The organism is Olsenella phocaeensis, assembly GCF_048189965.1.
Classification (GTDB): Bacteria; Actinomycetota; Coriobacteriia; order Coriobacteriales; family Atopobiaceae; genus Olsenella_I; species Olsenella_I phocaeensis.
The window spans coordinates 112,520-167,693 of sequence record NZ_DBEZHV010000006.1 but is presented as its reverse complement, the minus strand read 5'-3'; the positions used below and the strand labels follow the sequence as shown (position 1 = coordinate 167,693).

At 66.8% G+C, this 55,174-nt stretch carries 58 protein-coding genes (2 of these 58 cut by a window edge); 32 read left to right on the top strand and 26 right to left on the bottom strand.

The features are described 5' to 3' along the window. From ACMPH2_RS02885 to ACMPH2_RS02870, 4 genes are all read left to right on the top strand, one after another. A protein-coding gene (locus tag ACMPH2_RS02885) for a dioxygenase family protein (protein ID WP_083558159.1) crosses the window boundary here: on the top strand, window positions 1-497 show its 3' portion. The gene continues 379 nt to the left of window position 1, outside the view; 497 of the gene's 876 nt are visible here — the last part of the coding sequence; the start codon falls outside the window, past its left edge; it ends in the stop codon at window positions 495-497. 176 nt (window positions 498-673) lie between these two features. Beyond that, window positions 674-1,615 carry a magnesium transporter CorA family protein gene (locus tag ACMPH2_RS02880; protein WP_314638269.1) on the top strand — a complete coding sequence of 314 codons (942 nt, stop codon included), beginning with the start codon at window positions 674-676 and terminating at the stop codon, window positions 1,613-1,615. 170 nt (window positions 1,616-1,785) lie between these two features. Next, window positions 1,786-2,340, top strand: a complete 555-nt coding sequence (locus tag ACMPH2_RS02875) for a pyridoxamine 5'-phosphate oxidase family protein (protein WP_417118572.1) — start codon at window positions 1,786-1,788, stop codon at window positions 2,338-2,340. A 147-nt stretch (window positions 2,341-2,487) separates the two neighbouring features. Beyond that, a complete protein-coding gene (locus ACMPH2_RS02870) occupies window positions 2,488-3,144 on the top strand; it encodes a cupin domain-containing protein (RefSeq protein ID WP_417118571.1) in 657 nt (218 codons plus the stop codon). Window positions 3,145-3,369: 225 nt separating this feature from the next. Here the strand turns inward: ACMPH2_RS02870 and ACMPH2_RS02865 are convergent, their stop codons facing one another. The 3 genes from ACMPH2_RS02865 to yedE form a co-directional block, all read right to left on the bottom strand. Beyond that, window positions 3,370-3,633, bottom strand: coding sequence for a putative Se/S carrier protein (locus tag ACMPH2_RS02865; RefSeq protein ID WP_314638274.1), 264 nt, complete (start codon window positions 3,631-3,633; stop codon window positions 3,370-3,372). Further along, on the bottom strand, window positions 3,634-3,837 hold the full coding sequence (locus ACMPH2_RS02860; RefSeq protein WP_062531123.1) for a sulfurtransferase TusA family protein: 204 nt from the start codon (window positions 3,835-3,837) through the stop codon (window positions 3,634-3,636). Window positions 3,838-3,910: 73 nt separating this feature from the next. Next, window positions 3,911-4,996 (bottom strand): YedE family putative selenium transporter, encoded by a 1,086-nt coding sequence (gene yedE / locus ACMPH2_RS02855; protein WP_417118570.1) that lies wholly within the window; start codon window positions 4,994-4,996, stop codon window positions 3,911-3,913. Between yedE and ACMPH2_RS02850 the strand changes: the two genes are divergently transcribed. From ACMPH2_RS02850 to ACMPH2_RS02840, 3 genes are all read left to right on the top strand, one after another. Further along, complete coding sequence (locus tag ACMPH2_RS02850; RefSeq protein WP_417118569.1) at window positions 4,887-6,182, top strand: aminotransferase class V-fold PLP-dependent enzyme; 1,296 nt, start codon at window positions 4,887-4,889, stop codon at window positions 6,180-6,182. The genes yedE and ACMPH2_RS02850 overlap by 110 nt on opposite strands. Window positions 6,183-6,267: 85 nt before the next feature. After that, window positions 6,268-6,837, top strand: coding sequence for a C-GCAxxG-C-C family protein (locus ACMPH2_RS02845; RefSeq protein WP_009279222.1), 570 nt, complete (start codon window positions 6,268-6,270; stop codon window positions 6,835-6,837). Further along, the gene (locus ACMPH2_RS02840) at window positions 6,830-7,786 is read left to right on the top strand and encodes a TDT family transporter (protein ID WP_417118568.1); all 957 of its coding nucleotides are present in this window, start codon (window positions 6,830-6,832) and stop codon (window positions 7,784-7,786) included. Before ACMPH2_RS02845 ends, ACMPH2_RS02840 begins: the two co-directional genes overlap by 8 nt. A gap of 65 nt (window positions 7,787-7,851) precedes the next feature. Here the strand turns inward: ACMPH2_RS02840 and ACMPH2_RS02835 are convergent, their stop codons facing one another. After that, entirely contained in the window at window positions 7,852-8,094 is a 243-nt protein-coding gene (locus ACMPH2_RS02835; RefSeq protein WP_314638280.1) for a putative Se/S carrier protein, read from the bottom strand. Window positions 8,095-8,234: 140 nt separating this feature from the next. Here ACMPH2_RS02835 and selD point away from each other — a divergent pair, with 140 nt between their 5' ends. The 10 genes from selD to ACMPH2_RS02785 all read left to right on the top strand — a co-directional run bounded on the left by selD (window position 8,235) and on the right by ACMPH2_RS02785 (window position 18,565). Continuing rightward, a complete protein-coding gene (selD, locus tag ACMPH2_RS02830; protein WP_417118567.1) occupies window positions 8,235-9,284 on the top strand; it encodes a selenide, water dikinase SelD in 1,050 nt (349 codons plus the stop codon). A gap of 46 nt (window positions 9,285-9,330) precedes the next feature. Then, complete coding sequence (yedF, locus tag ACMPH2_RS02825; protein ID WP_417118566.1) at window positions 9,331-9,957, top strand: sulfurtransferase-like selenium metabolism protein YedF; 627 nt, start codon at window positions 9,331-9,333, stop codon at window positions 9,955-9,957. 76 nt (window positions 9,958-10,033) lie between these two features. Then, a complete protein-coding gene (locus tag ACMPH2_RS02820; RefSeq protein WP_417118565.1) occupies window positions 10,034-11,170 on the top strand; it encodes an aminotransferase class V-fold PLP-dependent enzyme in 1,137 nt (378 codons plus the stop codon). Window positions 11,171-11,365: 195 nt separating this feature from the next. Continuing rightward, on the top strand, window positions 11,366-11,746 hold the full coding sequence (locus ACMPH2_RS02815; RefSeq protein ID WP_072499601.1) for a GntR family transcriptional regulator: 381 nt from the start codon (window positions 11,366-11,368) through the stop codon (window positions 11,744-11,746). Next, window positions 11,746-12,720, top strand: a complete 975-nt coding sequence (locus ACMPH2_RS02810; protein WP_417118564.1) for an ABC transporter ATP-binding protein — start codon at window positions 11,746-11,748, stop codon at window positions 12,718-12,720. Before ACMPH2_RS02815 ends, ACMPH2_RS02810 begins: the two co-directional genes overlap by 1 nt. Next, window positions 12,720-13,424, top strand: coding sequence for an ABC-2 transporter permease (locus ACMPH2_RS02805; protein ID WP_417118563.1), 705 nt, complete (start codon window positions 12,720-12,722; stop codon window positions 13,422-13,424). Before ACMPH2_RS02810 ends, ACMPH2_RS02805 begins: the two co-directional genes overlap by 1 nt. A gap of 204 nt (window positions 13,425-13,628) precedes the next feature. After that, the gene (gene brnQ / locus ACMPH2_RS02800) at window positions 13,629-14,972 is read left to right on the top strand and encodes a branched-chain amino acid transport system II carrier protein (protein ID WP_083558170.1); all 1,344 of its coding nucleotides are present in this window, start codon (window positions 13,629-13,631) and stop codon (window positions 14,970-14,972) included. 385 nt (window positions 14,973-15,357) lie between these two features. Further along, on the top strand, window positions 15,358-16,698 hold the full coding sequence (locus tag ACMPH2_RS02795; RefSeq protein WP_417118562.1) for a Sau3AI family type II restriction endonuclease: 1,341 nt from the start codon (window positions 15,358-15,360) through the stop codon (window positions 16,696-16,698). Between the two features lie 102 nt (window positions 16,699-16,800). Then, on the top strand, window positions 16,801-18,081 hold the full coding sequence (dcm, locus tag ACMPH2_RS02790; protein ID WP_417118561.1) for a DNA (cytosine-5-)-methyltransferase: 1,281 nt from the start codon (window positions 16,801-16,803) through the stop codon (window positions 18,079-18,081). A gap of 127 nt (window positions 18,082-18,208) precedes the next feature. Beyond that, window positions 18,209-18,565: a DUF488 domain-containing protein gene (locus tag ACMPH2_RS02785; protein ID WP_417118560.1), complete on the top strand. Its 357-nt coding sequence runs from the start codon at window positions 18,209-18,211 to the stop codon at window positions 18,563-18,565. A 163-nt stretch (window positions 18,566-18,728) separates the two neighbouring features. On the opposite strand, the gene trhA is transcribed toward ACMPH2_RS02785, so the two are convergent. Next, entirely contained in the window at window positions 18,729-19,397 is a 669-nt protein-coding gene (trhA, locus tag ACMPH2_RS02780) for a PAQR family membrane homeostasis protein TrhA (RefSeq protein ID WP_417118559.1), read from the bottom strand. Between the two features lie 133 nt (window positions 19,398-19,530). Between trhA and ACMPH2_RS02775 the strand changes: the two genes are divergently transcribed. From ACMPH2_RS02775 to ACMPH2_RS02715, 13 genes are all read left to right on the top strand, one after another. After that, window positions 19,531-19,725 (top strand): hypothetical protein, encoded by a 195-nt coding sequence (locus ACMPH2_RS02775; protein ID WP_072499606.1) that lies wholly within the window; start codon window positions 19,531-19,533, stop codon window positions 19,723-19,725. 2 nt (window positions 19,726-19,727) lie between these two features. Then, window positions 19,728-20,453 (top strand): 4'-phosphopantetheinyl transferase family protein, encoded by a 726-nt coding sequence (locus ACMPH2_RS02770; RefSeq protein ID WP_417118558.1) that lies wholly within the window; start codon window positions 19,728-19,730, stop codon window positions 20,451-20,453. 51 nt (window positions 20,454-20,504) lie between these two features. Continuing rightward, on the top strand, window positions 20,505-21,581 hold the full coding sequence (locus ACMPH2_RS02765) for a tartrate dehydrogenase (protein WP_072499608.1): 1,077 nt from the start codon (window positions 20,505-20,507) through the stop codon (window positions 21,579-21,581). Between the two features lie 77 nt (window positions 21,582-21,658). Then, on the top strand, window positions 21,659-22,399 hold the full coding sequence (locus ACMPH2_RS02760; RefSeq protein WP_197414956.1) for a CDP-alcohol phosphatidyltransferase family protein: 741 nt from the start codon (window positions 21,659-21,661) through the stop codon (window positions 22,397-22,399). Beyond that, entirely contained in the window at window positions 22,396-23,586 is a 1,191-nt protein-coding gene (locus ACMPH2_RS02755) for a D-alanyl-D-alanine carboxypeptidase family protein (RefSeq protein ID WP_062531088.1), read from the top strand. Before ACMPH2_RS02760 ends, ACMPH2_RS02755 begins: the two co-directional genes overlap by 4 nt. A 16-nt stretch (window positions 23,587-23,602) precedes the next feature. Beyond that, the gene (locus ACMPH2_RS02750; RefSeq protein WP_417118557.1) at window positions 23,603-24,439 is read left to right on the top strand and encodes an aminomethyl transferase family protein; all 837 of its coding nucleotides are present in this window, start codon (window positions 23,603-23,605) and stop codon (window positions 24,437-24,439) included. A 55-nt stretch (window positions 24,440-24,494) separates the two neighbouring features. Then, window positions 24,495-25,739: a MalY/PatB family protein gene (locus ACMPH2_RS02745; RefSeq protein WP_417118556.1), complete on the top strand. Its 1,245-nt coding sequence runs from the start codon at window positions 24,495-24,497 to the stop codon at window positions 25,737-25,739. After that, window positions 25,736-26,116 (top strand): Rid family detoxifying hydrolase, encoded by a 381-nt coding sequence (locus tag ACMPH2_RS02740; RefSeq protein ID WP_072499612.1) that lies wholly within the window; start codon window positions 25,736-25,738, stop codon window positions 26,114-26,116. Before ACMPH2_RS02745 ends, ACMPH2_RS02740 begins: the two co-directional genes overlap by 4 nt. A 55-nt stretch (window positions 26,117-26,171) precedes the next feature. After that, window positions 26,172-26,603: an FHA domain-containing protein gene (locus ACMPH2_RS02735; RefSeq protein ID WP_009279243.1), complete on the top strand. Its 432-nt coding sequence runs from the start codon at window positions 26,172-26,174 to the stop codon at window positions 26,601-26,603. Between the two features lie 3 nt (window positions 26,604-26,606). Then, a complete protein-coding gene (gene ftsR, locus ACMPH2_RS02730; protein WP_072499613.1) occupies window positions 26,607-27,356 on the top strand; it encodes a transcriptional regulator FtsR in 750 nt (249 codons plus the stop codon). Between the two features lie 40 nt (window positions 27,357-27,396). Further along, window positions 27,397-27,930 (top strand): adenine phosphoribosyltransferase, encoded by a 534-nt coding sequence (locus ACMPH2_RS02725; protein WP_009279245.1) that lies wholly within the window; start codon window positions 27,397-27,399, stop codon window positions 27,928-27,930. A gap of 120 nt (window positions 27,931-28,050) precedes the next feature. Further along, entirely contained in the window at window positions 28,051-29,262 is a 1,212-nt protein-coding gene (locus tag ACMPH2_RS02720) for a C40 family peptidase (RefSeq protein ID WP_417118555.1), read from the top strand. A 168-nt stretch (window positions 29,263-29,430) separates the two neighbouring features. Beyond that, a complete protein-coding gene (locus ACMPH2_RS02715; RefSeq protein WP_417118554.1) occupies window positions 29,431-31,041 on the top strand; it encodes a ClC family H(+)/Cl(-) exchange transporter in 1,611 nt (536 codons plus the stop codon). A 349-nt stretch (window positions 31,042-31,390) separates the two neighbouring features. On the opposite strand, the gene trxB is transcribed toward ACMPH2_RS02715, so the two are convergent. The 6 genes from trxB to ACMPH2_RS02685 form a co-directional block, all read right to left on the bottom strand. Next, a complete protein-coding gene (gene trxB, locus ACMPH2_RS02710) occupies window positions 31,391-32,341 on the bottom strand; it encodes a thioredoxin-disulfide reductase (RefSeq protein ID WP_417118553.1) in 951 nt (316 codons plus the stop codon). Between the two features lie 197 nt (window positions 32,342-32,538). Beyond that, the gene (locus ACMPH2_RS02705) at window positions 32,539-33,792 is read right to left on the bottom strand and encodes a uracil-xanthine permease family protein (RefSeq protein WP_062531071.1); all 1,254 of its coding nucleotides are present in this window, start codon (window positions 33,790-33,792) and stop codon (window positions 32,539-32,541) included. Between the two features lie 94 nt (window positions 33,793-33,886). After that, entirely contained in the window at window positions 33,887-35,200 is a 1,314-nt protein-coding gene (locus tag ACMPH2_RS02700; protein ID WP_417118552.1) for an NCS2 family permease, read from the bottom strand. Between the two features lie 85 nt (window positions 35,201-35,285). Further along, window positions 35,286-35,732, bottom strand: coding sequence for a dUTP diphosphatase (dut, locus tag ACMPH2_RS02695; RefSeq protein ID WP_009279251.1), 447 nt, complete (start codon window positions 35,730-35,732; stop codon window positions 35,286-35,288). Next, entirely contained in the window at window positions 35,725-36,177 is a 453-nt protein-coding gene (nrdR, locus tag ACMPH2_RS02690; RefSeq protein ID WP_009279252.1) for a transcriptional regulator NrdR, read from the bottom strand. Before nrdR ends, dut begins: the two co-directional genes overlap by 8 nt. A 136-nt stretch (window positions 36,178-36,313) precedes the next feature. Continuing rightward, a complete protein-coding gene (locus tag ACMPH2_RS02685) occupies window positions 36,314-36,766 on the bottom strand; it encodes a LysM peptidoglycan-binding domain-containing protein (RefSeq protein ID WP_303131456.1) in 453 nt (150 codons plus the stop codon). A 175-nt stretch (window positions 36,767-36,941) separates the two neighbouring features. Here ACMPH2_RS02685 and lexA point away from each other — a divergent pair, with 175 nt between their 5' ends. Together lexA and ACMPH2_RS02675 are read left to right on the top strand one after the other, a co-directional pair. Next, the gene (gene lexA / locus ACMPH2_RS02680; protein ID WP_009279254.1) at window positions 36,942-37,595 is read left to right on the top strand and encodes a transcriptional repressor LexA; all 654 of its coding nucleotides are present in this window, start codon (window positions 36,942-36,944) and stop codon (window positions 37,593-37,595) included. Further along, complete coding sequence (locus ACMPH2_RS02675) at window positions 37,592-38,392, top strand: heparan-alpha-glucosaminide N-acetyltransferase (RefSeq protein ID WP_417118551.1); 801 nt, start codon at window positions 37,592-37,594, stop codon at window positions 38,390-38,392. The genes lexA and ACMPH2_RS02675 overlap by 4 nt, the downstream gene beginning before the upstream one ends. Here ACMPH2_RS02675 and hflX read toward each other — a convergent pair. The 15 genes from hflX to ACMPH2_RS02600 form a co-directional block, all read right to left on the bottom strand. Beyond that, window positions 38,389-39,699, bottom strand: coding sequence for a GTPase HflX (gene hflX / locus ACMPH2_RS02670; RefSeq protein WP_417118550.1), 1,311 nt, complete (start codon window positions 39,697-39,699; stop codon window positions 38,389-38,391). The genes ACMPH2_RS02675 and hflX overlap by 4 nt on opposite strands. Continuing rightward, window positions 39,696-40,631: a tRNA (adenosine(37)-N6)-dimethylallyltransferase MiaA gene (miaA, locus tag ACMPH2_RS02665; RefSeq protein WP_072499621.1), complete on the bottom strand. Its 936-nt coding sequence runs from the start codon at window positions 40,629-40,631 to the stop codon at window positions 39,696-39,698. The genes hflX and miaA overlap by 4 nt, the downstream gene beginning before the upstream one ends. Next, entirely contained in the window at window positions 40,628-41,992 is a 1,365-nt protein-coding gene (miaB, locus tag ACMPH2_RS02660; protein WP_417118549.1) for a tRNA (N6-isopentenyl adenosine(37)-C2)-methylthiotransferase MiaB, read from the bottom strand. Before miaB ends, miaA begins: the two co-directional genes overlap by 4 nt. After that, window positions 41,992-42,309, bottom strand: coding sequence for a stage V sporulation protein S (locus ACMPH2_RS02655; RefSeq protein WP_009279259.1), 318 nt, complete (start codon window positions 42,307-42,309; stop codon window positions 41,992-41,994). Before ACMPH2_RS02655 ends, miaB begins: the two co-directional genes overlap by 1 nt. 104 nt (window positions 42,310-42,413) lie before the next feature. After that, window positions 42,414-43,493: an ATP-binding protein gene (locus ACMPH2_RS02650; protein WP_314638312.1), complete on the bottom strand. Its 1,080-nt coding sequence runs from the start codon at window positions 43,491-43,493 to the stop codon at window positions 42,414-42,416. A gap of 9 nt (window positions 43,494-43,502) precedes the next feature. Further along, entirely contained in the window at window positions 43,503-45,053 is a 1,551-nt protein-coding gene (gene rny, locus ACMPH2_RS02645; protein ID WP_072499623.1) for a ribonuclease Y, read from the bottom strand. Between the two features lie 272 nt (window positions 45,054-45,325). Further along, the gene (locus ACMPH2_RS02640; protein WP_417118548.1) at window positions 45,326-45,919 is read right to left on the bottom strand and encodes a regulatory protein RecX; all 594 of its coding nucleotides are present in this window, start codon (window positions 45,917-45,919) and stop codon (window positions 45,326-45,328) included. A 108-nt stretch (window positions 45,920-46,027) separates the two neighbouring features. Beyond that, the gene (gene recA, locus ACMPH2_RS02635; protein WP_417118547.1) at window positions 46,028-47,128 is read right to left on the bottom strand and encodes a recombinase RecA; all 1,101 of its coding nucleotides are present in this window, start codon (window positions 47,126-47,128) and stop codon (window positions 46,028-46,030) included. A gap of 205 nt (window positions 47,129-47,333) precedes the next feature. Continuing rightward, window positions 47,334-47,870 (bottom strand): CinA family protein, encoded by a 537-nt coding sequence (locus ACMPH2_RS02630; protein WP_009279264.1) that lies wholly within the window; start codon window positions 47,868-47,870, stop codon window positions 47,334-47,336. Next, window positions 47,863-48,471 (bottom strand): CDP-diacylglycerol--glycerol-3-phosphate 3-phosphatidyltransferase, encoded by a 609-nt coding sequence (pgsA, locus tag ACMPH2_RS02625; RefSeq protein ID WP_009279265.1) that lies wholly within the window; start codon window positions 48,469-48,471, stop codon window positions 47,863-47,865. Before pgsA ends, ACMPH2_RS02630 begins: the two co-directional genes overlap by 8 nt. Before the next feature lie 12 nt (window positions 48,472-48,483). Then, window positions 48,484-49,809 (bottom strand): 30S ribosomal protein S12 methylthiotransferase RimO, encoded by a 1,326-nt coding sequence (gene rimO, locus ACMPH2_RS02620; RefSeq protein WP_083558178.1) that lies wholly within the window; start codon window positions 49,807-49,809, stop codon window positions 48,484-48,486. 6 nt (window positions 49,810-49,815) lie between these two features. Continuing rightward, window positions 49,816-50,313, bottom strand: a complete 498-nt coding sequence (locus ACMPH2_RS02615; RefSeq protein WP_417118546.1) for a YajQ family cyclic di-GMP-binding protein — start codon at window positions 50,311-50,313, stop codon at window positions 49,816-49,818. A gap of 50 nt (window positions 50,314-50,363) precedes the next feature. Beyond that, on the bottom strand, window positions 50,364-51,908 hold the full coding sequence (locus ACMPH2_RS02610; protein WP_417118545.1) for a helix-turn-helix domain-containing protein: 1,545 nt from the start codon (window positions 51,906-51,908) through the stop codon (window positions 50,364-50,366). A 1-nt stretch (window position 51,909) separates the two neighbouring features. Next, complete coding sequence (locus ACMPH2_RS02605; RefSeq protein ID WP_417118544.1) at window positions 51,910-54,636, bottom strand: FtsK/SpoIIIE family DNA translocase; 2,727 nt, start codon at window positions 54,634-54,636, stop codon at window positions 51,910-51,912. Beyond that, window positions 54,637-55,174, bottom strand: partial view of a ribonuclease J gene (locus ACMPH2_RS02600; RefSeq protein WP_009279270.1) — the end only. Its footprint extends 1,127 nt past the window's final position; the window shows 538 of its 1,665 coding nt (coding positions 1,128-1,665); its start codon lies beyond the right edge, outside the window; the stop codon is at window positions 54,637-54,639.

The following is a 55,174-nucleotide window of genomic DNA, read 5'->3' as shown; positions in this document are numbered from 1 at the left end:
AGGGCATCGAGGTCGCGGTGAGCGACAGCTGGGGTATCGACCACGGGACCTGGGCGCCCCTCGTCCACATGTTCCCGGGGGCAAAGATCCCCGTCGTCCAGATCTCCGTCAACGGCGACGAGGACGCCCGCTACGCCTACCGGCTGGGCCAAGGGCTTGCCCACCTCCGCGACGAGGGTTACCTCGTCATGGGCTCCGGCAACGTGGTCCACAACCTCTACGAGGCCGACTGGCACAACCCCGGCGGCACGCCCCAGGCCCAGCGTTTCGAGGCCCGCGTCACCGCGGCCGTCGAGGGGCGCGACGACGACGCGGTCCTCTCGTACGCAAGCCTCCCCGACGCGGACTACGCCGTTCCCACGCCGGACCACTTCCTCCCGCTGCCCTTCGTGATGGGTGCCGCGGAGGGCGAGAGGCCCCTAGTGTTCAACCACAAGATCAACCTGGGGTCCATGGCCATGACGGGCTACGCCTTCGGCATGGGTGGGCAGGGGTAGCCCTCGGACGGACACGACTGGCCTTGAGCGAACGAGAATGGCCGGCTACTCGCCCGCGACGACCGCCACGTGCGACGACCGCCGCGCCCCCTGTCGGAGCATCTCCGGTCGGGGGCGTGTCCTGTGCTAGGCTCGACTGGATGCAGGGGCCAGGCCGTGAGTCCGGGGGAGGAAGCGTGATCGAGGCATATCGCACCGAGAATCGCGTGACCTCCCGCGTGGAAGACATGGGGGACGGCGCGTGGGTCCGCCTCTGCGCGCCCACGCTCGACGAGGTCGACCTCGTCGCTAGGACCTTCGGCCTCGAGCGCGACGACGTCCTCGCTGCCACCGACCCCGAGGAGAAGGCGCGCGTCGAGTACGAGGACGACTCCCTGCTCATCCTCGTCGACGTCCCCTCGGCGGGGGAGACCCACGGCGAGCGCGCCCGCAACACCGTGCCCCTCTGCATCATCCTCACCAAGTCCAACGTGATCACCATCTGCTCCGAGCGCTTCGCGCTCCTGGACGACTTCTCGTCCGGCAAGGTGAGGGGATTCTCCACCTGGAGGCACAGTCGCTTCGTCTGCACCATCCTCCTGCGCCTGGGCGTCTTCTACCAGCAGGTCCTGGCAGACATCGACCGTCGTCGCCTCGCGCTCGAGGGCCGCATGGACCGCTCCATCAGCGAGGCCGACCTCTTCTCCCTCCATGGGCTCGAGTCCTCGCTGGTGTACCTCTCCACCTCCCTGCAGGGAAACGCCAACGCCCTGGGAAGGCTCAGGCGCTGCCCGCGGCTCTTGCGCCACGAGGGTCTGGACGAACTCCTCGAGGACGCCATCGTGGAGCACCAGCAGGCACTCGAGATGGCCCAGATCTACCGCAACGTGATCGACGGCACGCGCGACCTCATGTCGTCCGTCATGGACCTGCGCCTCAACGACGTGATGCGACGCCTCACGGTGATAACGGTCGTCCTCTCTATCCCCACCATCGTCTCGGGCTTCTATGGCATGAACGTGAGCGACGAGTGGATGCCGCTTGCCAACGAGACCCACGGCTTCGTCATAATCTGTGTCGCCACCGCCCTCGTCTGCGTGCTCATCATGTGGCTGCTCAAGAAGAGGCGCGTCTTCTAGGCGCGTTGCAGGTCCGTCACGACCTGGACCGTCACGCCGAAGGTCCCTCTCCATGGGTTTCGCCGGCTCCGCCGCCCTCGACGCGACCGATCCTCTCTCTCATGCTTACCCAAAGGTGCCTACTTCCCGCCACGACGCGCAGGCAGGAGAATCGTACCCAGGGGAGGACCTTGGAACGGGGAGAGATGCAGGCCACGGAGCTGCTTCAGATGCTGAGGGACATGCGGGACGTCTGCTTCGCGACGGTGGACGAGAGGGGACTTCCACAGGTTCGCGTCATAGACGTGATGCTCGTAGAGGACGGCAGGCTCTACTTCTGCACCGCGCGCGGCAAGGACTTCCATGCTCAGCTGCTGCGCCTCCCGCAGGTGGCGATAGCCGGCCTCAACGGACAGTGGCAGTTCGTACGCCTCAGCGGCGAGGCGAAGCGCCTTCCCGATGCCCTCCAGAGGCAGACGATAGACCGCATCTTCGAGCAGAACCCCTCCATGGAGGGCGTGTATCCGGGCGAGAGTCGCTACGTCCTCGAGGCATTCTTCCTCGACTCCGGCGAGCTGGAGCTCTTCGACTTGGGTCACGAGCCCGTCTTCAGGCAGAGCTTGGCCCTGGGCGGTGGCGCCGTGCGTGAGAGGGGCTTCCGAATCACGGACGCCTGCATGGGCTGTGGCAGCTGCCAAAGGTCGTGTCCCCAGAAGTGCATCGAGGCGGGGGAGCTGCCGGCGTGACTGCCGCGATAGGGCTTGGCCCGCGCCCCGCGCGCCCGGGCTGAGTGCGAAAAATATGCCCCTGTCAGCGTATCATTTGGCGCGAAACGGGCAGACTCCCAGCGTGCGGAAAGACCAGGGAGCCAAGTCATATGGGAGCTGAGACACATGGACATAGAGGCAGGTAGGACCTTCTCGTTTGCGAAGGAGCTCGTGGCCCCTCCGGGATGCACGGTCTCCTCCAAGCTCGCACGGCCCGACGGTGCGCCCCTGGGCTTCGCCCTCGCGGCGGGCACGGACATCAGCGCGGAAAGCTATGCGACGCCCAAGCTGGTGCTCGTGCAGGGCGGCTCGCTCGAGCTCTATGCCAGTGGGGGAGAGGCGACCACCCTCAGGGCCGGCGAGCTCGCCGTCACCCCCGTCGACGTGCCCGTAGGCGTGCGGACGGGGGTCGGGTGCGGGTACGTAGAGGTGAACGTAGGAAGGGAAGCGCGGATGAACGAGGTGCTCAAGGCGGGGGAGGTCCTCAGGCTGGCCGACCTCCTGCCCTACCAGGACGGGTCGATCGTGAACATGGACCTCGCGCACAACGCGGGGATGAAGCTCGCCCTCATGAGCTTCGACGCGGGCCAGGGGCTCAGCGAGCATTCCGCTCCGGGAGAGGCCATCGTCTTTGCCTTGGACGGCGAGGCGACCATCGGCTACGAGGGAGAGGAGCACCTCATCCACGCCGGAGAGAACTTCAAGTTCGACGCGGGCGGACGCCACTACGTGCGCGCGGACAAGCGCTTCAAGATGGCTCTGCTCCTGACGCTGGGAGAGTAGGGGAGGTTCCGGCATCGTACGTGTGCGGCCCGGTCGAGCGAGCTTGCTCTCGCCTGACCGGGCCGAATTGCATAGGTGGACCTTTGCCATGGACGAATCTTGCGTTCGTGGACGCATGTGGGGCATTCCTACGACGATTCTGTCCACGACTGCAAGATCGGGTGCGTCGAAATGCCTGGTTAGGCTAGATGGGCCGCTAGGGGCCCGGACGTGCTGTCGCGCCGCCTAGCCCTCGTGCCTCCAGAGGACTTCGAAGCCGTCGTCCTTCGCCTGTGCTACGAGCTCGAGCTCGTCCTCGCGCGCACCCGCAGGCAGCAGCGCGCCTTCGGTGCCGGGGACATAGCTCGCGCAGGTGCCGCAGCTGCTGCTGAGCGAGCGCGGCACGGGCATGAGCTCCACCTCCCAGCCCGCCTTCTGGCAGAGGCCGCGGAAGCGCATGGCTGCGAAGCGCGAGACGAAGGTGGCGACGAGGCGCCTCTGCTCCGCCATCTAGCGCTTGATGGAGATGCGCCAGCCGTCCTCGGCGTCGGCGACCTCGACGGCGCAGCCCTGGCTGCGGGCGAAGCGCGAGACGTTCTCGCGCGGGGCGGGGCTGTCGACCAGCACCTCGAGCTCCGCCTCGTCGCGCAGGGCGTTGCGGGTGAGTACGACGGGCTCGGGGCAGGAAAGCCCGCGTGCGTCAATGGTCTTCATGGTTCTCCTATCTTAGGCTGTGACCCGGTCGGAGCTGTGTCGCGACCGGGCGCGCTGGCACGTGCTGCGTGGGTTACTCGCTGCGCGAGAGGCTGTTGGCATAGGCGATTGCCAGGACCACGACGATGCCTAGGACCGTAGCGACCATGCCGTTGAAGGTGGGGCCGGAGCCGCTGGAGGCGAGGCCGAAGTTGTGGCAGAAGGCGGCGCCGACGACGAGGCCCAGGATGGTGATGGTGCTGTCGGAGTTGCCCTCGCCCGAGAGGACGGTCTGGCGCAGGGGGCAACCTCCCAGGAGCACGCAGGAGAGGCCCAGCAGGAAGGTGCCGAGGGCGTTCCAGAGTGCGTCGGTGTGGGCGATGGGCTGGTCGGCGAAGCCGAACTTGAAGAAGGTGCCGGGGGTCACGCCGGTGAGGACGAGGTTGGTCGCGAGCGCCGCCGCGAAGATGGCCACGAAGCCCAGGATGAGCTTGTTGTCGCGGAAGAGGATCAGGTCGCGGATGCCGCCCACCATGCAGAGGCGGGTGCGCTGGGCGATGGCGCCGACGACCAGGCCGGCGACGAGGCTGATGCCCAGGGCGGCGTGCAGTGCGCCGGGGCCCTTGCCCGCCTCGGTGAAGTGGATGAACTCGGGGGCGGCGATGGCCAGCACCAGGAGCACGACGGCGATGACGGGCATGACGGAGCCCTCGACGACGCCCATCTTGTGGGAGCGGGCCAGGCTGTAGCCGCGGTTGAGGAAGACGACGCCGCAGGCGATGCCCAGGACGAAGCCCACGATGCCCCAGACGGCGTTGAGGTCGCCGCCCGCGAGACGCAGGATCATGCGGAAGGGGCAGCCGAGGAACATGAGGGCGCCGACCATGGCGAAGAAGCCGAGCACGAAGCGGGTGACGGGGGCGCTTCCACCCTTGGGGGCGAACTCCTTGTTCGCGACTGCCATGACCGTGCTGCCCAGGATCAGGCCGATGATCTCGGGGCGGATGTACTGGACCGCTGCGGCGGAGTCAAGCCCCAGCGCACCTGCGGTGTCGCGCATGAAGCAGGCGATGCAGAAGCCCATGTTGCCGGGGTTGCCGAAGTACACGAGGAGCGACGCGATGGCGCCGATCACCGCGCCTCCCACAACGATCGCCGTCTTCTCACTCCTTGCGTCCACGTTCGTCTCCTTTCCGCCGTCTTCTCACGAGCGTTGTCTTTGTAGACGAATAACGATTTTTTACCGTATGCTGACAATGTTTGAGTTTGCTGAACCTTTCCCGCCAGCGTCACGCGTACAGGGCACCAACGTGGGACGCGGAGCCCACCAGGATGCCTATGGCACCGAGCAGGTCGTCTTCGAGACGCGCGAGCGACTCTGCAGGCTCTTCGGCGGCTCGGACTGCGCCAACGTGGTCTTCTCGAAGAACGTGACCGAGCCCCTCAACGTCCTGCTCAAGGGCTACCTGCGACCCGGGGACCACGTGATCGTCTCCTCCATGGAGCACAACGCCGTCATGCGTCCCCTGCGCCAGCTAGAGCGCCAGGGCGTGAGCTTCACCCGCGCCCGCTGCGACGGGGAGGGCGCGCTCGACCTGGACGCGCTCGAGTCCTGCATCACCCCCGCCACCCGCGCCCTGGTCATGACGCACGCGAGCAACGTCTGCGGCACCGTCATGCCCGCGCGCGAGCTGGGCGCCTTCTGCCGGGAGCACGGCATCCGCTTCTTCCTCGACAGCGCGCAGACCGCGGGCGTGCTCCCCATAGACGTGGGCGAGCTGCACGCGGACGCCGTGGCCTTCACCGGCCACAAGGGCCTCATGGGTCCCCAGGGCATAGGCGGGCTCGTGCTGGCCGAGGGGCTGGGCCTGGAGCTCGAGCCCCTCGTCTCTGGCGGCACGGGGAGCGTCAGCCACAGCGAGGAGCTTCCGGACTTCCTGCCCGACCGCCTGGAGGCGGGCACCCAGAACCTGCCGGGCATCTTTGGCCTGCATGCCGCCCTGGGCTGGATCGCAAAGACGGGCATCGACGCCATCCATCGGCACGAGATGGCGCTCGCGGAACGCTTCATGGAGGGACTGGCCCCCCTGGAGGAGAGGGGCGTCGCAAGGCTGGTCGGAAGGCGTGGCAGCGAGGGACGCACCGCCGTCGTGTCCATCCAGACGCCTGGCGACGACGAGGCGACCGTCGCAAAAAAGTTGGATTCCGACTATGGAATCATGGTCCGCGTGGGGTTACACTGCGCCCCGTCCGCGCACAAGACATTGGGGACCTACCCCAGCGGCACCATTCGCTTCTCGTTCGGCTACTTCAGCACGGCCGAAGAGGTGGATGCCGCGCTAGAGGCGCTTCGAGACATCTTGTAGCTGACATGCGAACCCGGTGAATCCCAGCCCCTCGGGCCTAGGTGACGCATAGCCATACAGAGCGTTCAAGGAGAGGAGCTTCATCATGGCTACGAACGTCAGAATCAACGTGCAGGAGGTGAGCCCCCACGAGGTCCAGCGCCTGGCGGAGGGCTACTACAAGGGCGGCTACTTCTGCGACGAGGCAGTCATGTGCGCCATTCGCGACTGCTTCAAGCTCGACGTGTCCGAGCAGGTCATCACCATGGTCTCGGGCATGTCGGTGGGCGTGGGCAAGTCCGGCTGCATGTGCGGCGCGGCCAACGGGGGCGTTGCCGCCCTCGGCCTGCTCTACGGGCGCACCGAGCAGAACGGCCCGCAGGACCCCAAGGTCGTCAGGTGCATGAGCCTCACCCACGAGCTCCACGACTGGTTCCGCGACAACAACGGCAAGCATGCCCTCTGCTGCCGCGTGCTCACCCGCGAGTTCGACATGGGCCAGGGCGCCCACAAGGAGCAGTGCATCTACTTCACCGGTCTCTGCGCCTGGAAGGTCGCCAGCATCGTCTGCCGCGAGGAGGGCGTGACCAACCTCGACGGCGAGGGCAGCGAGCCCCTCAAGCGCCTCAAGATCGAGGACGTCGTCGCGGTCAAGAGGGAGGCCTTCGTTGCTTAGAAGAGTCCCCCTGCCGCTCGCCGGCGTGATGCTGGGCCTCGTCGGCCTGGGAAACCTGCTCCAGAGCTATGGCGAGCCCATCCGCATGGTCTGCGGGATCCTCGCCACCGTGATGGGAATCGTCCTGGTGGCGAAGGTCGCGCTGTACCCCGAGGACTTCAGGCGCGACATGGCCAACCCCATGCTCGCCAGCATCGCGGGCACCTTCCCCATGGCGCTCCTGCTGCTCGCGGGCTACGCCAAGCCGGTGCTTGAGCCCCTGGGCTACCTCCTCTGGTACCTGGGCCTCGCCCTGCACCTGGCGCTCATCGTGTGGTTCACCGCCCGCTACGTGCTGCACTTCCAGCTGAAGCAGGTCTTCCCCAGCTGGTACATCGTCTATGTGGGCATCGTCGCGGCATCGATCACCGCCCCCGCCATGGGCAGGGCCGACGTGGGGACGGTCGCCTTCTGGTTCGGCGTCGTCACCTTCATGCTCGTCTCCGTCGCGGTGGCACTGCGCTACCTCCGCGTGGGTGAGCTGCCGGTCCCCGCTCGTCCGGTGCTGTGCATCTGCACGGCTCCCGCGAGCCTCTGCGTCGTGGGCTACGTGCAGTCCGTGACTCCCAAGAGCGTGGGCTTCCTCGTCCTCATGGAGGTCGTCGCCAGCGTAATCTTCCTGGGCGTGCTCACCCAGCTGCCCCGCCTGCTCGCGGCGAGGAAGTTCGCCCCCAGCTTCGCGGCATACACCTTCCCCCTCGTCATCACGGCGACGGCCCTGAAGCAGACCATGGCCTGCCTGGCCAAGCTCGGCTCGCCCGCGCCCTGGCTGCAGCTGCCCGTCCTGGTCGAGACCGTCATCGCCACGCTGATCCTCGTCTACGCACTTGTGCGCTACCTCATGTTCGTCTTCGCGGCGGACGAGGCAGGGGACGGCGAGGGACAGAAGGAGGCCCCGGCGAAGGCCTAGGTGCGATGCCGCGCTGCCGCCGCAGGTGGTCGCCCGGGACGGCCCGTGGTGGATGGCTCTCTCGCCTAGACCATGATGCGGTGCAGGGAGCTGGGGCTGAGTCCCAGCTCCCGCATCTCGCCCATGACCCGGGCCTCGTCGGCGGGGTCCGCCTTCCAGACCATGCCGCAGCCGGCGGATATCTGGGGCGGCATGGGGATGAGCCTGCCCGGCACGCCGTCGCGCCTGCAGGCGGCCTCCATCGCCATCGCGTCGGTCGTGCGGTCGAACGCTACTATGAGGGTATCCCTGGGAGCGGAGAGGGGCATGTCGTTCCTTCCTGTGCCGGCCTGGGGTGAGGTTCCGTGGACGGGTGCCCCAGGGGCGCCGTGGTCCAGGACATTCTACGCGCGGGAGCCTTTGGCGGCGGACATGCCGCCCCGCGCACGAGCAGGGGGAGGAGGCGGCCATGACGGCAAAGAAGGTCCAGCTCACCAAGATGACCAAGGCGGCCGGTTGAGCGGCCAAGATGGCACCTGGTGCCCTCGCTCAGGTTCTGAGCGACCTACCCAACACGTTCAACCCGCGGCTGCTCATCGGCTATGACGGCTCGGACGACGCCTGCGTGTACAAGGTGAGCGACGACACGGCGCTCATCAGCACCGTGGACTTCTTCCCGCCCATGGTCGACGACCCCTACCTCTTCGGCCAGATCGCCGCAGCGAATGCTCTCTCGGACGTCTATGCCATGGGAGGCACGCCCACCCTGGCCATGAACCTGCTCTGCTTCCCCAACTGCCTCGACGTGAGCGTCGCGGAAGAGATCCTGAGGGGCGGGGCGAGCAAGGCCATGGAGGCGGGCTGCACCATAGCGGGCGGCCACACCATCACGGACGACGAGCCCAAGTACGGCATGTGCGTCATGGGCTTCGCGCGTCCCGACGAGGTACTGGCCAACGGCGGCGCGCGCCTGGGCGATGCCCTCGTGCTCACCAAGCGCGTGGGCTCGGGGCTCCTCAACACGGCCGTCAAGGGCGAGCTGCTCGAGCAGTCCGAGCTCGGCGAGCTGTACCAGGAGATGAGCACCCTCAACAAGTATGCGGCCGAGGTCGCGCGCGACTTCGACGTGCACGGCTGCACCGACGTGACGGGCTTCGGCCTGGCGGGCCACCTCTGCGAGATGGCCGAGGGCGCGGGCGTCACGGCGCGCCTGAGCTACTTGGCAGTCCCGCTCTTCGACAGCGCGGCCGACATGGCTCGCATGGGCATAGTCCCCGGCGGGGCCTACCGCAACGAGGACTACTTCAAGGACCGCGTGAAGGTGGACGAGGGGCTTGCCGAGGAGGTTCCCGAGGTCGTCTTCGACCCGCAGTCCTCCGGCGGCCTGATGTTCGCCTTGCCGCCCGAGCAGGCTGACGAGCTGGTGGCGCGCATCCGCGCGACCGGCGTCTCGGCGGCACGCGTGGGAGAGTTCGTGACCCGCGGTGAGGGGGAGCCCTTCGTCAGGGTCGTCGCGTAGCCGTCACAATCGACTGGGACGGAGGTCCCAAGAAGGGAAACATCACATGAGTCAGGAAACCATAGAGGTCAACGCCATCGGCGACGCCTGCCCCATCCCCGTGGTCAAGACCATGAAGGCCGTGGCCGCAGCGGCCGAGTGCGCGACCGTCGTCACCTCCGTGGACAACCCCACGGCCGTCAAGAACCTCCAGAAGTTCGCGGGCGAGAAGGGCCTCGCGTCCTCGGTCGAGGACAAGGGAGACGGCAGCTGGCAGGTGAGCATCCAGGTTGGCGCGGGAGCCGCCGAGGCCGCCAAGGAGGCCGACCCCGCGGACTACGCCTGCTGCGCGCCCGGCAACGGCGTGGTCGTGGCCATCACGGCCGACCACATGGGCGAGGGCTCCGACGAATTGGGCCGCACCCTCATGAAGGGCTTCATCTACGCCCTCACCCAGCAGGAGGTCCTCCCCAAGTGCGTCCTGTTCTACAACGGCGGCGTCAAGCTCACCACCGAGGGCTCCGACTCCATCGAGGACATCAAGGCCCTCGTGGATGCCGGCGTCGAGGTCCTGAGCTGCGGCACCTGCCTCAACTTCTATGGCATCGCCGAGAAGCTCCAGGTGGGCGACGTCACCAACATGTACGTCATCGCCCAGCGCCAGATGGAGGCCTCGCACGTGGTCAGGCCCTAGCCAGGCATGCAACGAGCAGTCGTCGCCCCGCTCGCGGTCCATCCGGGGGCGGGGCGACCCGTATGAGGAGGAAGCCGTGATCTACCTGGACAACGCCGCCACCACCATGCGCAAGCCCCAGGTCGTGGTGGATGCCGTGGTCGAGGCCCTTCAGGGCATGGGCAACGCATCTCGCGGCACGAGCGAGGCCTCGCTCGTTGCCACGAGGGCGGACTACGTGGCGCGCGAGCGCCTGGCCAGGCTCTTCGGCTGTCCCCGCGCGGACCACGTCGCCTTCTGCTCCAACTCCACCGAGGCCCTCAACCTTGCCCTCATGGGCCTGGTGCGTCCCGAAGACCACGTGGTGAGCACCGACCTCGAGCACAACTCCGTGCTGAGGCCCCTCTACCGCTTGCGCGACGAGCGCGGCGTGCGCCTGGATTTCGCCGGGGCGGACGGGGAGGGGAGGCTCGACTACGACGCGCTCGAGCGTCTGGTGGTCGACGGAACTCGCCTCGTCGCCGTGACGCACGGCTCCAACGTCACGGGCAACATGGTGGACGTCAGGCGCGTGGCCGACGTGGCCCACGCCCACGGCGCCCTGGTGGTCCTCGACGCCTCCCAGACCGCGGGCGCGCACGACGTCGACATGGGCAGGCTCGGCGCCGACGTGGTCTGCTTCACCGGGCACAAGGGGCTCATGGGTCCCCAGGGCACGGGCGGCCTCTGCCTTGCGGAGGGCGTCGACGTCGCCCCGCTCAAGGTGGGCGGGACGGGCGTCAAGTCCTTCCTCGAGTCGCAGCCCGACGAGTACCCCACCCGCCTGGAGGCCGGCACCCTCAACAACCACGGCATCGCGGGCCTCTCCGCCGCCCTGGGATGGCTGGAGGAGCTTGGCGTGGAGGTCGTCCGCACGCGCGAGGGCCTGCTGATGCGCCGCTTCTGGGAGGGCGTCCGCTCCGTGGACGGCGTCCGCGTCTACGGGGACTTCGGCCAAGCGGAGCGCTGTGCCATCGTCGCCCTCAACGTCCGCGACCACAGCTCCTCCGCCGTCTCGGACGAGCTCTCGCAGCGCTGGGGCATCGCCACCAGGCCGGGGGCGCACTGTGCCCCGCGCATGCACCGCGCCCTGGGCACCGTCGAGCAGGGCGTGGTCCGCTTCAGCTTCTCGTACTTCAACACGGAGGACGAGGTGGACGTGGCCATCGCCGCCGTGAGGGAGCTTGCTGCGTAGGTTCTGGCGCCCCTCTCACTTGGTCGTTCAGAACTCGCCCCAGGTGACAGAAAGTCGTCATCTGGGGCGAGTTGTGTACGGGTTGCACCCCGCATGGGTCCGCTGGCGAGAGGACCTTCTCCAAAATCGCCCTTGACTTTCTCTGCTCATACTGTATATGTTGTATATATACAGTATGAGCAGAGAGGAGACGGGATGGAGGTCGTGCTCTCCAACTCCTCGGGGACACCCATCTACGAGCAGATAGCCACGCAGGTCAGGTCCCAGATCGTCCAGGGCTCGCTCGAGCCGGGAGAGGCTCTGCCCTCCATACGCAACCTGGCAACCAGCCTCAGGATCAGTGCCATCACGACCAAGCGCGCCTACGCGGAGCTGGAGGCCCAGGGCCTTGTGGAGACCGTGCCCGGCAAGGGGTGCTTCGTCGCGGGCGTGGATCCCGAGCTGCTGCGCGAGGAGCGCCTGAGGTCCGTCGAGGAGGCGCTTGCCCTCGCCGCCGCACGGGCGCGCGAGGCGGGAATCGGGTCGGACGAGCTGCACGAGATGCTCGACCTCGTGCTGGAGGAGGGTGGTCGCTGATGTCTGGACACATGGGACGCAAGCTGGCGCTGGGCACCCTGGACCTGAGCGGGGAGCCCTCGGACCTCAGGGTGAGGGGGCTCTGCAAGTCCTACGAGGGCTTCGAGCTGAGGGACATCGACCTCGACCTGCCCCGCGGGTCGGTGATGGGCCTGGTGGGGCAGAACGGTGCGGGCAAGACCACCATCATGCGCGCGATCACGGGGGGCCTCGCCCCCGATGCAGGCGAGGTGGAGCTCTTCGGGCATCCCGTTTCGCAGATGGGTCCCGGCGAGCTTCGCGAGGCGAAGGGGGCGCTCGGCTATGTGAGCTCGACCTGCCCCTATCCGGGCGAGCTCAGCGTGGCACAGGTGGCGACCATGCACGCCCTCGCCTACGAGCGCTTCGACTGGAGGCTCTTCCAGGAGCTGTCCGAGCGCATGGGGCTCCTGCCGCACGACGAGTGCCCGCACCGCTCACACGCGGCCCGCAAGCGCGTGCGCGAGCTCTCGCGCGGCATGGGCATGAAGCTGCAGCTGGCCTGCGCCCTCGCCACGGGGGCGCGCGTCCTCGTCCTGGACGAGCCGACGGCGGGGCTCGATCCCATCGTGCGCGAGGAGGTACTGGGCATCCTGCGCGAGTGGATGGAGGCGGGAGACCGCTCCGCCTTGATCTCGAGCCACATCACGAGCGACCTCGAGCACGTCGCCGACTACCTCCTCATGGTGGACGACGGAAGGGTCGTGTTCCAGTGCGAGAGGGACCTCGTGAACGACGTGATGGGAATCGCCCGCCTGAGGGAGGCGGAGCTGGAGCGCGTGCGCGCGGACGGTCTCCTCAAGGGCGCCGGCGCCCGCGTGCTGAGGCGCGACCTGTCCTATGACCTGCTGGTTCCCGACCGCGCGGAGTTCCTGCGCGCCTACCCGCTGCTCGCCTGCGACGCGGCGGATATCGACGAGCTCATGCTGCTCGTCGTCAGGGGGGAGGAGTTCTGATGGCATCCCTGCTGTACGTGGATTTCTGCATCATGGCGCGGAGGCTTCGCCAGATGCTGTGGGTGACGGCGGTGGTCGTCTTCGTCCCGTTCCTGATCAGCTACGTCTCGGGCAGGGAGACGTCAATCTCTCTCGACCAGATCGTCGCCTTCCCCATCACCGCGCTCTGCATCGCGATGTACTTTGCCCTCGGCTGGGCCTTCGGCGCCGACGAGGCGAGCGGCTGGGAGCAGGGCAGGCTGGCGCTCCCCGTCACGAGGCGGGACGTCGTGCGCTCGCGCTACCTCTTCCTGCCCCTCTTCGGCCTGGTCGTGCTGCTCTTCGTCGCCCTTCTGGCACTGCTCTGTGCCAGACTGCTCCCCCTGCTCATGCCGCAGGTCTCGGGAGAGCTCGGCCTCGGGAGCCTCCTCGGCTTCCTGCTGCTCGCATACCTGGTGCTGCACCTGCTCTTCAGCCTGCAGCTGCCCTTCCTCTTTGCCTGGGGGACTGCCAGGGCGAGGGCGATTGTCGTCCTGCCCTGCCTGGTTCCCTCACTCCTGGCCTTGCTTCCGAATGAGACGCTGCAGGGCATGGGAGCGGGGCTGACGGGGGTCGTCGGCGCTCTCGGATGGTGGCTCGCCCCCATCGGCGTCCTTTCCTGCGTCGTGGTCTACCTGCTCTCCATGCAGATTTCCTGCAGGCTCTACCAGGGGAGGGAGCTGTAGGGGAGGGGGATGTCGTGCGGGCAGGTTGATGCCTGCATCAAGGTGCGGAAAAATTGGTGTGTGCTACGGGGTGGACCTACCGGATTTCCGGTTGGTTCGCCCCGTAGCGCGCGAATGTCATCGAGAGAGTCTCGGAATGGATGCAAGAAACACGCTATTCTTATACACCGTGTACCTTCTGAGTGGCCAATCGAAAGGACCGTCATGGCGAAGAGAGACCAGCTGGCATCTGACAGGGGCCTGAGCGCGCTGGGGGCTCGCGACGGCCTGGTCGTGGGCGTCACGCTCTTCTCGATGTTCTTCGGTGCCGGCAACCTGATCCTGGCGCCGCTCCTGGGCGTGCGCGCGGGCGCACAGACTCCCGAGGCCCTCCTGGGCTTTATCGTCTCGGCCGTGGGGCTGCCCGTCCTCACCATCGCAGCAATCGCGCTCTCTGGCACGGTCGGCAAGCTCGCCGACCGCATCCATCCGATCTTCTCGAAGGTCTTCGCGGCGGCGACCTACCTGGCCATCGGTCCCTTCCTTGCCATTCCGCGCACGGCCACGACCTCGTTCGAGATGGTCCGGCCCCTGCTTCCCGAGGGAACCCCCGCATCTGCGGCCCTCGTGGCCTTCTCGCTCGCGTTCTTCGCCGCGGCCTACCTCCTTGCCATGCACCCCAACCGCCTGACCGAGCTCATGGGCAAGGTCTCTGGCCCCACGCTCATCGTCCTCGTGGTGCTTCTCGTCGCCTCGACCCTCGTGTCTCCTCCGGGCACTCCCGCTGCCACGGCCAGCGCCCCCTACGACGGCGTTGCGGGAGTGGCGGGCTTCGTCTATGGCTACCAGACCATGGACGTGCTGGCCGCCCTGGCCTTCGGCTACGTCATCGCCATGAACGTGAGAGAGCTCGGCGTGCGGAGTCCCGAGGGAATAGCGCGACAGGTTGTGCGCTCCGGTGTCATCGCGGGGGTCTGCATGGCGGCGATCTACTGCGGCTTCGGATACCTGGGAGCATCCATGGGGTCCGTGGTACCCGACGCGACCAATGGAGCCGAGGTCATTGCCGCGGCGGCGGCGATGGAGTTCGGGGGTGCCGGGAGCGTTCTTGTGGCGGCGATCTTCCTCCTCGCCTGCCTTAACGTGTGCATCGGGCTCATCTGCTCCATCAGCGAGTACTTCTCGACGGAATACGAGCTCATGCCCTACAGACGCTGGGCCCTGGCCATCGCCGCCCTCTCGTGCCTGCTTGCGAACGTGGGACTCACGACCATACTTGAGTACTCGGTGCCTCTGCTGTCCGCCCTGTATCCCATCGCCATCGTGCTCGTGGTCATGGGGCTGGTCCAGAGGGGGGAAGGCCACGGCGAGGTGGTTGCTTGGAAGCTCTGCATCACGTTCTGTGGCGTGGACAGCGTGATCGTGGCCCTTCGCGATGGCTTCGCGAAGGGCGTGGTGCTGCCGTTTGACCTTCTGCCCCTGGCGGGTCTGGGTATGGGTTGGATCCTTCCGGCAGCCATCGGGTTCATAGCAGGTTGGCTGGCGGAGCGCCTGGCGCATCGCGCATGACCCTCCGAGGTCCGTCCGTTGGATGGGGATGGGATATGCGTTTGTGTCGACTTCGCATGCCCCAAGGGTGCTCGACCTACCCGGGAAGTGCGTTTGTGCAAGGAAAAAAACAGCTCCGGCGGCATCAAGGGCGTCCTCTTCCTTGCACAAACGCACTTCCCGTCCATTTTGAGGTCGACTCGACATCTCAAACCTACACAAACGGACTTTACGTTTCGCCACTCGTCGGGTTGGGGATCTGACGATCTCCCCCTGCCGTGAAAGACTTGTTGCGACGTAAATAGCCGTGGTGTCCTAGGTCGCGCTACCTTTCTGATCGACCTAGATGGCATTCGTGCTCTCCGTTGGGATGACTGGAGTAAGTCGGCTGAGATGAGGAGGAGCAATGGCACCAAAGGGGCTCCCGTACAACCCCGCAGACGTCGATTCCATCGTTGAATATGCGGTGCGGCTTGAGGGCCATACTCTTCGTGAGTTCCTAGGACTTCAATCCATCGAGGATCCGCATAAGCGAAGGGGTGCTTTCGGCGATGCGCTCGAGAAGGATTACTTCCTCCTCGAACTGAACAGCAGTCCCGAGCCCGATTTCAAAGAGGTGGGTTTAGAGCTTAAGTCGACACCGCTGAAAAGGAATGCAAAAGGAAGGTTAAGCGCAAAGGAACGTTTGACGGTCGGCCAAATCAACTACATGGATGTTGTCGACGAAACGTTTGAGACGAGCCATTTTCGTAAGAAAATCAAAGATGTGCTTATTGTCTCCTATGAGTGGGTGAAGGATATCTCACCAGTTGACTATGTTGTTGACCTGGTATTTCGTTGGCACATTCCAGAGGAGGACCTACCACAGATTCGCCATGACTGGGAAACAGTTGTGGGGAAGATCCGGGCAGGCCATGCGGAAGACATCTCATGTTCTGACACTATATATCTGGAGGCAGTCACCAAGGCAGCGAACAGCAGAGTGACGACCCCACAGCCCTTTTCTCCCGTGGAAGCGAAGCCTCGTGCCTGGGCTTTCAAGCGCTCGTACATGGATGGCGTCACAAACGGGCAGCTGAATAAAAAAGTGCAGAGAATCAAACGTTCGCGCGAAGAGGAAGAGGCAGACCTCCTCACGCTTGTTCGCGCTCGTTTTGGTCCGTACTTTGGCAAGACGGACAAGGAGCTTCTGGCTGAGCTTGGCATATCCAGCTCTAAAAGCTCGGCGGCTCGGGTCACGAATCGTATACTTGGCGTCGGGGACTCCGACCACATCGTTGAGTTCGAAAAGGCTGGAATCAAACCCAAGACCATGAAGCTCAGGAAGACGGGGACACCCATCGAGGCGCTCTCATTTCCCAGCTTTGACTACTTCGAATTGGAGAGCCGTCCGTTCGAGGAGTCGGACTTCTTTGGATACCTGCAGCAGATGTACCTATTTGTGATTTACAGGGAAGATGGTGGGGGTGCAAACAGACTGTCTGACGTCTGCTTCTGGCAGATGCCCGACAAGGACTATCCCGAGGCGAAACGCTGCTACGAGCAGATGCAGCAATATGTCAGGGAGGGAAAGGCTGAGAGATCGGTTCTTTCCTCCGAAAATCGTTGCTGCCACGTGCGTCCGCATGGTCAACTTGGGTCAGACACACGACCACAACCTCACGGGGAACCCGTCACGAAAAAGTCCTTTTGGCTTAACGCAGGGTATTTAAAAGGTGAGGTGGCCCGGGTGCTCGGAGAATCCTAGCTTGCTCCAAGGATGCCCCCGTTCTTCCTTGGCTGGCCTTTCGTCCCATCGATCGGCTACCATAGGCGGTGAAAAATACGACACAGTAGCGATTGGAGAAACGTGTCGTCAGAAAACTGCATTACCGTCGCCGAGCTCTTTGCTGGTGTCGGCGGCTTTCGGCTTGGCCTCGAAGGCCATCATGAGGAGGGCAGGCCAGAATTTGACCTTGCTCCCTCAGGACCATTTAGAACCATCTGGGCGAACCAGTGGGAGCCTCCCGGAACGGCGTCCCGCCAGTTTGCGGCAAACTGCTATAGGGCGCACTTTGGTTCCAATTCCGTTGTAAATCAAGACATAAATAAAGTTCTGGACGACTTTGAGGTGGGTGCCGTCGCTATCCCGCAGGTCTCCATGGTGGTGGGTGGGTTTCCGTGCCAGGACTACTCAGTTGCACGCCCCCTTTCACAGGCAGGTGGGATCGAAGGCAAGAAAGGTGTCCTATGGTGGGACATCTATCGCTTTCTTAGGACTCAGATTGCGATGGGTACCGACAATGCTCGGTACTGCCTCTTCGAGAACGTGGACAGGCTGCTCAAGTCTCCCGCGTCGCAACGAGGAAGGGACTTCGCAATCATCCTTTCCTGTCTGGCCAGCCTCGGGTATTCGGTAGAATGGCGAGTCGTGAACAGCGCCGAATACGGTTTTTCACAGCGCAGGAAGCGCATCTATATCTACGCGCAGAGGAATGCAGAGTGGAACCTTAGTGACAGGCTCTTCGGAGGAGTTATGTCAGGGGCGTTCCCTGCGGTTGCCAAAGGGAAGGTGCATTCCCTCACGATTCCACCCGATCCCTTCGATGCATCCCAAGGCTTCAACAGTGGAGGGAAGACGAGCCCATTCCAAGATGCGGGAATCATGGTTGGCAACGAAATCCTCACCTGCTCCGTCGTGGAGCGCTACGAGGGCAATAGGAACACCTTGCGCGACGTTCTTGTGCCAGAGCATGAGGTTCCCGAGTCGTTTTATGTCTCTCCGGAGGCGCTACCTCGCTGGGAATATCTCAAGGGTGCAAAGCACGAACCACGCATCAATAGAAAGACAGGCTTTACGTACACCTACTCCGAGGGATCGATGGCCTGGCCCGATTCGCTGGATAAGCCTTCGCGCACTATCCTTACAGGAGAGGGGGGCACCTCTGCCTCGCGCTTCAAGCACGTCGTAGAGGTAAATGGCCGTTTTCGCAGGCTCGTCCCTGACGAGTTGGATCAGCTGCAGGGGTTCCCCAAGGGGTGGACAAACACGGGAATGAGCGACAACAACCGGGCGTTCTGTATGGGTAATGCACTGGTCGTTGGAGTAGTGCATCGCATAGGAGAAGCCATCTCTGAGTTGGACCTTTAGCAGGAGAGCACATCCTGCTACCCTGTAGCCGGAGGCACTTTCTGTACCTGTAGTTTCTAACTGCAGTGCATACTCTGCGTCGGCTCGGGCACAAATGGCTCGTGGGCAACCTTAGGGAGGCAGCGGCATGGCGCGGGTCAGCATCAAACGCGTGTACGAGGACGCGAGCGAGTCGGATGGCTTCAGGGTCCTGGTCGACAGGCTCTGGCCGCGCGGCATGAGCAAGGAGCGCCTGCATCCCGACCTCTGGGCCAAGGGCCTCGCACCCTCAAACGAGGCACGCAAGGAGTTCGCCCACAAGGTGGAGAACTTCCAGAGCTTCCGCACTCGCTATCTCATGGAGCTCGACCAGAGCGACGAGGCGGCGGCCCTGGCCGCGGAGCTCCTCTCGCACGAGGTCGTCACGCTGCTCTATGCGGCAAAAGACCCCGAGGTGAACCATGCCGTGATCCTGCGCGACTGGCTGGAGTCTCGCGAGAAGTAGACAGTCTTGACGTTTGCTTGTGCCTCGCGCCCATCGAAGCGCAAGCAAACGTGCCGGAAGTCCACCTATCCCAGCGTGACAGCAGCTTTGCTTGTGCTTTGCCCCACGGCATGCACAAGCAAAGCGAACTTTCGAGGTTCAGGCCGCCCCGCTGCCCGCGCGCCTACAGCACGAAGAGCATGACGGAGAGCGCCATGCACGCGGCTCCCGCAAGCACGAAGAGGTGCCAGACGAAGTGCAGGAAGGGCACCCCCTTCGCCACGTAGAACCCCGTTCCCAGCGTGTAGCAGACGCCTCCCGCGACCAGCAGGGCGAAGGCCGGCGTGGGCAGCAGCGCCATCAGCTGCGGCAGCCTGAACACCACGAGCCAGCCCATGGCCAGGTACACCAGGGCAGACATCCACTTTGGCTGCCTCTCCTTGAGGAAGCACTCCGCCACGATGCCCAGGATCGCCACGCCCCACACCACCGAGAAGAGCACCAGCCCTCCCTCGTCGCGGAGTGTCACCAGCGCGTATGGCGCGTAGCTGCCGGCGATGAGCACGTAGATGGCCGCATGGTCCATGATGCGGAAGACGCGCTTGGCCTTCTCGGGCGCGAGCGCGTGATAGAGGGTGGAGAAGAGGAACTCCAGGAAGAGCGAGATCCCGAAGACTATCGCCGCGGCGAGCCGGAACCCGCCCCCATGGCTCACCGCCACCACGATCATGATGACCAGTGCGGCGATGGAGAGCAGCGCGGCCACTCCGTGAGAGATCGAGTTGGCGACCTCCTCGCCCAGACTGTACTGACGCACCACGCCCCGCGCGTCCTGCCTTGTGTTCTTTGCCATGTTCCGACCTCCCATGCCTCGATCGATCTCTGGGTCCCTGCCACTAGGATGCGCCCACCCGGAGGAGTTTGTCCTCTATTACACCCAGTTGATACAATCTGTTGGTCAGAAAGACGCAAGAAGGGCCCTCGTCTTGTCCACTCCAACGCTCGCTGCAGGCTTCGCCATCCTCGTCGCCTCCGCCCTGCTCGCGATGGTCGCGCCCGAGCTCCCCTGGAACGACCTCCCGGGGCGGATGGAGCCGCGCTACCTCCTCCTCGAGCTCGCGCGCGCCCTCCGAGACCTGGCCCAGATCCAGTACCGCCACCTTGTGGAGAAGGTGCAGTAGCCATGCGCCAGGGGAGAGAGGCGCTCGCATCCGACGCCCAGGTGACCTGCCACCTGCTTGACCTCGGGTCGCTCTGCGAGCTGGGGGACCCGCGCGAGCTCGCCGACGCGCTCGAGGGACGCGTCATGCCGCGCTACCTGGACAGAGCGTGCCATGCGCGGCATCCCGGCATGAGGGCCGAGTCCCTGGGAACGGGCCTCATCCTTGCCGGGTGCATGGGGCTCGTTCGGGACGGGGACCTGCTCGACGGTCCCTACGGGAAGCCCGAGCCCACCTCGGGCGACTGGCACCTGGGCATATCCCACACCCACCAGCTCGTGGCCGTGTGCTCCTCTCCCTCGGTGGTGGGGATCGACGTCGCGTCTGCCTCCGAGGACGTGGACCGCCTCAAGGTCATGACCTTGAGGCGCGGAGGCCAGGCCCTCGCGCCCAGCCTGGAGGACCAGCCCTCGAGGCTCACGCCAGAGGGGTTCGCCCGCCTGTGGACGCGCCTCGAGGCGACGCTCAAGGCGGAGGGGACGGGCTTCTACGCGGACCTGCGCGAGCACCAGGACTGGTTCGGCCACTGGCGCTTCCGCTGGGGGCTGGAGCTGGGGCACGTGGTCTGTGCCGCTACGGCGGAGGGACTCCCGCTCGAGCTCAGGGTCCACGAGCCGGAGGCGCTCCTCGGCTCCGTGCGCACGTGCGCCTGCCCGCCCGTTTACCCGCCCGAAACCCCCATGCCCTAAGCTCCTGCATCGGTACGAGACGCTTGCCCCCAGGGGCGGTCAGGAGGAGACATGGCCACGAAGCAGACCCATCGGATCGCCCTCATCCCCGGCGACGGCATAGGCCCCGAGGTGGTTGCCGAGGGCGTCAGGCTCCTGGACGCGGTCGCCGAGGCGGACGGTGGCTTCGACTTCGACTTCACGAGCTTCCCCTGGGGCTGCGAGCACTACCTCAGGACCGGCCAGATGATGCCCGAGGACGGCATAGAGAGGCTCAGGGGCTTCGACGCCATCCTCCTGGGCGCGGTCGGCTTCCCCGGCGTGTCCGACCACGTGTCCCTGCGCGACCTCCTGCTGAGGATCCGCCACGACTTCGACGAGTACGTCAACGTGCGTCCCGTGCGCCTGCTCAAGGGTGCGCCCTGCCCCCTCAAGGGCGTCGAGCCCGGTCAGATAGACATGACGTTCATCCGCGAGAACAGCGAGGGCGAGTACGCCGGCTCCGGCTCCTGGCTGTACGCGGGCACCCCGCGCGAGGTCGTGATCCAGGACGGGGTCTTCTCTCGCCACGGGACCGAGCGCATCATGCGCTACGCCTTCGAGCTGGCACGGCGCGAGCACAGGAGCCTCACGAGCATCAGCAAGGGCAACGCCCTCAACTATTCCATGGTCTTCTGGGACCAGGTCTTCGAGGAGCTCTCGGCCGAGTACCCGGAGGTGGAGACCCACAGCTACCTGGTGGACGCGGCGGCCATGCTCATGGTGAGGGACCCTGGCCGCTTCCAGGTGGTGGTTGCCTCCAACCTCTTCGGCGACATCCTGACCGACCTCGGCGCCGCCATCAGCGGGGGCATGGGGCTCGCCGCGGGGGCCAACCTCAACCCCGAGGGACGCTTCCCCTCCATGTTCGAGCCCATCCACGGCTCGGCGCCGGACATCGCTGGACGGGGCATCGCCAACCCGCTCGCCACGCTCTGGTCCGCGAGCCAGATGCTCGAGCACCTGGGACACGCCGAGTGGGCGCGTCGCGTGCTGGACGCCATCGAGCGCGTGCTGCAGGACAGCGACACCCTCACGCCCGACCTGGGCGGGAGCGCCAGCACGAGCGAGCTTGGGGAGCGTGTGGTGCGGGAGCTCCTGCCCGTCTAGCCCCTGGGGGCATGGGGTAGTATGAGGGTCGTTCAATGCGATTCCGGGCGAGGGCCCGGAGCATCGGAGGCACTCGTTTGGGAAAGACCAAGGACAAGATCGAGACCCGCGTGAAGAGCCAGGCGGACCACGACGCCGCCATGGCACAGGCCCATGGCACCGCCACCGCTCCCGTGGGCAGCCCCCAGAACCCGTCCAACGCGATCCTCACCGTGGCAAACGTGATCACTGCCTGCCGCTTCGTGCTCACCATCGTCTTCCTGTGGATGTTCGTCTCGGACATGAACCGCTACGTCGCCCTGGCGTTCTATGCGGTCGCCGCGGTGACGGACTTCCTGGACGGGCAGGTGGCGCGCCGCACCCAGACCGTCAGCTGGGTGGGCAAGGTCATGGATCCCATCATGGACCGCGTGCTGCTCTTCACGGGTGTCCTGGGGCTCATCATCACCGGCGAGCTCCCCGTGTGGGTGGCCTGCTTCGTCATCGGCCGCGACGTCTACCTCTTCCTGGGCGGGCTGCGCCTGCAGCACTACCGCCGCCGTCCGGTGGACGTGGTCTTCGTGGGCAAGGCGGCGACGGCGCTCCTCATGTTTGGCTTCTGCGACCTCCTGCTGGGCCTTCCCGTCGTGCGGGGGCTGGGGGTCACCAGCCTCGGCTGGCTGCCCGGCCTCAACCATGACCCCGCCTGCATGGGCATCTTCTTCGTGTACGCGGGGCTCCTCTGCTCCCTGCTCGCCGTCCTCGAGTACACCAGGACCGGCATCGCCATCAGGCGAGATGCCCTTGCGTCCAGGGCGGAGGACGGCGAGGGCCGATGAGGCCCGCCGGCACCTGGGGCACGTTCGGACGGGGGACATCCCGCATCGTCCTTGGCGCGTCCCTCGCCCTCGTTCTCGCGGTCCTGTGCTTCCTGGCCCTGCCTGCCCCCGCGTTCGCGGTCGAGCCCCCCAGGCTCAGCGAGGCCAGGAGCTACGAGGTCATGGACCAGGACGGCAACGTCCTCTTCGCCCAGGACGCCCAAGAGCACATGGCAATGGCGTCCATCACCAAGGTTATGACGGCCATGGTGGCCCTCGACTCGGGCAGGTCGCTCGACGGCGCCTGTACGGTCGTCGAGGGCAGCTACGAGGAGGGTGCTCAGCTCACGGGGTGGAAGCAGGGAGATGCCCCCACCCTGCGCGACCTGATGATGACCATGCTCGTGTACTCGGGCAACGACTCCGCGGACGACGTCGCCATCAACGTGGCGGGCAGCACCGACGCCTTCGTGGCGCTCATGAACCAGAAGGCCGCCGAGCTCGGCATGGGCGACACGCACTTCGCCAACACGCACGGGCTCGAGCAGGACGGGCACTACTCCTGCGCCCACGACCTCGTGGTGATGGGCCGCTACGCGCTGGAGAACTACCCCTTCATAGCGCAGGCCGTCATGACGCGCAGCTACAGCTGCGTGGTGGCGGGCAAGGAGCGGACCTTCGAGTCGACCGACGACCTCATGGAGAGCTACGGCGGCCTCTGCGGCATCAAGACCGGCGCGGTGGAGGCGGGCACCACCTTCCTGGGCTCCTCGCGCCGGCACGGGCTACAGCTCTTCAGCTGCGTCCTGGGCTGCCAGACGCACGAGGGGCGCTTCGACGACACCGCCGCCCTCATGGACTGGGCCTATGACGAGTACCTGGGGCAGATCCACCTGGCGCGCAGCAGCTGGCCCATCCGCGTGAGCGGCTGGGCACTCGGCTTCTGGGGCAAGGTCGTGGTCACGCCGGAGTGGAGCGTGGGCGGGCGCTGCTACCGCGGCCAGCCCGTCTCGTACTCCACGACCCTGCGCGGGGAGGGCGAGCTCTGCGACCTGGGAGGGCCCTTCGGCTACTCCTCCTGGACCCAGGACGGGCGGAGCGTGGCCGTAAGCTGCCTGCGCGGAAGCTTGCGACCCGTGAGCGTGCCGGCCTTCTCTCCCTTCGAACTGCCCCTCTTCTTCGACGTGACCCAGCTCATGGGCGCGTAGTCTGGATGTGACCTGCATGCTGCAGAGCGAACTGCACGAGGAGCACCTGCTCCTGGGAGCGAGCTTCCCCGAGGGGGAGGCGCCGCTCCTGGGGCCCGTCTCGTATGTCACGGAGGGTGCGGACGACCCCTTCCGCGGGGGCTGTGCCCTCTGCGACCTCACGGGCACGCTGGTGCTCCTCGCCTCCGGCGGTCCGGCCAGCTCCTGGGCGCAGGCCGCGTTCGCGGGCGAGCGCCTTGCGGTGGGGGAGTGCTCCTTCCAGCCGGCGCTCCTGGGCGACGGCTCCCTGGCGTCGATTCCCCTCCTGGGGCGCACCGGCGACGACGAGTACGCGATCTGGGACCTGAGCCCGCGCTCCCAGACCCTGAGCGCCTGGCTGTCGTTCCTGGCCAACGTCGAGCAGGGGGGCTACAAGCCCTACGAGGGCCTGGGGACCGAGGACGTCACGGACCGGCTCGTCCCGCTCGCGCTCTGGGGAGACTCCGCCGAGGCCGTCCTCAGGGACTACCTGCCGGGCGAGGACACGCTTCCCGCGGCGGGCAGGCTCGGCGAGCTCCTCCTGGACGGGCGGATAGGCTGCCTCGTCGCACGGCTGCCGCTCGCGGGGGAGGACTGCTTCCTCCTCATGGTGCCGCCCACGCTCGTGCGCAGGCTCTGGAGGAGCCTCCTCTCCTTCGGTTCGGTGACGCCGGTGGGGCACGGGCGCGTCCTCTCTCGCCTGAGGGAGGCGCTGCCCTGGGCGGGCTGGCTCGCCCAGGCAGACCGCGTGACCCCCACAGGGGGCGAGCTCGACGGCCAGGGGCTCCTGCGCAAGACGGACGACTTCGTGGGCGCGCGCGGCCTGCGTTCGTAGATAATCGGATGGGCGCCCGGGCGTGCGCCCGGGACCCGAGGGAGGGAGAGATGCCATGGGATACGACTTCGAGACCCATGTGAGCCGAGAGAACACCGGGTCGGCGAAGTGGGACGCCATGTACCGGCGCAACCCCCGCGTGGGGCACGAGATCGTGCCCCTCTCCGTCGCGGACATGGAGCTGCCCAACCCGCCCGAGGTGATCGACGCCCTGAGGTCCTACCTGGACGACGCCATCCTCGGCTACACCGAGCCCACCGACGCCTTCTACGACGCGTGCATAGGCTGGCAGGCGCGCCACCACGGCTGGACGCCGGCGCGCGCCTGGCTGGTCACCTCGCCAGGGGTCGTACCGGCCATCTACAACGCCGTGAGCTCGCTCACGGAGGAGGGCGACGGCGTCATCATCCAGCCTCCTGTGTACTACCCCTTCCGCATGGCGGTCGAGCGGACGGGGCGCACCCTCGTGACCAACCCCCTGCGCCGCGTCGAGCTCGAGGACGGCGGCCACGCCTACGAGATGGACTTCGAGGACCTCGCCCGGAAGGCGGCGGACCCCAGGAACCGCATGCTCGTGCTCTGCAGCCCGCACAACCCGGTGGGGCGCGTCTGGAGGGCCGACGAGCTGAGGCGCCTCCTCGACATCTGCGTGCAGAACGACGTCATCGTGGTGAGCGACGAGATCCACGACGACCTCGTGATGCCCGGGCACGCCCACACGACCATCATGCGCGTGGCGGAGGCGGGGGAGTATGACCACATCCTGGTCTGCACCGCCCCCTCGAAGACCTTCAACCTGGCCGGCTGCCAGGCGTCCGCCATCTACATCCCCGACGAGGCCCTGCGCGAGCGCTTCGAGGAGGGCTTCGCCAAGGTGCCGCTCCTGGAGCTCAATGCCTTCGCCTACGTGGCCACCCAGGCTGCCTACACCAGCTGCGACGAGTGGCTCGAGCAGCTGATCGGGCTCGTGTGGGCGAACTACCAGATGCTCAGGGGCTTCCTCGCCGCGTACCTGCCCGAAGTCGAGCTCTACCCGCTCGAGGGGACCTACCTCGCCTGGCTCGACTTCGGCTCCTGGGGGCTCTCGAAGGAGGAGCTCGAGGCCTTCATGTGCGAGGACGCCCTGCTCTTCCCCGACGAGGGCTCGATGTTCGGCCCCGAGGGCGACTGCTTCGAGCGCCTCAACCTCGCCTGCCCCACCGACGTGCTGGAGGCCGCCCTCGAGCGGCTCGTGCACGCCGCCCGCGAGCGCAGGCTGGGCGCCTTCTCGGGGGGAGACGAGCCGGGGGACGCGCGATGAAGTACTCCATCCACGCGCCGGGCGTCCCCGACGCGGCGGGGCCCTACTCCCAGGGGACCACGGCGGGGCGCCTCGTCTTCGCCGCGGGACAGGTCGCTGTCGACCCCGACGACCCCACGCGCATCGTGGAAGGCGGTGCCGCCGCCGAGGCCGAGAGGATCATCGCCCTGGTGGCGTCGCTCCTCTCCGAATGCGACTGTACCCTCTCCGACGTCGCCCAGACCACGCTCTACCTGACGGACCTGGACGACCTCCCCGCGGTCGACGAGGTGTACGGGCGCCACTTCGTGACGCCCGCCCCCGCCCGCTCCGTCGTCGAGGTCGCCCGCCTGCCCCTGGGCGCGCTCGTCGAGATGGACTGCGTCGCCTGCAGGTAGCCCAGGCGCAAGCGCTATGATGGTCTACGTACACTCCACATCGAGGGGAGCCGCCTTGACGTCCACAAACAACAGCCCCGAGATGGGCGCGACCGAGATCTTCCGCATGCCTTCCTCCGACTCCACCTCGCCCGACCTCATGGACCAGGCGAGGCCGTCGAGTCCCACGCTCTCAATCGTGAAGGGGCCCCAGACTGGTTCCGTCTTCGAGCTGAGCGAGGACGAGATTAGCATCGGCCGTGACCCCAACAGCTCCGTCTTCCTCAACGACATGACGGTGTCGCGCCGCCATGCGCGCATCGACCTCAGCGGACTCGCCTCCGGATTCGCCACCATCGAGGACCTGGGCTCGCTCAACGGCAGCTGGGTGGATGGCGCCATCGTCAACCGCGCCATGCTCAAGGACGGCTCCACGATCCAGATCGGCACCTTCCGCATGGTGTTCCACACCAACCAGAAGCCGACCAGGATCGAGACCGGGAACTAGGCCATGCCCGACGCCGGATACCTGACGATTGGCAAGGTCGTTCGCAAGCTGCAGGCGCAGTACCCCGACCTCTCCATCTCGAAGGTGCGCTACCTCGAGGACGAGGGGCTGCTCGACCCGTCGCGCACGCCCTCGGGCTACCGCCTGTACTCGCAGCATGACGTGCATCGCCTCGAGACCATCCTCTACCTCCAGAAGACCCGCTTCCTGCCCCTCTCCGTGATCAAGGAGCGGCTCGAGGGCAACGGCTCCGGGCCGGTGGGGGAGCAGGACGAGGCATTGGGGCTCCCCAGCTCGCTGCGTCTTCCCAACGAGGACGAGGAGCTTGCGAAGAAGCTCCACCCCATCGACCGCATGCCCGAGGTGCTGGGCATGTCGGTGAGCTTCGTGCGCCAGCTCTCGGACGCGGGCCTCATCGCGCTCAAGAGGTCGCCGCACGGCCGCGACCTGGTGGACGGGAAGGACTTCCCGCTCATCAGGGCCTGCGACGAGCTGCGCCACTTCGGCATCGGCCCCAAGAACCTGAGGCAGTACGTCACGGCCGCCAATCGCGAGAGCGCCATGTTCGAGCAGGCGCTCATCGTGTTCGCCCGCAAGGGCGGAGGGGTCCAGATGGAGCTCACCAGCGAGAGCCGCCAGCAGTTCGAGCAGGCGTTCCGCCAGATGCTGAGCCTCACCGGCAACGTGCGGGAGGCGCTCATCCGCAGGCAGGTCTCGCAGACCTTCAGCCAGATGGAGGACAGACAGGACTAGCGCGTCGCCCACCAGGACGACCAAGACGAGAGGAACAGACGTGTCCGACCGCAAGCTCGAAAGCTACATCGTCGACATCCCCGACTACCCCGAGCCGGGCGTGATCTTCAAGGACATCACCCCGCTCCTGGCGGACCCCGAGGGGCTGGCGTCGGCCGTTGACCAGATCGCAGAGCACTACGAGGGCGCCGGCATCACCAAGGTCGTAGGCGCCGAGGCCCGCGGCTTCCTCATCGGCGCCCCCGTCGCCTACAAGCTCGGCGCCGGGTTCGTCCCAGCCCGCAAGCCTGGCAAGCTCCCCCGTGCCGTCTACTCCGAGACCTACTCCCTCGAGTACGGCACCGACGAGCTGCAGATACACAAGGACAGCGTCCGCGACGGCGACAAGGTCCTCATCGTGGACGACCTGGTTGCCACGGGCGGCACCGCCGTCGCCACCGCGCGACTGGTCAAGAAGGCGGGGGCCGAGGTCGTGGGCTTCTCCTTCATCCTCGAGCTTGCCTTCCTGGACCCCCGCAAGACCATCGCCGAGTCATTCGACCAGGAGGTGTTCACCCTCGTCCAGGTGAAGTAGGTACGGACCTCCCGTCCGCTTTTGCAGGGGTTTCAGGCCGGTGGCCGTTCTGTGGAATGGCAGTCGGCCCCTTGCCGGAATCATAGAATTGACGGGACTAGCCTACGAAAGGAAACGCTCATGCCCAAGAGCCCATTGGCTCGTTCCTTCGGACGCAGGGCCGCCACGGCTGGCCTGGCCGCAGTCCTGGCCACTGCCGGGCTGCTCCCCACCATGGCCCTCGCCGATCCGCAGGCCGACCTGGCCCAGGCGTCCGCGACCATATCGTCCCTTAGCTCGGAGGCGTCCTCGCTGGAGCAGAGCCTGCAGAGCCAGACCGCTGAGCTCGAGCAGACCCGCTACCAGATCGGCCAGAAGCAGAGCCAGATCGAAGAGACCCAGCAGCAGCTCCAGACTGCCAAGGGCGAGCTGGGCACCACGGTGCGAAGCTCGTACAAGAACGGCTCCGTCTCGCTGCTCCAGATAGCGCTGGGCTCCAACAGCATCAGCGACTTCGTCCAGAACGTCTACTATGCCGGCAAGGTGAGCTCGGCGCAGGCCCAGAGCATCGCCCGCGTCAACGACCTCCAGGGCCAGCTCAAGGGCGAGGAGGAGGAGCTCGAGAGCCGCCAGCAGGGGCAACAGGCCGCAGTCGACAGCCTCAACTCCCAGGTTGCCGAGTACAACTCCAAGCTCGAGCAGGCGCGCTCGTACTACAACAGCCTGAGCGCCGAGGTCCAGGAGCAGCTCGCGGCCCAGGCCGCGGCCGAGCGGCAGCAGGCCCAGGAGAGCGGGGGGCAGGCCTCTGCCGTGAGTCAGGTCATCAGCAAGGCGCACGACGGCGGCACATCGTCTGAGGCGACCCAGGCGGCGGAGACACCCGTCCAGGCCGAGCAGCAGGATGACGCCCCCTCCCAGGGTCAGGCTCAGAGCCCGTCCCAGGACGAGACACCCCAGCAGCAGCCCCAGACCCGGCAGGCGACCCAGGAGGAGCCAAGCACCTCGAAGAGCGGCGGCGCCTCGGGCGGCGGCCTCTCCACGGCCTACTCCATGATCGGCGTGCCCTATGAGTGGGCTGGCGCATCCGCCAGCGGCGTGGACTGCTCCGGCTTGGTCTGCTACAGCTACGGCTACGCCCGCGGCCGCACCACCTACGACATGATCGACTCGCTCAAGTCCACGGGAGACTGGAAGACCAGCATGGACGAGCTCCAGGTGGGCGACCTCGTCTTCCCGAGTGACGGTCACGTGGGCATCTACATCGGCGGCGGCCAGATGATCCATGCGCCGTATCCCGGCCGCACGGTGTGCATCGCCAGCGTGTACAGCTTCATCGGCGGCGGCAGCTACTAGCAGCCGGCAGCCCTTTGGGACTCGACGACGGGCGGGGGCGGACCAGACGGTTCGTCCCCGCCCGTGGCATGCGTATGATGTTGGGTCGTCCGGTCTTTGGGCAGTTGGTCTTATCTCGACGATTGGCACGGGGCCGCCGCGGCGGCCAGCAGGGGAGGTCACGCGCAGGTGTTCGCAGACACGATGCAGGGGGAGGTTAGGAGGCGCTTCTCGCGTCGCTTCCAGATAGACATGGTCTGGGAGGGCGCGCTGGTGGGAATAGCGGGCGGGGGAGTGGTGACCCTCTACCGCATGGCGCTCACGAGGGCGGAGCACATCCTGAGGGGGCTCCTGCCCACCTTCTTCTCCTCCGGCCTCGGGCTGCTGGGATTCGCCGCCCTCGTGCTCGCCTGCTGCCTCGTCGTCGCCGCGCTCGTTCGCTGGGAGCCCTACACCTCGGGTTCGGGCATCCCGCAGACGGACGCCGAGGTCATGGGCCGCATGGACATGCCCTGGCACCGCGTCCTCCTCGCGAAGTTCAGCGAGGGCGTGCTTTGCGCCCTCGCCGGCCTCTCGATGGGCAGGGAGGGTCCCAGCGTGCAGCTGGGGAGCATGGGCGGCAAGGCCGTCTCGCGCCTGCTCAGGAGGAACAGGGGAGAGGAGCGCCTCCTTGTCACCTGCGGGGCCGCCGCGGGCATGTCCGCCGCCTTCAACGCGCCGCTCACGGGCGTGCTCTTTGCCATAGAGGAGATCCACAAGGAGTTCGCGCCGTCGCTCATCGTGTCCGCCATGGCGAGCGCCGTGGCGTCGGACTTCCTCGTGTCACAGGTCCTGGGCGTGCAGCCCGTGCTCAAGCTCGCCTTCATCAAGGACATCCCGCACGACTACTACCTCTATGTCGTTGCCCTGGGCGTGCTCTGTGGGCTCGCGGGTGCCGTCCACAATCGCGGCATGTTCGCATGTACCGAACGCCTGTTCGCTAAGATGGGGGAGTTGCCCCTGCAGCTCAGGCTCGCGATTCCCTTCGCGCTGGCCATTCCCGTCGCCTACGCCATGCCCGAGCTGCTCTGTGGCGGCGACGCCATCGTGGAGCTTCTCTCGGCCCCCGCGGCCGTGCCCCTGGGGACCTTGGCCCTGCTGCTCCTGGGAAAGTACCTCTACACGACGGTCTGCTTCGGGGCGGGGACGCCCGGTGGCACGCTGTTCCCGCTCTGCGTCATGGGGATGCTCTGCGGAGCCGTCTTCGCAGCCTGCCTGACCCGCGTCACGGGCGTCCAGTCGCTCTTCATGGCCAACTTCATGGCCTTGGGCATCGCAGGGCTCTTCGCGTCGGTCGTGAGGGCCCCCGTGACGGCCGTGGTGCTCGCCTTCGAGCTCACGGGCAGCATGGACGCGCTGCTCTCGGTCTCCATCGTCTCCATCGTCTCGTACGTCGTCGCCAACCTCACCAAGACGGACCCGTTCTACGAGAGGCTGCTCTCCAGGCTTCTCGATCTGACGCCCGTCGACCCCTCCGCCAACGGCGAGCCAGGCGAGAAGGTCCTCCACACCTATACCGTGGGTGCGGGCAGCAAGCTCGAGGGTCGCACCCTCAGCGAGGTGGGCTGGCCCGACGACTCGCGCATCGTCACGGTGTCCCGCGCGGGAGTGGACATCGTTCCCAGCGGAGAGACCACCCTCGAGGCCCTGGACGAGATCCTCGTCATCATGAACACCGACACTGAGGTCGAGACCCAGGCCCTCATCCTTGACTTCTGCCGGAGCTCGCTTGCCACGGGAAAGGTCCCGCGCGTCGGCTAGCTGCCTGCAGGGCTTGGCCCGGAGTCACTCTGCCCATGCGAGCCCAACGGCGAGCCCCAATCTTGCCATCGTGGACAGAATCGACGCGGGATGGGCGGAAAACTGTCCACGATGGCATAGTCGGGCCAGCGGACAGCCGGACTTGTCGCCGTCGGCACGTCAGAGGTGAGGTAGGGGCCGTCGCCAAGAGAGCCCCCAGAGAAAGGCGAGAGTCTCTTCTACTTTACATAAGATATATTATCACGGTTATAGGGGAGAAGAGAAGGACGCCCCCGCCTAGAGGCTCCTCTGGACGGGGGCATTCCTGTGGATGCGATGGCACGAGGCCGCGAGGGCCTGCTTGCCGGCCTCAGCAGTCTATGGGCTGTCCCAGGTAGGAAGCGACGCTCGTGGCGGCGACGGCGCCGTCCGAGGCTGCCGTGATGATCTGGCGCAGCGGTGTCTGGCGCACGTCGCCCGCGGCGAAGAGTCCGGGCAGGCTCGTCTCCATGCGCTCGTTGGTGACGATGTAGCCGCGCTCGTCCACGTCGACCGACTGGCTCACGAGTTCGGAGGCCGGGATGCGACCCACGAACACGAAGACGCCAAAGCTGCCCTCGTCGAACTCCTCCACGTGGACGTCGCCGGTGAGGTTGTCCCTGAGGCTGACGCTCTTGAGGAGCTTGTCCCCGTCGACCTTCACGATGGAGGTGTTGAAGCGCACGGAGACCCTCTCGTTCTGCTCGACCTGCCGCTGCACGGCCGCCTGGGCGCGCAGGTGGTCCTTGCGCACCACCATGGTCACGTGGTCGGCGAACTTGGCGAGGAACAGGGCCTCCTCGGCGGCCGAGTTGCCCCCGCCTATGACGAAGACCTGCTTGCCGCGGTAGAACATGCCGTCGCAGGTGGCGCAGTACGAGACGCCGTGCCCACGGAACTCGTCCTCGCCCTCGAAGCCGCCCGGGCGCGGGGTCGCGCCGCCGGCGATGATGACGGCACGTGACTCGTAGCTCACGTCGGACGTGACGACGGCGAACCTGCCCGTCCGCTCGTCCTTGGAGATTGACTCCACCTTGCCCATGACCACGCTTGCGCCGAGTTCCTCGGCCTGCCTCTGCATGGTGTCCGTCAGGGTGAAGCCGTCGGTGTGCGGGACGCCGGGGTAGTTGTCGACCTCGCTGGTGAGGATGATCTGGCCACCCACGGCCTCCTGTTCCAGGGTCACGGCGTCGAGCAGGGCTCGCGCCGAGTAGATGGCGGCGGAGAGGCCCGCAGGGCCCGCTCCGACGATTACGAGGTCCTTCTGCTGCTTCTGAGACATGGGTTTCTCCCCTCATGGTCTTGTTCGACGTGTCAATACTACCCTATTCAATCGCGTGCGATACAACATATGGGAACTTCATGACAACAATTCGTCGCCAGCTTGCGACAAGACACCCGAACACGAGGGACGCCCCGGCACTTTGCCGAGGCGTCCCGGGAAGATCATGGGGCCTGAGCTGGGGCTTCTCTCCCCTACTACGCCTTCTCGGCGCGTGGGAGGATGAGGTTGAGCAGTATGCCCACCAGGGTGGCGGTTGCCATGCCGGGCAGCGTGTAGGAGCCCAGGGGGATGGCGATGCCGGAGGTCTCCATGCCGACGCCCAGGATGATGACCACGGAGGCGATCATGAGGTTGCGGTTCTCGTCGAAGTCGACCTTGTTGGTGACCAGCATGCGCAGGCCGTTGGAGGCGATGAGACCAAAGAGCAGGAGGCTCACGCCGCCCATGACGGGCACGGGGATGGAGTTGATGAAGGCGGCGAGCTTGGGGCAGAACCCGCCCACGATGAGGGCGAAGCCCGCCGCGTACCAGAAGACCTGCGTGGAGTAGACGCGCGTGACGCTCATGACGCCGATGTTCTCCGCGTAGGTGGTGGTGGGAGGGCCGCCCAGGAAGCCCGAGATGACGGTGGAGATGCCGTCACCGGCAAGGGAGCGCGGGAGCATCTCGCGGTAGTCCTTTCCCACGATCTCCCCCACGGCAAGGAGGTGACCGATGTGCTCGATGACGACGACGATGGCCACAGGCGCAATGAGCGCGATCGCACCGGGGTCGAAGTGGGGCGTCTGCACGGGGGGCAGGCCGACCCAGGCGGCGTCGGCGACGCTCTGGAGGTCGACGAGGCCCAGGAACGCGGCGACCACGTATCCCACGATGATGGCGAGCAGGATGGGAAGGGTGCCCAGGATGCCACCCATGCTCGAGAACACGACGGCGGCGACGAGGGTTATGGCGGCGACTGCGGCACCCTCGGCCACGAAGGCGTCGGTCGAGGAGTTGAGCGCCATCTTGACCGCCGTGGCGGAGAGGCCCACGCCGATGACCACCATGACGGCGGCGACGAGCACGGGCGGAAGCAGGCGGTCGAGCCATCCCGTGCCCACGAGCTTGATTATCCCGGCCACTGCCAGGAACACGAGGCCCGCCACCACGACGCCGGAGAGCGCGGTGTTGAGGTTGCCGGTGGCGGCGGTCGCCGCGAGGATCGGGCTGATGAAGGCAAAGGAGCTGCCCAGGTAGCTCGGGATCTTGTTGCGCGTCACGAGCAGGTAGCAGATGGTGCCGATGCCCGAGCACATGATGGCCACGTTGGGGCTGAGCCCGGTCAGGACGGGAACCAGTACGGTCGAGCCGAACATGCTCATCATGTGCTGGACTCCCAGGGGAATGGCGCGACCCACCGACACGCGGTCGTCGACCCCGATGACCTCTCTCTCTTTCTTGTTCAAGCAGCGCTCCTCTCCGTCTTGCGTACGGCATCCGTGCAATGGATGCCCATGAAAAAAGGGGCCCGGCTCACCGGGCCCCGAGGTGCCAGGGACTCTAGGCAATCAGGAAGTATACAAGGAACGCGGCCGCTGCGACCCACATGAGCGGCTTCACCTTCTTGATGTTGCCCGTGGCTGCGGCGACGAGCACGTAGGCGATGAAGCCCAGGCCGATGCCGCTCGAGATCGAGTACGTCAGCGGGATGCCGGCGATGATCATGAACGCGGGGAAGCCCTCGAGGATGTTGCCCCACTCGATCTCTGCCGCCTCGCTCATCATGAGGTAGCCGACCATGACGAGGGCACCGCAGGTGGCTGCGGAGCTGACGACGCTGATGATGGGGGCGAAGAACGCCGCGACCACGAAGAGGAGGCCGGTCACGACGGAGGTGAGCCCCGAGCGGCCGCCGTCGGCGGCACCCGAGGCGGACTCGACGAAGGTGGTGATGGACGAGGCGCCGAAGAAGCCGCCCGCGGCTGCGGCCACGGAGTCGACGATCAGGATGGGCCTGATGTCCTCGACGGTTCCGTCATCGTTAAGGAACTCGCCCTGCTTCGCCACGGCCATGGCGGTGCCCATGGTATCGAAGAAGTCGGACATCATGAGCGAGAAGGCGAACACGAGCAGGACGGGCGTGGTGATGACCTTCGCGATGCCCATGACCCCGGTCTCGTCGACCTGGAAGGGGGCGCCGAAGGTGCTGAAGTCGAGGCCCGACACTATGCCCGCCGGAGCGGTGGTGACCCCGAGGGGGATGCCCGCCAGGACCGCGACGATGATGCCCAGGAGCAGCGCTCCCTTGATCTGGAGGCATTGGAAGACGACGGTGGCGACGATCGAGACGAGGCCCACGATGAACAGGGGGTTCGAGATGTCCCCGAAGCTCACGAGGGTGGACTCGTTGGCGACGATGATGCCGGCGTTGGCCATGCCGATCATGGCGATGAAGATGCCGAGGCCCACCGAGATCGCATGACGCAGCGATATGGGGATGGCGTCCATGATCGCCTCGCGCAGGCCGCAGAGCACCAGGACGAGGATGGCGACGCCCTCGATGAAGATGACCGCCATGGCGGCGTGCCAGTCTCCGCCCGCGACCTCGGTCAGCGTGAAAGCGACGACGGCGTTGATGCCCATGCCGGAGGCGCAGGCAAGCGGGCGGTTGGCGAAGACGCCCATGCAGATGGTCATGATGCCGGCACCCAAGCAGGTGGCCGTGACGGCAGCCGATGCGGGGACCCCGGCGGCGGAGAGCAGCGATGGGTTGACGGCGATAATGTATGCCATCGCAAGGAAGGTCGTGAGGCCCGCACGGGCCTCCTGGCCCAGGTTGGACCCTCTCTCGCGCAGCTTGAAGAACGACTCCATGACTACCCCTCCCTCCGCACCCATTTCTCTGCGTCGCCTGGACCGTGGATGCATCGGGAGCAAGCAACGTCGGCCTGGTGGGACCCTATGCTCCCGAGGACCCAAACCCCCCGGAACCCCGGTCGGTCTGGTCGAGCTCGTCGACCTCGACCAGCCGAACGAGAGGGACCCTCTGGATGACGAGCTGGGCTATGCGCTCGCCCTTCGCGATGGCGATTGGCCTCTTGGGATCGAGGTTGATGGCGCAGACCTTGAGCTCCCCGCGGTAGTGGGCGTCGATGAGGCCGGGGGTGTTTGCCATGGAGAGCCCCTCGCGCAGGGCAAGGCCGCTTCTTGGCTGGACGAAGCCGGCGTAGCCCTCGGGGATGGCTATGGCGAGTCCCGTCGAGACCAGGCGGCGCTCGAGGGGCTCGAGGACCACGTCCTCGTTGGACCTGAGGTCAAGCCCGGCATCACCCGCATAGGCATAGCTGGGTAGGTCGACCGAGGGGTCGAGCCTCTTGATGGGAAGTTCGATCCTGTCGTCACTCATTGATGAGGCTCCGTAACTCTTGGCTGAACTCGTCCAGGTCCTTGAAGTCGCGGTAGACGGAGGCGAAGCGCACGTAGGCTACCTTGTCGATGTCAACGAGGCGCTGGAGGACCATCTTGCCCAGCTCCTCCGAGGGAACCTCCGACCTGCCGTGGTCACGCATCTCGCTCTCTATGCCGTCGATGAGGGCATCGAGCCTGTCCACGGGCACGTCGCGCTTCACGGTCGCGGCAAGGAGGCCGCGCATGACCTTCTGTCGGTCGAAGGTCTCTTTGTGACCGTCCTTCTTGACGACCATCAGGGGCATCTCTTCCCTGCGCTCGTAGGTCGTGAAGCGCTCGCCGCAACGTATGCACTCGCGCCTGCGTCGGATGGCGTCGTTGCTCTCGGACGGTCTCGAGTCAACGACCTTGGATTCCTCGCAACCACACTTGGGACAGCGCATGTTCCTCCCCTGACGTCATTCTCATAAGGAAAGATAACACAGGAAACCCAGAGATTCGGCACAGAAGGGACATACGGATGCCCCTCCCCCCACGAACGCAAGGGAGGAGGGGCGAGCGGAGGACTCAGGACCTGGGCTACCGGCCTTGGGGCACGACGAGCGACTGGCCTGGTTGGAGGGGTCCCGCACCAAGGTCGTTGTGCGCGTCGATCCAGCGCGAGACCGCCGCGGTGTCCGCGCCGTCGACGTCGATGCGACTCGCTATGCCCCATACGGAGTCCCCTTCCTGCACGGTGACGCTCGCGGGAGAGACGTCGGCGAAGGCAGACTCGAACGCGGCCTGCCGGCGTTCCTGGACAAGCACGCCTCCCACGAAGAGGAGCATCCCCACGGCGACGGCGACGGCGAAAAACGAGACCGAAGCCATGAGGGGGAGCCCATGGCCCGTCGTGCCGCGCCCGCGCTCGTCGACTCCCCTGCCGCCCTCGTGGACGACGAGGCGTGGCCTACCGTTGGCCTGGGGCTTGAGCGCGAGAGACCCCTCGCAGCCGTAGCCCGCCTGACCCGCGTAGATCTTCGCCGTTTCCATCCTTGCTTCCTTCCCTCGTGGCTGACGACGTAGTTATACGGGGAGCCCGGGACATAAATGGCCGCTTCAAAACTCAGAACGCATGTACTATACTAGGTACGTACAGTTGTTCGGTCAAGCAAAAACAGAACATGTGTTTCTCTCGCGGCAAGGCCTATTCACAGAAGGAGTGGACATGCCCAAGGACCGGCTCAGCAAGAGGCAGGCTGCCATCTACGAGTACATCTGCTCCTACACGGGCGAGCACGGCTACCCGCCCTCGGTGAGGGAGATCGGCTCCGCCGTGGGGCTTGCCTCCCCCTCTACCGTCCACATGCACCTCAAGGTCCTGCAGGAGCGGGGGCTCATCAAGAGGGACTCCAAGAAGCCCCGCACCATCGAGGTCGTCACCGAGGAGCCGACTGCGACGCATGAGGGCGTACGGCTCGCCGAGGTTCGCCAAGACCCCAGCAGCGGCATCACCTCGCTGCCCCTCGTTGGCCGCGTGGCCGCGGGCCAGCCCATCCTTGCCGAGCAGAACGTGGAAGAGACCCTCTCCCTTCCCACCAGCATCGTGGGTGACGCCAGCTCGTTCATCCTCAGGGTCCATGGCAGCTCGATGATCAACGCCGGCATCTTCGACGGCGACCTCATCGTGGTGAGGGAACAGCGTGACGCCCATGACGGAGAGATCGTCGTGGCCCTCATCGATGACTCCGCCACCGTGAAGACCTTCTACAGGGAGAAGGACCGCATCCGCCTTCAGCCCGAGAACGACAGCATGGAACCCATCTACGCGAAGAACCCCGCCATCTTGGGCAGGGTGACCGCACTGATCAGGTCTCTGTGACGCCGTCCGCCCGCTGCGAGCGGGCTTGTCCGGCAGCCGCTGGCGAGGACGGGGGCGCATCGCCTGCGCACAGGCGCATACGCGCCCTCGATGCGCTGAGGGGTCTCGCGGTCGTCTCCATGGTGCTCTTCCACCTCTGTTACGACCTGCGCTACCTGTGTGGCGTCGGGATGCCGTGGTTCGGCGGATTCTCGCAGGACCTCTGGCGTGCCAGCATCAGCTGGACCTTCCTCCTCATCGCGGGAGCCATGTGCCCGCAGTCGAGGAACAACCTCAGACGGGCCCTTCGCTACCTTGCCTGTGCCGCCCTCGTCTTCGTGGCAAGCCTCCTGGCCGGCGTGGACACACCCATAAGCTTTGGCATCATCTTCTGCATGGGCGCAAGCACGCTGGCCGCATGGCTCGTCTCGGAGCTGGGACTTCCGAGGGGCAGGCCGGCCGAGGCCCTCCTGCTCTTCCTCGCCTTCCTCCTCGCCCTGGGCATCCCCTCGGGAGGCGTGGGGCTGGGCGACCGCGTGTGGATTGCGCTGCCCAGGGCCCTCTATTCCACCCCGTGGCTCTCTTGGCTGGGCTTCCCGGGACCCACCTTCGCCTCGGGGGACTACTATCCCCTGCTCCCCTACTCCCTGCTCTTCCTTTCGGGGGCGTCTCTCGGTGGGTGGCTCGTGGCGCGAGGGTATCCCGACTGGGCCTACGATGCCACCTGCCCTCCCCTGGAGTTCGTGGGCAGGCATGCGCTGGCCGTCTACCTCCTGCACCAGCCCCTCATCCTCATCGCCCTGGGCCTCTGGGTCTAGCTTCCGGCCACGTCCGAGGCGCGCACGACATAGGGGGCCAGGGTCTCTGCCATGCGACTCGACGCCCTGACCGTTGCCATGAGGCCCCCTTGGACGTATTCCTCGCGCACGACCTGACAGCGCTCGTGGACCATCTTCATAAGAAGCCCCTTGTCGTAGGGGACGAGCGCCGTGATTGTCACATCGTCACGTGACGCTTCCTGGGCGATGCGATAGAGCAGGCCGCGCAGGCCCCAGGAGTCAAGGGCAGAGAGCAGCACCACGTCGGGATGCGAGGCAGAGAGCACGTTCCTCTCGTCCGCGTCCAGGAGGTCGCACTTGTTGTAGACGACGACGGAGGGAATCTTGTCGGACTCGATGTCGGCAAGCACGTCGTCCACGGCCGCGAGCTGCTTCCGTGCGTTGGGATCTGAGGCGTCCACGACCTTGAGCACGAGGTCGGCGGCCCTGACCTCCGCCAGGGTTGACTTGAAGGACTCGACCAGCGTGGTGGGCAGCTTCTGGATGAAGCCCACCGTGTCAGTGAGGGTGATCTTGCGTCCCTCCTCGAGCTCGAGCCTCCTCGTGGTGGGGTCGAGCGTCGCGAAGAGCTCGTCCTTCGCATAGACCTCCGAGCCTGTGAGCTGGTTGAGGAGGGTCGACTTGCCCGCGTTCGTGTAGCCCACGAGCGCGACGCGATAGATTTCGGAGTCCCATCGGGCCTTGCTCTGGACCCTACGGCGCCCTTCGAGCTCCCTGAGCTCGCGCCTCAGCCACGAGATGCGGTCGCGCACGAGACGTCGGTCGACCTCGAGCTGACTCTCTCCCTGCCCGAAGCGGCTTCCGATGCCCCCTCGCGTCTGCTCCCCCACGAGGTGGCCCCACATGCCCCTGAGTCGGGGAAGGACGTACTGGAGCTGGGCGAGCTGCACCTGCAGGCGCCCCTCGTGCGTGGTCGCATGCTGGCCGAAGATGTCGAGTATGAGGGCCGTTCGGTCGATCACCTTGGTCGGCTCGCCCAGGATCCTCTCGAGATTCGACTGTTGCGAGGGGCTGAGCTCGTCGTCGAAGATGACGACGTCTGCGCCGAGGTTCCTCACGAGGCTGACGAGCTCCTGCGCCTTGCCGCTGCCTATGAAGGTGCGGGGGACGGGCGAGTCGAGGCGTTGCGTAACGGTGCTGACGACCTCGGCCCCGTCGGTCTTGGCAAGTCTTCCCAGTTCGGCCAGGGAGTCCCCGAGGGGCCAGCCTCCCCTTCCGAGGTCGACGCCCACGAGGATGGCACGCTCCGGGACGGGTACGGTGGAGAGGGGCTCGAACCGGCTCACAGCAGCCCTTCCCCCCTCAGGGTCTCGACGACCCGACGGGCCGCCTCGCCCTCGTCCAGACGGTCATAGTCGAGCGTGCTCGCTCGTCCGTCTCGCCTGATCCAGGCGATCTGGCGCTTGGCATAGCGCCGGGTCCTCCGCTTGATGGCGTCGACCGCCTCCTCGAGCGTGCAGTGCCCCTGCAGGTGGTCGATGAGCTCCTTGTAGCCTATGGCCTGGGCCGCCGTCTTTGAGAGCGCATGTCCCGTCCCCAGGAGGCCGCGTAGCTCGTCGAGGAGCCCGTCTGCCATCATCTGCCCGACGCGCGCGTCTATGCGCGCGTACAGCCTGGCGCGGTCCATGTGGATGGCGAAGATCCTGGTGCGGTAGTGCGGCTCGCGATGCTTGAGCCCCTCGTGCTTGGTGGCATAGGACTGGCCGAGGTCCACGAGCTCGAGCGCCCTCACGACGCGCTTGAGGTTGTTGGGATGGACGAGCTCCGCGCTGGCGGGGTCAAGCCTCCTGAGCTCGTCGTGGAGCGCCTGCGGCCCGTGCTTGCGCGCGAACTCCTCCCAGCGGGTCCTGCTCTGGCTGGCCCCCCCGGCGGGAAAGTCCATCTCGTCGATGACGGCGTCGAGGTAGAGCCCCGTGCCGCCACAGAGGACGGGCGCGCAGCCCTGCGTGATAAGCCCGTCGACGCAGCGGCGCGCGTCCCTCTGGAAGAGGCTCGCGGAGTAGTCGTCCCAGGGGTCGCAGACGTCCACCATGAGGAGCGGGCAGCGCCTCTGGTCGGGCGGGGTCTTGGCGGTCCCCACGTCCATGCCGCGGTAGACCTGCATGGCGTCGACCGAGACGACGGATGACCCCAGCTGGAGCGCGACGCGCTCGGCGAGCGAGCTCTTGCCCGAGGCCGTCGGCCCCACGATGGCGATCACGGGGCCCGCGGGCGTCATCGTGCCTCGCCCACCATGGGACCGCGCAGGTACCAGGTCTTCGCCTCGTCCACGCGGACGTCGCAGAGCCTGCCCACGAGCTCGGGGGCTCGCCTTCCCTCGGGCAGGGGGAAGAGCACAGTCTGGCCCTTGGGACTCCTGCCCATCATCACGGCGTCGTTGCGCTTGGAGCTTCCCTCGACGAGCGTCTCCACGACCTGGCCTCGCTCCCTCTGGTTGGCAGCGAAGGCAAGCTCCTCGACAAGCTTGGCAAGGCGGTCGAAGCGGTCCTGTATCACCTCGCGGGGCGTGTCGTCCTCGATCTTGGCGGCAGGCGTGCCCGGGCGCCTCGAGTATATGAAGGTGAAGGCGGAGGAGAAACCCACCTCGCGCACGAGCGAGAGGGTGTCCTGGAAGTCCTCCTCGGTCTCGCCGGGGAACCCCACGATGAGGTCGGTCGAGAGGGCGATGTCCGGAATCGAGTCCCTGAGCTCGCGCACGAGATGCAGGTACCCCTCCCGGGTGTAGCTGCGATTCATGGCCTTGAGCACGCGCGTGCTGCCGCTCTGGACGGCCAGGTGGAGCTGGGGCATGACGGAGGGGACCTCTGCCATGGCGGCGATCGTCTGGGAAGAGAGGTCCTTGGGGTTGGACGAGGTGAAGCGGATCCTCTCGATGCCGGTCTTCCCCACCTCGCGCAGGAGCTCGGCGAAGCGAGGCTTCCCATAGAGGTCCCGGCCATAGGAGTTCACGTTCTGCCCCAGGAGGGTGACCTCCCTCACGCCGTCCCTCACCAGGGACGAGCATTCGGTCACGACGCGTTCGAGGACGCGGCTGCGCTCGCGACCGCGCACATAGGGCACGATGCAGTAGGTGCAGAAGTTGTTGCAGCCGGTCATGATGGGCACCCAGGAGTGGAAGCCCTGCGCGCGCTTGCTGGGAAGGTCTGTCGAGAAGCCCCTGCCCTCCTCGCCGACGTCCACCTCGACCTCCCCGGGACGTCCCAGGGCGTCACAGAGGAGCTGGGGCAGCGATGCGAGGGCGGAGGTGCCGAACACCACGTCCACGTTGGGGATCTTCCGGGCGAGCTCGGCCCCGTCACGTTGCGCGATGCAGCCTCCGACGGCGACGACGCGCCTGCCGCTGGGGGGCGCGGGGAGCCTCACGAGGTTGGAGGCCTCGCCGTAGAGGTGCGTGTCGGCCTTCTCCCTCACGGAGCAGGTCATGAAGAGGACGATGTCGGCGTCGTCAGGGGAGTCGACCTGGATGCAGCCGCAGTCGTCTAGGAGGCCCGCGACCCTCTCGGAGTCGTGCAGGTTCATCTGGCAGCCGAAGGTCCTCACATGGTAGTTGAGCCCCACGAGCTGGGGTATGCGCGCCACTAGGAGATCATCTCCTGGGGCTCGGGATTCACGTGCGTCGCCGCCTGGGGGACGAGGCGGTGGACGTACACCGCGATCCTGATCGCCGTGCGCATCTCGCCGTTGATCTCTATGTCGGCGAAGGTGGGGGCGCAGGAGATGTCGACGCCCGTGGGGATGAGGAAGCCGCGGGCGATCGCGAGCGCCTTGATCGCCTGGTTGACGGCACCGGCGCCCACAGCCTGCATGTTGACCGGAACTCCGTCCTTGACCATGCCGGCGACCGCGCCTGCGACGGAGGCCGGAGACGACTTGCTAGAGACCTTCAGAAAATCCATCGATTGACTCCTGTGGAACGGGGGTGTCACGTTTGTCCGCAAGATGCTGCATTTTGCATATGGAGAACATTCTAGGTATTTTGCAGGAGATGCGAAAGGAGGTGCTAGTCCCCCTCGTCCACCTCGAAGGTCACGGTCACCCTGCCATGCGAAACCCGAACCCTCGGCTCTGACGCCAGGCTGAGGTAGTAGCGTTGCGCCAGAGGGGCGAAGTCCCTCTCCATCGCGCGCGAGAACTCGCCCAGGTCCTCGGGGGAGATGCGCAGGCCCCTCCGGTCGCGGGCGAGGTCCACCTTACGTCCAGCCCGGGTCGCACGGCGCGACTTCCGGAAGTGGCTGGCAACGCTCCGGACGGGGGTCACCTGACCAGCGAGGATGCGATGGGCCGTCCGCTCGGACATGTCGAGGCCGAGGGACGAGGAGACCTGAAGCAGCTCCCCGGCATCGGCCGCGAGCTTGAGGCGCTCGAGCACGGGCAGGTCGTCGAGCGAGTCGATGAAGAGCAGGGCGCTTCCCTCCACGCTCAGACGCACGTTGCTCCGTGCCGTGGCCACGATCTCGGCAGGAGACCCGAGGTAGAGCTCGCAGCCACGGTCCTCCTGGGAGAACTCGCAGCAGCAGCGGATGATGTTGCGAGGCCCCCTGAAGCCGAGGGAACCACCCTCGTCCTCGACGAGGGTGGGCCAGGTGGATTGGTCGCTGCGCTCTTGGAGCGAGTCCACGTCGAAGACCGCCTGGATGCTCGAGCCCTTCTGGGGGGCCGAGTCCACGACGCGGGCGCTGAGGGCGTTCTCCCTGATGGAATAGAGCGCCATGCCACGGCCGTGCACTCCCCAGCGGTCCAGGTGGACGGAGTCGAGCTTGGAGGTGACGCGCGCGTCGAAGACGCGCTCGTGCATCTCGCGCGGTATGCCCGCCGCGTCGTCGAGCATGGTGATGGTCCGTACGGAGCCCTCGCGGGAGCTCGCCAGATAGATGTGGCGAGCACCCGCGTCCCGGGCGTTGCGGAGCATCTCTATGACGGCGTCCTCGACCCAGCGAATGTCGTGCTTGGCCTGGCGCCGCTCCGCCTCGGCGACGCGAAGGCGGACGTAGCCCCCACCCAGGCTCTCCTCGACCTTGAGCGAGCGGTCGCCCCCATGGGAGGCGACGAAGCGCGCGAGGTCGGAGGGGTCCTGGGCCATGCTGCGTTCCTACTTGGCCACGCCGACGGCGCGGGACTCGCGGATGACGACGACGCGGACCTGGCCGGGGTACTGCATCTCGTCCTCGATCTGCTGGGCGATGTCGTGGGCAAGCACCGTGGCCTCGGCGTCAGAGATCTTCTCGGGCTCGACCATGACGTGGAGCTCGCGGCCTGCCTGCATCGCGTAGGTCCTCTCGACGCCATCGTGGGCGTTCGAGATCTCCTCGAGCTTCTCGAGGCGCTTGATGTAGGTCTCAGCGGACTCCCGGCGCGCACCGGGGCGGGCTGCGGAGATGGCGTCTGCCGCCTGGACGAGCACGTCCAGGACCGAGCTGGGCTCGACGTCCGCATGGTGCGCCTCGACGGCGTGGACGATCTCGGGCCTCTCGCCGTAGCGACGGCAGAGGTCGGCGCCTATCACGGCGTGCGGGCCCTCGACCTCGTGGTCGATGGCCTTGCCGAGGTCATGCAGGAGGCCCGCCCGCTTCGCGGGTGCCTCGGGGATGCCGAGCTCCGAGGCCATGATCCCGCAGAGGGCGGCGACCTGGACGGAGTGCGAGAGGACGTTCTGGCCGAAGGAGGTGCGGTAGCGGAGCGCCCCAAGGGTCTTCACTAGCTCGGGGTGCAGGTCATGGATGCCACAGTCGAAGGCGGCCTGCTCGCCGGCCTCCTGGACGCGCTCGGAGACGAGGGACTCCGCCTTCTTGTACATCTCCTCGATGCGAGCGGGGTGGATGCGTCCGTCCGCGATGAGGTTCTCGAGGGCGACGCGGGCGGTCTCGCGACGGACGGGGTCGAAGCTCGAGAGGATGACCGTCTCGGGCGTGTCGTCGATCACGAGCGAGACGCCCGAGACCTGCTCGAAGGTGCGGATGTTGCGCCCCTCGCGGCCGATGATGCGACCCTTGAGGTCGTCCGAGGGGATGTGGACGGAGGTGACGGTGATCTCTCCGGCCTGGTCCGCCGCGCAGCGCTGGATGGCGGTGGTCACGATCTCGCGGGCGGTCTTGTCGGCCTGGGCGCGCACGCGCTGCTCAGACTCCCTCAGAATCTGCGCCTCCTCGCGCACGGACTCGGCGCGCACGCGGTCGAGCAGCTCCTTGTGGGCGTCCTCGCGCGTGAGGTCGGCGATGCGCTCGAGCTCGGCGGACTGGCGCGCGACGAGGCCGTCGACCTCGACCTTGCGCTTGTCGAGCTGCCCCTGAAGGCTCGAGAGCTGGTGCTCCTTGCGGTCGAGCGAGTCGTTGCGCCTGTCAAGCGACTCCTCGCGCTGCATGATGCGGCCCTCGAGGGCCTGGAGCTCGGCCTTGCGGGCCTTCTCCTCCGCCTCCGAACGCTGCTTGAGCTGGAGTATCTCCTCGCGAGCCTCGATGAGCGCGGACTTCTTGGCGGAATCCGCCTCGCGTCGGGCGTCGTCGTTGATGCGCCGCGCCTCGGCCTCCGCGTCGCTCACCGCCGACTTGGCGGCGATCACCTTGGCGTTGCTCTGGCTGTTCGCGTAGAACCACGCGGCGGCGGCTCCCAGCAAGAGACAGATTGCCCCGATTGCAATAGTCATGGTTGCTCCTCTGATGGTCGTGCGTTTGCGTAGGGTTCAGGAGACCCCCACGTTAGGGGGAACCCGCCATCCAAGGGGCAACCCGTCCACTGGTATGCAAAAGATCGGATAGAGAAGGTCATATAAGACGTCTGTCGTGCATCCGACGGACGAGAGGCAACTCAAATGGCACGATAAATCATAAGTTTAGGCGGCCCATGCGTCAAACAGACGTACGGTGAGCGTCGCCCGTGACGGGCCCCAGCCGGACAAGGAGTCCGAGTGATGGGACCTCAGGACCCTCCGTCGTCCTCGTCCAAGACCCTTCTCGCGGCGCTCGACGCGACCGCACCGGAGAAGCCGCGGCCCATGAGGAAGCGCACGCACTGGGCGTAGGGGTCCCTCCCCCTGAAGGAGCGACGGAGCGCGACCTCGAAGGCACGCTCGCCCTCGTCCTCGGGGTCAAGGTAGTCGTAGGGCCAGCCGGGAAGCTCGCCCACCTCGATGCCGCGACGGGCGAGCTCGAGCTCGATGCGGCACCTTCCCCAGCCGGCGGACAGCTTGGACCTCACGAAGACGTCTGCGTAGCGACGGTCGTCTATGAGCTTCGCCTCGACATAGCGTGCCACGAGCTCGGAGCACAGGCGACCGGGGTAGCCATCGTCCCTGAGCTTGCGCTCCATCTCTTGCGAGGAGTAGTCCCTGCGGTCGAGCAGGGACTCCACGCGCCTGCGCGCACAGTTTCCCTCGACCTCGGAGAGGACGTAGACGAGCTCGGCCCTCGAGGAGGGGGGCTCGCTGCGGTCTGCGAGCGAGCGTTCGAGCGCCTTGGCCACCGCGACGGGTAGGGAGAGGGTCTCCTCTCCCCTCTCCGAGCGGATTGCCAATGTGGCACGGGGCCTCCTCGCCCCGAGCACCGCGGCCTGGCGCTCGGGGAGAATCAGCTTCCAGCTGACGCCCGCCCCCCGTAATTCGACAGAAGGCATGCCAGGAGGCTAGGAGAGCTCGCCCTGCGAGGACGTGTCGAGCGAGACGGGCTCGCCCACGCGCTCGTCGCCCAGCTCGAGGCCGCAGGCCATGCGCACCTTGTGGTCGATCTCTTCCATGAGGTCGGGATTGGCGGCGAGGAAGTCCTTCGCGGCCTCCCTGCCCTGCCCGAGCCTCTCCACGCCATAGGTGTACCAGGCGCCGGACTTCTCGACCACCTCGTAGTCCACCGCCATGTCGAGGAGCGAGCCCTCCTTGGAGATGCCGGTGCCGTACATGATGTCGAACTCAGCCTGCTTGAAGGGTGGTGCGACCTTGTTCTTGACGATCTTGACGCGGACGCGGTTGCCCACGTTCTCGCCGTTGCGCTTGATGGAGTCGATCCTGCGGATGTCCATGCGCACGGACGAGAAGAACTTGAGCGCCCGTCCGCCGGGCGTGGTCTCGGGGCTGCCGAACATGACGCCGATCTTATCGCGCAGCTGGTTGATGAAGATGCAGGTGGTCTTCGACTTTGAGAGCGAGCCGGCGAGCTTGCGCAGCGCCTGGCTCATGAGGCGGGCCTGGAGGCCTACCGTGGTGTCGCCTATCTCCCCCTCTATCTCGGCCCTGGGCACGAGGGCGGCGACGGAGTCGACGACCACCACGTCTATGGCCCCGGAGCGCACGAGCATGTCACAGATCTCGAGCGCCTGCTCGCCCGTGTCGGGCTGCGAGATGAGGACCTCGTCGATGTCGACGCCGATACGGGCGGCGTATCCTGGGTCGAGCGCGTGCTCCGCGTCGATGAACGCGACCACTCCGCCCAGGGCCTGCGCCTCGGCGAGGATCTCGAGCGAGAGGGTCGTCTTGCCCGACGACTCGGGGCCATAGATCTCTATGATCCTCCCCCTGGGCACGCCGCCGATTCCGAGCGCGGCGTCCAGGGCGAGCGACCCTGTGGGAATCGCCTCGATCTCCAGGTCAGGACCCCCGTCGCCGAAGCGCATGATGGCGCCCTTGCCGAACTTCTTCTCTATCTCTGACGTGGTGGCGTCGAGGACCTTGTCCCTCTCCTCGCCATAGGTCTTCTGGTGCACCTCGCGCGTGACGCTCTTGCTCTTTGCCATGGGCTCTCCTCGCTCGTCTTCGTAGCGAATGGTATACGAACATGCGTTCTGGGTCAACGGACAAGGACAGCATACGACCGAAGGCTCGCGGGAGGCTCGCTGGCAGCTTGCCGCAGTCTGGCGCCAGCTGCAGGCCAGCCGCGCCCACCCCTCGCGAGCTGCGAAAGGGAGGTCCAGCGAGACGAGGCTGCCAACAGGGGCCGGCCTATGCCGAGGCGGGCGTCACAAGGGCTTCACGTAGGAGGGAGAGCGCGACGTGGACGGCCTTGGCCCGCACCTCCTCGCGACCCCCCTCGAAGCGGCAGAGGCGGGAGGCGCTCGCGCCGTGGGCGGAGGAGACGCCAAACCAGACGGTGCCGACGGGCTTGCCGGGCTCCGCGCCTCCGGGTCCGGCGATTCCCGTGACGGAGACGCAGACGTCTGCGCCCAGCACGCGCCTGGCGCCTTCCGCCATCATCCGGGCGCACTCGGAGGAGACGGCACCCAGGGATGGCTCGTCGAGCACCTCCGGAGAGACGCCCAGGACCCTGCGCTTGACCTCGATGGCGTAGCTCACGACGGCGCCCCGCACGACGGCGGAGGAGCCGGCGACGGAGGTCAGGGCCGCGGACACGAGCCCTCCCGTGCAGGACTCCGCCGTGCCGACGCTCAGCCCCGCCCCGACCGCCGCGGCGACGACCGCCGCGGCCTCGCGTCCCAGCTCCTCCCTGGTGGGAAGGGGGACATCCGACGCCCTAGTCATCGGCGTCCTCCGTGATGTACTTCCACGACTTGGCGAAGTAGTCGACGCCCGACCAGGCGGTGAGGACGACCGCGACCCAAAGCAGGGCGAACGAGACCGCGGACACGACGAAGGCGACGCCCGAGATGGGGATGGCCCTCAGCAGGAGGAGCCCGGAGATCGAGACCATGGTGGTGGCGGTCTTCCACTTGCCGAGGCTGCTCGCGGCGATCACCACGCCCTTGGAGGCGACGACCATGCGCAGCCCCGACACGAGGAACTCGCGGGCGACGACGACCAGGAGCACCCAGGGGCTCACCATCTGCGCCTCGAGGAGGTAGCAGAGCGAGACGACCACGACGAGCTTGTCCGCGATGGGGTCGAGGAACTTGCCGAAGGTCGTCACCTCCCCCCTGCTACGGGCGAGGTGCCCGTCGAGCTTGTCGGTGAGCGAGAGGAGGATGTAGAAGACGGCGACCACGAGGGCCCCCTCGTAGTGGTTGGGGGCCGCCCCCCAGTCCCGCGAGAGTTCGGCCACGAGGAGCCAGACGGGGACGAGGACGACGCGGGCGCAGGTGACGACGTTCGCGGGCGTCCAGATGGACTTCTTGCCCTTGGACATTGGGTGCCTCCCCTACTCTACGATGCTGCCGACGAGCTCGTAGCAGAACGAGTCCTCGAGGCGAACGCGCACGACGTCTCCCACCGCTGCCTCGCCGCAAGGGATGTGCACCGCCCCGTCGCAGTCGGGGGCCTGGAACCAGGCGTGGCCGACGAGCTCGGGGCCATCCTCGCCCTCCTCGACGCCGTCGACGATGACGTCGCAGGTCTCTCCGACGTGACGTGCGGTGGCGGCGAAGCCCAGCTGTTCGGCCACGTCGAGCAGCCGCTGCGCGCGCTCCAGCTTCACGCCCTCGTCCACCTGGTCGGGAAGACTCGCGCCGAGCGTCCCCTCCTCACGGGAGTAGGGGAAGACCGAGGTGTAGTCGAACTCGAGCTCCTGGACGAAGTCGAGGAGCTCGTCGGACTCCTCCTCGGTCTCGCCGGGAAAGCCCACGAGCCCCGTCGTCCTGAGGACCATGCCGGGGATCTGCTCCCTGAGCCGGGCGAAGAGCTCGCGGAGCTCCGGCGCCGACCCGCTCCTCCTCATGCTTGCGAGGACGCGCCCGTTGCAGTGTTGGATGGGGATGTCTATGTAGGGCAGGACCTCGTCCACGTCGCGGATGGTGGCGACGAGCTCGTCGGTCATGCCCTCGGGCTGGAGGTAGAGAACCCTCACCCAGCCGCCATAGGGCCGCACGACCCCCGCGACCGACCTCAGGAGCGAGGCGAGGGTGAGTCCCTCGCCCAGGTCGCTCCCCCAGATGCCGGTGTCCTGCCCGATGAGCACGACCTCTCGCACGCCGCCCTCCATGAGGCCCCTGACCTCGTCCAGGATCTCTTCCTCCGGACGGGAGAAGTAGCGTCCGCGGATGTAGGGGATGGCGCAGAAGGCGCAGAAGCGGTCGCAGCCGTCAGAGATCTTGACGTAGGCGCTCGCGCCCTCGACGGTGCGCAGGACGCGCCCCACGCCCAACGCGACCTCCCCCTGGGGGGCCTCCTTGCCCAGGACGGACCTCACGACGTCGACGATGTCATCCTCCTCGTCGGCGCGCACGAAGGCGGCGACCTCGGGGAGCTCGGAGGGCAGGCTGTCGCCATAGCGGGAGGGGACGCAGCCGCACATGACGATGGGGAGCTCCCCCACGCCCCCGCGCGAGCGCTCCGCGAGGTCGAGCGTGGCGTCGATCGACTCGGAGGTCGCCGAGGCGAGGAAGGAGCAGGTGTTGATGATGGCCACATCGGCATCGTCGACGCCCTCGGCCTCGCCGAAGCCGGCGGTCCCGAGGAGCGCCCTCATGCGATCGGTGTCGACCTCGTTCTTCGCGCAGCCAAGGGTGACGTACAGGCAGTTGCTCATGGTTTCCTATCTGTAGTTCGTGAACTGGAGGGGTTGGCCGTAGTCGCCGTCGCGCAGGTGGGAGATGACCTCCTGGAGCGCGTCGCGGGAGGCGGAGCTGACCCTCAGCTTGTCGCCCTCGACCGTGGGCTTGCACTTGAGCTTGAGGTCGCGGATGTCCTTGGCGATGCGCTTGGCGGTGTCCTGGTCGATGCCTTGGACGAGGTGCCCGCGCTGCCGCACGGAGGAGCCGGCCGCCGGCTCGGGCTTGTCCCAGCGCAGGGCCGCGAGGTCGATCTGGCGCCTGGCAAGCTTCGAGCCCATGACGTCGATGACCTGGGAGGCCACGAACTCGGACGGGGCCGAGATGGTGAAGACCCCCTCCTTCTTGGAGAACTCGATCGTGGCGCCGGTCTGCCTGAGGTCGTAGCGCTGCGTCAGCTCGCGCGCGGCCTGCTGGTACGCGTTGTCCGCCTCCTGGAGGTCGACGGTCGAGACGATGTCGAAGCTAGCTTCCTTGGCCATGCTTCCTCCCCTTCCTGGTGGTTGAATGCGATGGGTCCCTGGGGCAGCGCCTACTCGACGGTGGAGCCGGAGGACTCGTCACCGCTGGTGGACGCGGTCCCACCCTCGCCTGGCGCGTCCGAGGCCGACGCGTCGGAGGAGGACGTGTCGGCCTTGCCCTTCGCCGTCGACTCCGCGGGATTGGCCGAAGGCTTCGTGCCCTGGATCGTGATGGAGCCTATGCCGGACGACTTCGAGCTGAAGGACTGCTGGGTCCCGTTCTTGGTCACGGTCGCCGCAGTGGTGTCGCTCACCTGCACGGTGATCGACTCCGTCACGACGAAGCTCTTCTCCCAGGGTCCCGTGACCTGCTCGGCGATGACGCTCGTGCCGTCGCTCTCTATCTCGAGCCAGGTGGTCGCCCCGTCGGCGACCTTGACGTCCACCTTGGTCTCGGTCTCGGCCTCCTTGGCCTCCTTCTGGGCCTTGGCGTCCTCGGCGGCCTTCGCCGCCTCGTCCGCAGCCTGGCTGCTCTGGCCCTGCGTGCCGGACGTCGTCGCAGTGGTTTCGGACGACGAGTCGGTGGGCGTCGTGCTCGTCGTGGTGACGGCGACGGAACGGGCGTCGGAGGAGGACGGGGCGCGCACGCAGGACTTGACCGACCCGATGATGATCAGGGTGAGGAGCAGCGCACCCGCGATGACCACGGTTGCCATGGTCCGCCGGGCGTCCGAGAAGTACGCCTCGACGACCCCCGCGACTCCCGAGCGCCGTGGGGCGGCGCCCCTCCCCCGCTCCCTCAGGCTCTCCCTTCCCTCGCCTCCGCGGCGCCTCACGTTGGGGCGCTCCGCGCGCGCGATGTTGCGGGAGGAGCGACGCCCCGTGCGCGTGGAGGCGGCCTCATAGGGTCGGGCGTCCCCGTAGCGCAGGTCGTCGGTGTAGGCGTCCGCGTCGACGAGGCGGGTGGTCACCCTGTCGGCGTTGCCCCGGGGCACCACGACCTCCTCGCGGTAGCTTCCGGGGATGGCGCGGCCCTGCTCGGGGCGTCGGCTGCGGTGCGTCCGTGCCCTGGAGCCGGGGCGGCTGCTGACGTCACGTCCCGTGTAACGCCTCGTGGGCGCGACAGGCAGGTCCCCGCCGACGTCACCGCCCTGGTGGTAGCGCGAGGGACTCTGCCGTTGGTTGACGAGCGGGCTCGACTGCTGGCGCGAACGGACGGGGGAGGTGGTCGCGAAGCCCGTGACGTCGCCCGCGAACCCTCCCGAGGTGGGCAGGAGCCCGCGCGAGCCCTGGTAGGGCCTCCTGGGGCTGGAGCTCCCGGGCACCTCGTAGCTGGCCTCCTCGCCCCCGTGCCTACCGTCACGCCCACGCTCGTAGTCGAAGAGGTCGGAGGAGAACTGCCTCACCACGCTGCGGGGGGACAGGCCCAGGTAGCGCGCGTAGGACGAGAGCATGCCCTGGGCGTAGCCGCTCTTCGGCATACGGCCGAAGTCGCCGTTCTCGAAGGCGATGAGCACGTCCTCGCGCAGGCGGAGCACGCGCGAGGCCTGGGCCACGGAGAGCCCCAACTGCCGCCTTCTGTTGACCAGCATCTCGCTGAAGCGAGGACGCGGCATGCTACACCTCCCGGTACTTCTCCTCCTGGACCCTCAGGTCCTCCAGGCCTTCCTTGTCGAGCAGGACCTCGCGTGGCTTCGAGCCGTCCGGAGGTCCGACCACGCCCTTGCTCTCGAGCATGTCCATGATGCGGCCGGCCCTAGCGTATCCCACCTTCAGACGGCGCTGCAGGCCCGAGGTGGAACCAAGCCTAGAGTCCACAACTATCTGGGCGGCCTCCCAGACCAGGGGATCGTCTCCCTCCTCGCCGTCGGAAAGGGGCGAGCCGGAGGGCTGGCCGGGGACGACCTGCGAGAGGATCTCCTCGTGGTAGTCGGGCTCGCCCTGGCTGCGGATGAAGTCCACGACCTCGTTTATCTCTTGGTCGGAGGTGTAGCAGCCGAGGACGCGCTTGGGAGAGAGGCCCCGGTCCTTGAAGAGCATGTCGCCGTTGCCCAGGAGCTTGTCGGCGCCGGTCTCGTCCAGGATGACGCGGGAGTCGATGCCCGACGAGACCTTGAGGGCGACGCGGGAGTCGATGTTCGACTTTATGAGGCCCGTGACGACGTTGGCCGAGGGGCGCTGCGTGGCGATGACCAGGTGAATCCCCGCCGCGCGGGCGAGCTGGGCGATGCGCACGATGGAGGCCTCGACGTCCTTGCCCGCGACCATCATGAGGTCCGAGAGCTCGTCGATGACCACGACGATGTAGGGCAGCGGATCGGGGGGGTTGTCCATCTCCGACAGCTTGCCCGAGACGCACATCTTGTTGTAGGCGCGGATCTCTCGTGCCCCGGCACGCTCGAAGACCTTGAGGCGCCGCTCCATCTCGGACACCGCCCACTGCAGGGCGCTCGCCGCCTGCCTGGGCTCGGTCACGACCGGGACGTAGAGGTGGGGAAGGCCGTTGTATCCCGCGAACTCGACGCGCTTGGGGTCGATCATGATGAGCCGCACCTGCTTGGGAGTTGTGCGCATGAGCAGGGACATGATCATGGAGTTGATGAGGACGGACTTGCCCGACCCCGTGGTGCCGGCGACGAGCATGTGCGGCATCTTGGCGATGTTGGTGACGACGGGCTTGCCCGCCGAGTCGCGGCCGATGGCCACCTCGAGGGGGCCGCCCTTGGCGTAGGGCAGCACGTCTCCCAGGTGCACGTTCTCGCGCTCCTTGTTGGGGATCTCTATGCCCACGTAGGAGGTGCCGGGGATGGGCGCGAAGATGCGGACCTTCTCGGCGGCGAGCGTGAGGGCTATGTCGTCTTCGAGGTTGCGGATCTTGTTGACGCGCTCGCCCTCGCCCATCTCGACCCGGAAGGTCGTGACAAGGGGTCCGGACACGTAGTCGACGACCTGGCTCCTGAGGCCGAACTCCTGGAGCGTCGCCTGCAGGCGGTCCTTGGTCTCGGACAGCTCGGCGATGGAGGCGGCGCTGGTCGCGCTGTTGGGGTTCGAGCTCAGCATCGAGAGCGGGGGCAGCTGGTAGCCCTCCTCGCCCTCTCCCGGCCTCTTGCCCGCCGGCGCGGGGGCGGCAGGCCGGGGCCTCGGTGCCGGCGACGTCGCGGCGTGCGCAGGGACCGCCCTCTCCGCGTGCGAGACGGGCGCGTTCCGCGCGGTGAGGGAGGGCTTCTTGGGCGTGGGCCTGGCGTCCTCGGAGCGCCGCGTGCCGCGTCGCCTGCCGGCGAGCCGCTGCGTGGGGGCGACCGCCTGCAGGAAGTCTGGCACCGCGACCTCCTCGTCGGCCCCCTCGACGTCAAGGTCCGCATGCGAGGCCGCGGGGGCGGAGGGGGTCCGCTCCGTCTCCATCTCGAGCCCCTCGATGGGAGGGGTGGTTGCGACCTCTCCCGCGGGGCGCGCCACGTCCAGGTCGATGTTGGGATGGCGAAGCCTCCTGAGGAGCGTCGTCTTGGGCTCGGCAGAGGTCCCGCCATCCGCGCCGTCAGACGAATCCGTCCCGTCGGCACGGGTGCGGCCGCCCCGCGTGAGCACGCTCGTCTTGCGGGCGCCCAGGAAGGTGGTGGCACCCTCTGCGGGTGCCTCGGGCGCGAGGGGATCGGCGTAGTCGTGGTAGGGATCCTCTCCCCCACCTATGGGCGAGCGCCCTGCCTGCCGGCGTCGCACGCGCTCCCGCAGGCCCTCGCGGGCGGATTGGCTGGCCTCGCGCAGTCGGGACACCGCCCCGGACACGGAGAAGCCGCACACGATGGCGCCCGTCAACGCCACGCCGACGAGCACGACGTTGCCCACGGTCCTGCCCATGAGGCTGAGCAGCGCCCAGGCTATGGCGGCGCCCACGTAGCCGCCGCGCGTCAGGACCGCCTCCTTGTCGAAGACCAACAAGGGGTCGGCCTCGGTCGCCGCGGCCATGTTGACGGAGAGGAGCCCCAGCACCGCAAGCACCACGAGCAGCAGGCCCAGGGCGACGCGGCTGCCCATGGGCCCCTCGCCGTCCACGAAGAAGGTGAGCGAGAATATCGCGAGCGCCAGGGGCAGCAGGAAGGCACCCACGCCGAAGAGGAGCGAGAGGGTCTCGCCGCAGGCGCGGGTGACGGGAGCGGACGACGGGAGCAGGACCGCGATGCCCAGCGCGATGGCCATCACGAGCAGGGCCACGCCCAGGATATCGCTTCCCACGCTCCCCTTTGCAGGCAGCAGGCGCTGGGGGGAGGAGGCCCTTCCCCCAGCCCGTCTGCCACCGTTCTTCTTGCGCCTACCCTTCTGTGCGTTTGAGCTGCGGTTCGAGGGCATCTAAACCTCCATCACGACCGGGATGACCATCGGTCGCGTGTGCGTCTTCGTCCAGAGGAAGCCCGAGAGGCTGTTGCGCAGGGCCTTGCGGAGCTGCTCGAGGCTGGTCGCGTCCTTCTTGACGCTGGTCTCCATCTGGGACCTGACGCTGTCCTGCGCCTCCTCGATGAGGGCCTCGTCGCCCGAGAAGGCGACTCCCCTGCAGGCGACCTCGATGTCGCGGACCTTGCCGCCCCTGCGCTCGAACGTGACGACGCAGGTGACGAGCCCGTCGGTCGAGAGCTTCTGGCGGTCGCGGAAGACGACGGGGTCGGCGTCCGTGACGGAGAGGCCATCGACGTAGACGATGCCGGACTCGACGGGGTCGCCCCAGGTGACCTTGCCGTTGCGCACCTCGAGCGAGTCTCCGTTGTCGGCTATGAAGATGTGGTCGGCGGGGATGCCCATCTGGGCCGCGAGCTTGGCGTGGGCACGCAGGTGGACGGCCTCGCCGTGGACGGGCGCGAAGTAGCGCGGCTTCGCCATGGCCAGCATGAGC

Coding starts and splice junctions, on each gene's coding strand:
- ACMPH2_RS02870 (WP_417118571.1), top strand. CDS start 2,488: ATGGACATAGAGGCAGGTAGGACCTTCTCGTTTGCGAAGGAGCTCGTG.
- ACMPH2_RS02865 (WP_314638274.1), bottom strand. CDS start 3,633: ATGGCGGAGCAGAGGCGCCTCGTCGCCACCTTCGTCTCGCGCTTCGCA.
- ACMPH2_RS02860 (WP_062531123.1), bottom strand. CDS start 3,837: ATGAAGACCATTGACGCACGCGGGCTTTCCTGCCCCGAGCCCGTCGTA.
- ACMPH2_RS02850 (WP_417118569.1), top strand. CDS start 4,887: ATGCAGAAGCCCATGTTGCCGGGGTTGCCGAAGTACACGAGGAGCGAC.
- ACMPH2_RS02845 (WP_009279222.1), top strand. CDS start 6,268: ATGGCTACGAACGTCAGAATCAACGTGCAGGAGGTGAGCCCCCACGAG.
- ACMPH2_RS02835 (WP_314638280.1), bottom strand. CDS start 8,094: ATGCCCCTCTCCGCTCCCAGGGATACCCTCATAGTAGCGTTCGACCGC.
- yedF (WP_417118566.1), top strand. CDS start 9,331: ATGAGTCAGGAAACCATAGAGGTCAACGCCATCGGCGACGCCTGCCCC.
- ACMPH2_RS02815 (WP_072499601.1), top strand. CDS start 11,366: ATGGAGGTCGTGCTCTCCAACTCCTCGGGGACACCCATCTACGAGCAG.
- ACMPH2_RS02810 (WP_417118564.1), top strand. CDS start 11,746: ATGTCTGGACACATGGGACGCAAGCTGGCGCTGGGCACCCTGGACCTG.
- ACMPH2_RS02805 (WP_417118563.1), top strand. CDS start 12,720: ATGGCATCCCTGCTGTACGTGGATTTCTGCATCATGGCGCGGAGGCTT.
- brnQ (WP_083558170.1), top strand. CDS start 13,629: ATGGCGAAGAGAGACCAGCTGGCATCTGACAGGGGCCTGAGCGCGCTG.
- ACMPH2_RS02795 (WP_417118562.1), top strand. CDS start 15,358: ATGGCACCAAAGGGGCTCCCGTACAACCCCGCAGACGTCGATTCCATC.
- ACMPH2_RS02785 (WP_417118560.1), top strand. CDS start 18,209: ATGGCGCGGGTCAGCATCAAACGCGTGTACGAGGACGCGAGCGAGTCG.
- trhA (WP_417118559.1), bottom strand. CDS start 19,397: ATGGCAAAGAACACAAGGCAGGACGCGCGGGGCGTGGTGCGTCAGTAC.
- ACMPH2_RS02770 (WP_417118558.1), top strand. CDS start 19,728: ATGCGCCAGGGGAGAGAGGCGCTCGCATCCGACGCCCAGGTGACCTGC.
- ACMPH2_RS02765 (WP_072499608.1), top strand. CDS start 20,505: ATGGCCACGAAGCAGACCCATCGGATCGCCCTCATCCCCGGCGACGGC.
- ACMPH2_RS02755 (WP_062531088.1), top strand. CDS start 22,396: ATGAGGCCCGCCGGCACCTGGGGCACGTTCGGACGGGGGACATCCCGC.
- ACMPH2_RS02750 (WP_417118557.1), top strand. CDS start 23,603: ATGCTGCAGAGCGAACTGCACGAGGAGCACCTGCTCCTGGGAGCGAGC.
- ACMPH2_RS02745 (WP_417118556.1), top strand. CDS start 24,495: ATGGGATACGACTTCGAGACCCATGTGAGCCGAGAGAACACCGGGTCG.
- ACMPH2_RS02740 (WP_072499612.1), top strand. CDS start 25,736: ATGAAGTACTCCATCCACGCGCCGGGCGTCCCCGACGCGGCGGGGCCC.
- ftsR (WP_072499613.1), top strand. CDS start 26,607: ATGCCCGACGCCGGATACCTGACGATTGGCAAGGTCGTTCGCAAGCTG.
- ACMPH2_RS02720 (WP_417118555.1), top strand. CDS start 28,051: ATGCCCAAGAGCCCATTGGCTCGTTCCTTCGGACGCAGGGCCGCCACG.
- trxB (WP_417118553.1), bottom strand. CDS start 32,341: ATGTCTCAGAAGCAGCAGAAGGACCTCGTAATCGTCGGAGCGGGCCCT.
- ACMPH2_RS02700 (WP_417118552.1), bottom strand. CDS start 35,200: ATGGAGTCGTTCTTCAAGCTGCGCGAGAGAGGGTCCAACCTGGGCCAG.
- dut (WP_009279251.1), bottom strand. CDS start 35,732: ATGAGTGACGACAGGATCGAACTTCCCATCAAGAGGCTCGACCCCTCG.
- nrdR (WP_009279252.1), bottom strand. CDS start 36,177: ATGCGCTGTCCCAAGTGTGGTTGCGAGGAATCCAAGGTCGTTGACTCG.
- ACMPH2_RS02685 (WP_303131456.1), bottom strand. CDS start 36,766: ATGGAAACGGCGAAGATCTACGCGGGTCAGGCGGGCTACGGCTGCGAG.
- lexA (WP_009279254.1), top strand. CDS start 36,942: ATGCCCAAGGACCGGCTCAGCAAGAGGCAGGCTGCCATCTACGAGTAC.
- miaA (WP_072499621.1), bottom strand. CDS start 40,631: ATGACGCCCGCGGGCCCCGTGATCGCCATCGTGGGGCCGACGGCCTCG.
- ACMPH2_RS02655 (WP_009279259.1), bottom strand. CDS start 42,309: ATGGATTTTCTGAAGGTCTCTAGCAAGTCGTCTCCGGCCTCCGTCGCA.
- ACMPH2_RS02650 (WP_314638312.1), bottom strand. CDS start 43,493: ATGGCCCAGGACCCCTCCGACCTCGCGCGCTTCGTCGCCTCCCATGGG.
- rny (WP_072499623.1), bottom strand. CDS start 45,053: ATGACTATTGCAATCGGGGCAATCTGTCTCTTGCTGGGAGCCGCCGCC.
- recA (WP_417118547.1), bottom strand. CDS start 47,128: ATGGCAAAGAGCAAGAGCGTCACGCGCGAGGTGCACCAGAAGACCTAT.
- ACMPH2_RS02630 (WP_009279264.1), bottom strand. CDS start 47,870: ATGACTAGGGCGTCGGATGTCCCCCTTCCCACCAGGGAGGAGCTGGGA.
- pgsA (WP_009279265.1), bottom strand. CDS start 48,471: ATGTCCAAGGGCAAGAAGTCCATCTGGACGCCCGCGAACGTCGTCACC.
- rimO (WP_083558178.1), bottom strand. CDS start 49,809: ATGAGCAACTGCCTGTACGTCACCCTTGGCTGCGCGAAGAACGAGGTC.
- ACMPH2_RS02615 (WP_417118546.1), bottom strand. CDS start 50,313: ATGGCCAAGGAAGCTAGCTTCGACATCGTCTCGACCGTCGACCTCCAG.
- ACMPH2_RS02610 (WP_417118545.1), bottom strand. CDS start 51,908: ATGCCGCGTCCTCGCTTCAGCGAGATGCTGGTCAACAGAAGGCGGCAG.
- ACMPH2_RS02605 (WP_417118544.1), bottom strand. CDS start 54,636: ATGCCCTCGAACCGCAGCTCAAACGCACAGAAGGGTAGGCGCAAGAAG.